The organism is Rugamonas rubra (assembly GCF_900114705.1).
Classification (GTDB): Bacteria; Pseudomonadota; Gammaproteobacteria; order Burkholderiales; family Burkholderiaceae_D; genus Rugamonas; species Rugamonas rubra.
This window is the reverse complement of record NZ_FOTW01000007.1, coordinates 1-56,668: the sequence shown is the minus strand read 5'-3', so window position 1 is coordinate 56,668 and position 56,668 is coordinate 1. Positions and strand designations below refer to the sequence as shown.

50 protein-coding genes, 3 tRNA genes and 1 riboswitch (1 of these 54 cut by a window edge) are annotated in these 56,668 nt (G+C 69.2%); of the genes, 30 read left to right on the top strand and 23 right to left on the bottom strand.

Going from position 1 to position 56,668, the window contains the following annotated elements:
• From hslU to BM252_RS06535, 9 genes are all read right to left on the bottom strand, one after another.
• Positions 1–9, bottom strand: partial view of an ATP-dependent protease ATPase subunit HslU gene (gene hslU, locus BM252_RS06575; protein ID WP_174900440.1) — the 5' portion only. Its footprint begins 1,332 nt before the window's first position; only the first 9 of its 1,341 coding nucleotides appear in the window; its start codon is at positions 7–9; its stop codon lies beyond the left edge, outside the window.
• Positions 10–44: 35 nt separating this feature from the next.
• Positions 45–581, bottom strand: coding sequence for an ATP-dependent protease subunit HslV (hslV, locus tag BM252_RS06570; RefSeq protein WP_093385315.1), 537 nt, complete (start codon positions 579–581; stop codon positions 45–47).
• Between the two features lie 111 nt (positions 582–692).
• Complete coding sequence (locus BM252_RS06565; protein ID WP_245774129.1) at positions 693–2,030, bottom strand: STAS domain-containing protein; 1,338 nt, start codon at positions 2,028–2,030, stop codon at positions 693–695.
• Between the two features lie 136 nt (positions 2,031–2,166).
• Positions 2,167–2,613 carry an RNA polymerase-binding protein DksA gene (dksA, locus tag BM252_RS06560; protein WP_093385310.1) on the bottom strand — a complete coding sequence of 149 codons (447 nt, stop codon included), beginning with the start codon at positions 2,611–2,613 and terminating at the stop codon, positions 2,167–2,169.
• Positions 2,614–3,050: 437 nt separating this feature from the next.
• On the bottom strand, positions 3,051–4,142 hold the full coding sequence (locus BM252_RS06555; RefSeq protein ID WP_093385308.1) for a CobW family GTP-binding protein: 1,092 nt from the start codon (positions 4,140–4,142) through the stop codon (positions 3,051–3,053).
• A 152-nt stretch (positions 4,143–4,294) separates the two neighbouring features.
• A complete protein-coding gene (locus BM252_RS06550) occupies positions 4,295–5,248 on the bottom strand; it encodes a tyrosine recombinase XerC (RefSeq protein ID WP_093385305.1) in 954 nt (317 codons plus the stop codon).
• Between the two features lie 25 nt (positions 5,249–5,273).
• A complete protein-coding gene (locus tag BM252_RS06545) occupies positions 5,274–5,945 on the bottom strand; it encodes a DUF484 family protein (protein ID WP_093385302.1) in 672 nt (223 codons plus the stop codon).
• A 166-nt stretch (positions 5,946–6,111) separates the two neighbouring features.
• On the bottom strand, positions 6,112–7,407 hold the full coding sequence (locus BM252_RS06540; protein WP_093385300.1) for a porin: 1,296 nt from the start codon (positions 7,405–7,407) through the stop codon (positions 6,112–6,114).
• A gap of 276 nt (positions 7,408–7,683) precedes the next feature.
• Complete coding sequence (locus tag BM252_RS06535; protein ID WP_093385297.1) at positions 7,684–8,754, bottom strand: porin; 1,071 nt, start codon at positions 8,752–8,754, stop codon at positions 7,684–7,686.
• Between the two features lie 470 nt (positions 8,755–9,224).
• Between BM252_RS06535 and BM252_RS06530 the strand changes: the two genes are divergently transcribed.
• Positions 9,225–10,781: a tetratricopeptide repeat protein gene (locus BM252_RS06530; protein WP_093385295.1), complete on the top strand. Its 1,557-nt coding sequence runs from the start codon at positions 9,225–9,227 to the stop codon at positions 10,779–10,781.
• Between the two features lie 53 nt (positions 10,782–10,834).
• Here the strand turns inward: BM252_RS06530 and dapF are convergent, their stop codons facing one another.
• The 3 genes from dapF to BM252_RS06515 are packed head-to-tail and all read right to left on the bottom strand — an operon-like array spanning position 10,835 to position 13,491.
• Positions 10,835–11,698, bottom strand: coding sequence for a diaminopimelate epimerase (gene dapF / locus BM252_RS06525; protein ID WP_093385292.1), 864 nt, complete (start codon positions 11,696–11,698; stop codon positions 10,835–10,837).
• Between the two features lie 36 nt (positions 11,699–11,734).
• Positions 11,735–12,616: an LpxL/LpxP family acyltransferase gene (locus BM252_RS06520; protein ID WP_093385289.1), complete on the bottom strand. Its 882-nt coding sequence runs from the start codon at positions 12,614–12,616 to the stop codon at positions 11,735–11,737.
• A complete protein-coding gene (locus BM252_RS06515; RefSeq protein ID WP_093385286.1) occupies positions 12,613–13,491 on the bottom strand; it encodes a lysophospholipid acyltransferase family protein in 879 nt (292 codons plus the stop codon). Before BM252_RS06515 ends, BM252_RS06520 begins: the two co-directional genes overlap by 4 nt.
• 199 nt (positions 13,492–13,690) lie before the next feature.
• Between BM252_RS06515 and metK the strand changes: the two genes are divergently transcribed.
• The 6 genes from metK (at position 13,691) to metF (ending at position 18,573) form a co-directional block, all read left to right on the top strand.
• Complete coding sequence (gene metK / locus BM252_RS06510; RefSeq protein WP_093385283.1) at positions 13,691–14,857, top strand: methionine adenosyltransferase; 1,167 nt, start codon at positions 13,691–13,693, stop codon at positions 14,855–14,857.
• 209 nt (positions 14,858–15,066) lie between these two features.
• Positions 15,067–15,276, top strand: coding sequence for a type II toxin-antitoxin system RelE/ParE family toxin (locus BM252_RS32100; RefSeq protein ID WP_342742464.1), 210 nt, complete (start codon positions 15,067–15,069; stop codon positions 15,274–15,276).
• Between the two features lie 115 nt (positions 15,277–15,391).
• Positions 15,392–15,715 (top strand): helix-turn-helix domain-containing transcriptional regulator, encoded by a 324-nt coding sequence (locus tag BM252_RS06500; RefSeq protein WP_093385279.1) that lies wholly within the window; start codon positions 15,392–15,394, stop codon positions 15,713–15,715.
• 76 nt (positions 15,716–15,791) lie between these two features.
• Positions 15,792–15,862, top strand: a riboswitch (S-adenosyl-L-homocysteine riboswitch).
• 26 nt (positions 15,863–15,888) lie between these two features.
• Complete coding sequence (gene ahcY / locus BM252_RS06495) at positions 15,889–17,316, top strand: adenosylhomocysteinase (RefSeq protein ID WP_093385276.1); 1,428 nt, start codon at positions 15,889–15,891, stop codon at positions 17,314–17,316.
• A gap of 86 nt (positions 17,317–17,402) precedes the next feature.
• On the top strand, positions 17,403–17,759 hold the full coding sequence (locus tag BM252_RS06490; protein WP_093385273.1) for a phage holin family protein: 357 nt from the start codon (positions 17,403–17,405) through the stop codon (positions 17,757–17,759).
• Entirely contained in the window at positions 17,746–18,573 is an 828-nt protein-coding gene (gene metF / locus BM252_RS06485) for a methylenetetrahydrofolate reductase [NAD(P)H] (RefSeq protein WP_093385270.1), read from the top strand. The genes BM252_RS06490 and metF overlap by 14 nt, the downstream gene beginning before the upstream one ends.
• A gap of 77 nt (positions 18,574–18,650) precedes the next feature.
• Here metF and BM252_RS06480 read toward each other — a convergent pair whose 3' ends face one another.
• A complete protein-coding gene (locus BM252_RS06480; protein ID WP_245774128.1) occupies positions 18,651–19,196 on the bottom strand; it encodes a 5-formyltetrahydrofolate cyclo-ligase in 546 nt (181 codons plus the stop codon).
• Positions 19,197–19,302: 106 nt separating this feature from the next.
• Between BM252_RS06480 and BM252_RS06475 the strand changes: the two genes are divergently transcribed.
• From BM252_RS06475 to BM252_RS06455, 5 genes are all read left to right on the top strand, one after another.
• Complete coding sequence (locus tag BM252_RS06475; protein WP_093385264.1) at positions 19,303–21,282, top strand: lytic transglycosylase domain-containing protein; 1,980 nt, start codon at positions 19,303–19,305, stop codon at positions 21,280–21,282.
• 37 nt (positions 21,283–21,319) lie between these two features.
• Positions 21,320–22,285 (top strand): complex I NDUFA9 subunit family protein, encoded by a 966-nt coding sequence (locus tag BM252_RS06470; protein WP_093385262.1) that lies wholly within the window; start codon positions 21,320–21,322, stop codon positions 22,283–22,285.
• Positions 22,286–22,388: 103 nt separating this feature from the next.
• Complete coding sequence (locus tag BM252_RS06465) at positions 22,389–23,105, top strand: glutathione S-transferase family protein (protein ID WP_093385259.1); 717 nt, start codon at positions 22,389–22,391, stop codon at positions 23,103–23,105.
• 8 nt (positions 23,106–23,113) lie between these two features.
• Positions 23,114–24,388, top strand: a complete 1,275-nt coding sequence (locus tag BM252_RS06460; RefSeq protein WP_093385907.1) for a multifunctional CCA addition/repair protein — start codon at positions 23,114–23,116, stop codon at positions 24,386–24,388.
• Between the two features lie 114 nt (positions 24,389–24,502).
• Complete coding sequence (locus BM252_RS06455) at positions 24,503–25,177, top strand: GNAT family N-acetyltransferase (protein ID WP_093385257.1); 675 nt, start codon at positions 24,503–24,505, stop codon at positions 25,175–25,177.
• Positions 25,178–25,279: 102 nt separating this feature from the next.
• Here the strand turns inward: BM252_RS06455 and BM252_RS06450 are convergent, their stop codons facing one another.
• Positions 25,280–25,801 (bottom strand): Lrp/AsnC family transcriptional regulator, encoded by a 522-nt coding sequence (locus BM252_RS06450; protein WP_093385904.1) that lies wholly within the window; start codon positions 25,799–25,801, stop codon positions 25,280–25,282.
• Positions 25,802–25,939: 138 nt separating this feature from the next.
• Between BM252_RS06450 and hppD the strand changes: the two genes are divergently transcribed.
• Both hppD and BM252_RS06440 read left to right on the top strand, forming a co-directional pair.
• Complete coding sequence (gene hppD / locus BM252_RS06445; RefSeq protein WP_093385254.1) at positions 25,940–27,073, top strand: 4-hydroxyphenylpyruvate dioxygenase; 1,134 nt, start codon at positions 25,940–25,942, stop codon at positions 27,071–27,073.
• A 242-nt stretch (positions 27,074–27,315) separates the two neighbouring features.
• Positions 27,316–30,888, top strand: a complete 3,573-nt coding sequence (locus BM252_RS06440; protein ID WP_093385252.1) for an indolepyruvate ferredoxin oxidoreductase family protein — start codon at positions 27,316–27,318, stop codon at positions 30,886–30,888.
• A 45-nt stretch (positions 30,889–30,933) separates the two neighbouring features.
• Here the strand turns inward: BM252_RS06440 and BM252_RS06435 are convergent, their stop codons facing one another.
• A complete protein-coding gene (locus BM252_RS06435; RefSeq protein ID WP_093385249.1) occupies positions 30,934–31,203 on the bottom strand; it encodes a hypothetical protein in 270 nt (89 codons plus the stop codon).
• Positions 31,204–31,295: 92 nt separating this feature from the next.
• Between BM252_RS06435 and BM252_RS06430 the strand changes: the two genes are divergently transcribed.
• The 8 genes from BM252_RS06430 to BM252_RS06395 all read left to right on the top strand — a co-directional run bounded on the left by BM252_RS06430 (position 31,296) and on the right by BM252_RS06395 (position 40,795).
• Positions 31,296–32,165 (top strand): AraC family transcriptional regulator, encoded by an 870-nt coding sequence (locus BM252_RS06430; RefSeq protein ID WP_245774126.1) that lies wholly within the window; start codon positions 31,296–31,298, stop codon positions 32,163–32,165.
• Positions 32,166–32,385: 220 nt separating this feature from the next.
• Positions 32,386–32,991 (top strand): hypothetical protein, encoded by a 606-nt coding sequence (locus tag BM252_RS06425; RefSeq protein WP_093385243.1) that lies wholly within the window; start codon positions 32,386–32,388, stop codon positions 32,989–32,991.
• 137 nt (positions 32,992–33,128) lie between these two features.
• Entirely contained in the window at positions 33,129–35,831 is a 2,703-nt protein-coding gene (locus BM252_RS06420) for a TonB-dependent receptor plug domain-containing protein (RefSeq protein WP_245774125.1), read from the top strand.
• Between the two features lie 140 nt (positions 35,832–35,971).
• Positions 35,972–37,732: a M14 family metallopeptidase gene (locus BM252_RS06415; protein ID WP_093385238.1), complete on the top strand. Its 1,761-nt coding sequence runs from the start codon at positions 35,972–35,974 to the stop codon at positions 37,730–37,732.
• A 111-nt stretch (positions 37,733–37,843) separates the two neighbouring features.
• Complete coding sequence (locus BM252_RS06410) at positions 37,844–39,058, top strand: MGDG synthase family glycosyltransferase (protein WP_174900439.1); 1,215 nt, start codon at positions 37,844–37,846, stop codon at positions 39,056–39,058.
• A complete protein-coding gene (locus BM252_RS06405) occupies positions 39,058–39,537 on the top strand; it encodes a hypothetical protein (protein ID WP_093385236.1) in 480 nt (159 codons plus the stop codon). Before BM252_RS06410 ends, BM252_RS06405 begins: the two co-directional genes overlap by 1 nt.
• The gene (locus tag BM252_RS06400; protein ID WP_093385233.1) at positions 39,534–40,172 is read left to right on the top strand and encodes a tyrosine-protein phosphatase; all 639 of its coding nucleotides are present in this window, start codon (positions 39,534–39,536) and stop codon (positions 40,170–40,172) included. Before BM252_RS06405 ends, BM252_RS06400 begins: the two co-directional genes overlap by 4 nt.
• 11 nt (positions 40,173–40,183) lie before the next feature.
• A complete protein-coding gene (locus BM252_RS06395) occupies positions 40,184–40,795 on the top strand; it encodes an SRPBCC family protein (protein WP_245774124.1) in 612 nt (203 codons plus the stop codon).
• Between the two features lie 194 nt (positions 40,796–40,989).
• Here the strand turns inward: BM252_RS06395 and BM252_RS06390 are convergent, their stop codons facing one another.
• The 5 genes from BM252_RS06390 to BM252_RS06370 form a co-directional block, all read right to left on the bottom strand.
• Positions 40,990–41,235 carry a type II toxin-antitoxin system RelE/ParE family toxin gene (locus BM252_RS06390; protein ID WP_093385231.1) on the bottom strand — a complete coding sequence of 82 codons (246 nt, stop codon included), beginning with the start codon at positions 41,233–41,235 and terminating at the stop codon, positions 40,990–40,992.
• Positions 41,236–41,263: 28 nt separating this feature from the next.
• Complete coding sequence (locus BM252_RS06385; RefSeq protein WP_093385228.1) at positions 41,264–41,512, bottom strand: CopG family ribbon-helix-helix protein; 249 nt, start codon at positions 41,510–41,512, stop codon at positions 41,264–41,266.
• Between the two features lie 99 nt (positions 41,513–41,611).
• Positions 41,612–42,559, bottom strand: a complete 948-nt coding sequence (ttcA, locus tag BM252_RS06380; RefSeq protein ID WP_093385226.1) for a tRNA 2-thiocytidine(32) synthetase TtcA — start codon at positions 42,557–42,559, stop codon at positions 41,612–41,614.
• On the bottom strand, positions 42,556–42,954 hold the full coding sequence (locus BM252_RS06375) for a dihydroneopterin aldolase (protein ID WP_093385223.1): 399 nt from the start codon (positions 42,952–42,954) through the stop codon (positions 42,556–42,558). Before BM252_RS06375 ends, ttcA begins: the two co-directional genes overlap by 4 nt.
• A 62-nt stretch (positions 42,955–43,016) precedes the next feature.
• The gene (locus BM252_RS06370; RefSeq protein ID WP_093385221.1) at positions 43,017–43,862 is read right to left on the bottom strand and encodes an SDR family oxidoreductase; all 846 of its coding nucleotides are present in this window, start codon (positions 43,860–43,862) and stop codon (positions 43,017–43,019) included.
• A gap of 72 nt (positions 43,863–43,934) precedes the next feature.
• On the opposite strand from BM252_RS06370, the gene BM252_RS06365 reads away from it, so the two are divergent.
• Both BM252_RS06365 and BM252_RS06355 read left to right on the top strand, forming a co-directional pair.
• Positions 43,935–45,086 (top strand): class I SAM-dependent methyltransferase, encoded by a 1,152-nt coding sequence (locus tag BM252_RS06365; protein WP_093385218.1) that lies wholly within the window; start codon positions 43,935–43,937, stop codon positions 45,084–45,086.
• A gap of 117 nt (positions 45,087–45,203) precedes the next feature.
• Positions 45,204–46,211, top strand: a complete 1,008-nt coding sequence (locus BM252_RS06355) for a J domain-containing protein (RefSeq protein WP_174900438.1) — start codon at positions 45,204–45,206, stop codon at positions 46,209–46,211.
• 145 nt (positions 46,212–46,356) lie between these two features.
• On the opposite strand, the gene BM252_RS06350 is transcribed toward BM252_RS06355, so the two are convergent.
• A complete protein-coding gene (locus BM252_RS06350) occupies positions 46,357–48,090 on the bottom strand; it encodes a methyl-accepting chemotaxis protein (RefSeq protein ID WP_093385213.1) in 1,734 nt (577 codons plus the stop codon).
• A gap of 37 nt (positions 48,091–48,127) precedes the next feature.
• Positions 48,128–48,637: a chemotaxis protein CheW gene (locus BM252_RS06345; RefSeq protein ID WP_093385211.1), complete on the bottom strand. Its 510-nt coding sequence runs from the start codon at positions 48,635–48,637 to the stop codon at positions 48,128–48,130.
• Positions 48,638–48,949: 312 nt separating this feature from the next.
• Between BM252_RS06345 and BM252_RS06340 the strand changes: the two genes are divergently transcribed.
• Together BM252_RS06340 and BM252_RS06335 are read left to right on the top strand one after the other, a co-directional pair.
• Complete coding sequence (locus BM252_RS06340; RefSeq protein ID WP_093385208.1) at positions 48,950–50,530, top strand: DUF3369 domain-containing protein; 1,581 nt, start codon at positions 48,950–48,952, stop codon at positions 50,528–50,530.
• Between the two features lie 195 nt (positions 50,531–50,725).
• The gene (locus tag BM252_RS06335) at positions 50,726–52,312 is read left to right on the top strand and encodes an HDOD domain-containing protein (protein WP_093385205.1); all 1,587 of its coding nucleotides are present in this window, start codon (positions 50,726–50,728) and stop codon (positions 52,310–52,312) included.
• Between the two features lie 31 nt (positions 52,313–52,343).
• Here BM252_RS06335 and BM252_RS06330 read toward each other — a convergent pair whose 3' ends face one another.
• On the bottom strand, positions 52,344–55,601 hold the full coding sequence (locus tag BM252_RS06330; protein WP_093385203.1) for an EAL domain-containing protein: 3,258 nt from the start codon (positions 55,599–55,601) through the stop codon (positions 52,344–52,346).
• A 192-nt stretch (positions 55,602–55,793) separates the two neighbouring features.
• On the opposite strand from BM252_RS06330, the gene BM252_RS06325 reads away from it, so the two are divergent.
• The 4 genes from BM252_RS06325 to BM252_RS06310 all read left to right on the top strand — a co-directional run.
• Positions 55,794–55,877 (top strand) — tRNA-Tyr (locus BM252_RS06325).
• Between the two features lie 50 nt (positions 55,878–55,927).
• Positions 55,928–56,001: transfer RNA gene (locus tag BM252_RS06320), tRNA-Gly, on the top strand.
• A gap of 39 nt (positions 56,002–56,040) precedes the next feature.
• Positions 56,041–56,115 (top strand) — tRNA-Thr (locus BM252_RS06315).
• A gap of 89 nt (positions 56,116–56,204) precedes the next feature.
• On the top strand, positions 56,205–56,668 hold a 464-nt coding region (locus BM252_RS06310; protein ID WP_139236320.1), incomplete at its 3' end, for a GTP-binding protein.

The following is a 56,668-nucleotide window of genomic DNA, read 5'->3' as shown; positions in this document are numbered from 1 at the left end:
CATGTTCATGGGGCTGCCTGCAAAATGGGTTGTGGTCGGGGCGCTCAGTCCAGCGTTTCGATGATGTGCGACATATTGGTGTAGATGCACAGCTGGCCGGCGATGGTCAACGATTTTTTGACGATGTCGGCCGGCGCCAGTTCCGTGTTCTGCGCCAGCGCGATGGCGGCCGACTGGGCGTAGCTGCCGCCCGAGCCGATGGCGCCGACGCCGTCCTCCGGCTCGAGCACGTCGCCGTTGCCGGTGATCACCAGGGTCGACTCGCTGTCGGCCACCAGCAACATCGCCTCGAGGCGGCGCAACACGCGGTCGGTGCGCCAGTCCTTGGCCAGCTCGACCGAGGCGCGCAGCAGGTTGCCCTGGTGCTTCTCCAGCTTGCCCTCGAAGCGGTCGAGCAGGGTGAAGGCGTCGGCCGTGCCGCCGGCGAAGCCGACCAGCACCTTGCCCTGGTACAGCTTGCGCACCTTGCGCGCCGTGCCCTTCATGACGATGTTGCCCAGCGTCACCTGGCCGTCGCCGCCCAGCGCCACTTGCTTGCCGCGCCGCACGCAGAGGATGGTGGTGCCGTGAAATTGTTCCATAGTTGCCTCTCAGAGAAAACGGATTGCTGCCGATCAGACCGATTTGGGGTTGCCGGCGGCGATTGCAAGGCGTGCGCCGCCGTCGTGTCGAAAAACCAACAAGCCGATGGCTCAATAGCGGTGCGGGTAGATCTTGGCGATGTCGGCGCAGCCGAGCAGGCGCAGCAGCGCCGCCACCGGGTGGTTCAGATCGCGCAGCTCGAGCTTCTTGCCGGCCGCCGCCAGCGCCTGCAGCGCCGCCACCAACTGGTGGGCGGCGCCGAACTCGATGCGCGCCAGGCGCGAACAGTCGAACACCAGGCCGCCACGGCCCTCGGCGTAGCCGCGCACGGCCGCCAGCAGGGCGGCGGCATCGGCGCCGCCGACCAGGGCCGGCAGCACGAAGCGCTCGGCGGCGGCGGCGCTGGGTTGGGGCGCGGCGGTGGCCACCTTGGGCGCCGCCGCGTAGGACGGCGGCGACACCTCGAAGGTGACGCAGTAGTCCATGGCGCACTCCTCGAAGTCCTTTTCGCGGCCCAGCAGCTGCAGCAGTTCGAGCAGCAGCAACCAGGGCGCGGCGCCGTCGTCGCGCTGGCCGACCCGCAGCGGGGCGCGCAGCCGGCCGGCCAGCTCGGCGGCGCCGGTGACCACCAGCTCGCGCCCGCCCGCCTGCAGCGCGCGCAGGGCCGGCAGCAGCAGGGCGCAGCCGGCCGCCGTGGCCGCCTCCAGCCCGCCCAGCTCGAGGCGCAGCGGGCCGCCGCCCTTGGCCAGCGCGGCCAGCCGCTCCAGTTGCGGCGCGAGGCGCTGGTCGAGCGGGCCGGCCAGCACCGCGCCCGGCGCCACGCCGGCCCAGGCGGCGGCCGGCGCCGCCGCGCGCCAGGCCGGCGGCGAGGTCTCGAACACGCTGGCGTAGTCGATCGACAGGTCGTCGAAGCGCTCCTGGCGGCCGCCCAGCTGGTACAGGTCGAACAGCAGCCACCAGACGGTGCGGTCGCGCTGGCCCGGCTCGGCGCCGGCCTGCGCCGCCAGGCTGGCCTGCAGCATCTGCTCGGCCAGCTCGGCCTGGCCGTTGGCGTACAGGATGGCGCTCTCCTCGACCACCGGCGCGCTGTGCGGCGGCGCGGCCGGCAGCTCGGCGCCGCCCAGCAGCGCGGTGCTGTGCTGCTCGAGCAGGGGCAGGGTGGCGCCGTCGCCGGCCCCGGCGCAGCCGTTGGCGGCGCCGGCGGCCGGCCGCGGCCGGCCGCGCCAGGCCGGCTCGGCGTCGGCCTCGGCGAAGATGTCGAGCTCCATGGCCGACTCGATGGCGTCGATCTTCATCGCCGTGGCGCGGGCGATGTCGCGCTGCAGCGCCTGGCTGTTGTGCCGCAGCGCCTCGCTGTCGGCGGCCAGGCGGGCGTCGGGCTCGGCCTCGGCCTCGGCCTTGGCGGCGCCGGCCGCCGGCCTGGCGTTTTTCTTGAAGAGCGAGAACAAGCCCAAGTCTTTCCCCGTCGTTGCGCGGGCGGGAGCGCCGCGCTTCCAGTGTAGCCCAAGGGCGCTTTCTCCCGCACGAAAAAAAAGCACGCCGACCGGGGTCGCGTGCTTTTCTTGTGTGGCCGGGGCGGGCTGCTTAGTCGCCGTACAGCTTTTGCTTCAGTTCGCGGCGCTGCTGCGCCTCCAGCGACAGCGTCGCGGTCGGACGGGCGATCAGGCGCGGGATGCCGATCGGCTCGCCGGTCTCTTCGCACCAGCCGTAGTCGTTGGCGTCGATGGCGGCGATCGATTGCTGCACTTTTTTCAACAGTTTGCGTTCACGGTCGCGGGTGCGCAGTTCCAGTGCGTGCTCTTCCTCGATCGTGGCGCGGTCGGCCGGGTCCGGCACCAGCACGGTTTCGCGCAGATGCTCGGTGGTCTCGCCGGCGTTCTTCAACAATTCTTTTTCAAGGGTTTGCAGCTTCGCCTTGAAGAAAGCCATTTGCGCCGGGTTCATGTAGTCCTTCTCGTCCATCTTGAGAATTTCTTCTTCGGTCAGGACGTGGTCGGTGCCGGCGGGGGTCGATTTATTAGTTTTAGTCATCACTTCGCTTACCTTCGATACGACAGAGTTTTCAAATTGATCAGCGGCGCGGCGCTGTGCCGTCCACTGTACCGGTATCCGCTTTGGCACTGCCGAGCTTGCCGGATGTTCCTCCACTTACTTCTTTGGCAACTTTTTTCGTTTCGTCCTGGTGGGCGCCACTGGCGCCCGCCCGTGCTGGCTGACATGGGGGACCGGCCGCTGCCGGCCTCGGTTGGCGCTTGCGCGCGTCGCGGTCCGCGTCGCCGTCGTTGCCGCCGTGCGGCCGGATCAGGCAGGGCGTCGGCCGCCGATGGGCGCGCCGTTAGCCTGGCTGATTTTGGCACGCTTTGCCGCATATTGCCATCTCGATTTGTTGTCGCGCCGGAAATATGCGGCGGCGGGCAAAGCGATCCTGCCGGTGCGAATGGGGCGGGGCCCCGCAAAACCCGGATAGTTTATACCAAACACTGTTCCAAACCGCGAATAAAGATGTCTTTCGGTAGATTTTTACCAATAAACACCATTTTGCTGCCACGCTCCTCGCTTTCGCCCCATTTGGCGCCCAGGTCGCTGCCCATCAGCTGGTGCACGCCCTGGAACACCACCTTGCGCTCGGCGCCTTGCATCAGCAGCACGCCCTTGTAGCGCAGCATGCGCGGACCGTAGACCTGCACCAGGCCGCCGAGGAACTCGTCGAGGCGGGCGCTGTCGAACGGCCGGCTGCTCTTGAAGACGAAGGCGGCGATCTCGTCGCTGTGGCCGGCGTGGTGGTGGTTGTGGGCGGGGTGGTCGCAAGGCTCGCCGGGGGCGTGGTCGTGGCCCTCGTGGCCGTGTTCGTGCGCATGTTCGTGCGCGTGCGGGTGCTCGTGGTCGTGCACCTGGGCGGCCTCGGTGGCGAGGAAGTCCGGGTCCAGCTCCAGCTTCTCGTTCAGGTTGAAGCCGCGCAGGTCGAGCACCTCGTTCAGCGGCGTGCGGCCGAAGTCGGCCCGGCCGATCGGCGCGCGCGGGTTGATGCGTTTCAGGCGGCGGGTCAGCGCGGCCAGCGTGTCGGCGTCGACCAGGTCGGTCTTCGACAGCAGCAGGCGGTCGGCGAAACCGACCTGGCGCTGGGCCTCCTCGTGCTCGTCGAGCTGGGCCATGGCGTGGCGCGCGTCGACCACGGTGAGCACGGCGTCGAGCATATAGTAGCTGCCCACCTCCTCGTCGACGAAGAAGGTCTGCGCCACCGGGCCGGGGTTGGCCAGGCCGGTGGTCTCGATGACGACGCGGTCGAACTGCAGCTCGCCGGCGGCGCGGCGGCGCGCCAGCCCGGTCAGCGCGACGATCAAGTCGCCGCGCACGGTGCAGCAGATGCAGCCGTTGTTCATCTCGACGATCTGCTCGTTGCTGTCCTTGAGCAGGATCTCGTTGTCGATGTTTTCCTGGCCGAACTCGTTCTCGATGACGGCGATGCGCATGCCATGCGGCTCTTGCAGGATGCGGTTGAGCAGGGTGGTCTTGCCGGCGCCGAGGAAGCCGGTCAGGATGGTGGTTGGAATCAATGCCATGTGCTTGCCGATACAGGTGAGAGGGCGGCGGCGGCCGCTGGCGCGCGCCGAGGCCGAATCCGGTCGATTATGCCGGAATTTCACAAACGGTTGCAAATCGCCCGTTTGAGCGGGGTCAAGCGGCGCCGCCGCGGCCCGCCCTTGTTTGCCGCCTATTTGATCTTGGCGCGCGGATGGGCCTGGTCGTAGACCTGGGCCAGGTGCTGGAAGTCGAGCGCCGTGTAGACCTGGGTCGAGCTGATGCTGGCGTGGCCCAGCATGTCCTGCACGGCGCGCAGGTCGCCCGACGATTGCAGCAGGTGCGAGGCGAAGGAGTGGCGCAGCATGTGCGGGTGGACGTGCACCGGCGCGCCGCTGGCCACGGCGTGGGCCTGCAGGCGCAGCTGCACCACGCGCGGCGAGACGCGCAAGCCGCGCTGGTTGAGGAACAGCGCCGCCGAGCCGTCGGCCGGCGCCGGCCGCACGGCGATCCAGGCGGCCAGCGCGGCCAGCGCGGCGGCGCCGACCGGCACGCGGCGCATCTTGTCGCCCTTGCCGGTGACCACCACCTCGGCGCCGTCGCGGTCCAGCCAGCCCAACGAGGCCGGGCCGGCGGCGTCGGCCTTGCGGTGCTGCAGGTCCAGGCCGCACAGCTCGGCGACCCGCAGGCCGCTCGAATACAACAGCTCGAACATGGCCTGGTCGCACAGCGCGGCCGGCTCGGCGGCGGCGCCGGCGCGCGGCCGGGCCGGCGCCGCCACCAGGTGCACGGCGTCGTCGACCGACAGCGCGCGCGGCAGCGTTTTGGCGCGCTTGGGCGCGCGCACGCCGTCGACCGGATTGGCGGCCAGCGCGCCGTGGCGCCCCAGCCAGTCGAAGAAGCCGCGCCAGCTCGACAGCTTGCGGGCGATCGAGCGCGGCTCCAGTTCGCGCCCGTGCAGTTTGGCGGCCAGCCGGCGGATCTCGGCCTGGCCCAGCGCGGCCCAGGCGGTGTCGCCGCTCAGGGCGGCCAGCTCGCGCAGGTCGCGGCCGTAGGCGGCCAGGGTGTGCCTGGACAGCTTGCGCTGGGTCGCCAGCTGCAGCAGGTAGGCGGCGATCGGTTCCTGCTTGCCGGGCGCGGCGTCCATGGCGGCGGTGTGCGGGGAGGGTGGACTAGGCCAGCAGCGGCGCCAGCGCGGTGCTGCTGGTCTGGCCGATGTGGACCAGGAAGTCGGTGGCCATCAGCGCGGTGAAGCGGGCCGGGTCGGCCGAGCCGAGCACCAGCAGGCCGAAGGCGGCGCCCTTGCTGCCCGGCTTGCGCAGCGGGATCATCACGGTCGAGCTGACGGCGCCCGGCTCGGCCAGCCAGCGCACCGCCTCGAAGTCGTTGTTGTTGCCGCAGTAGGGCGCCTGCAGGCCGCTGGCGAACAGGCGGGCGTCGTCGGAGACGCCGGCGACGAACCACTCGCCGGCGTACAGCGGGTCGGTGTTCCAGATGCGCAGGGTGACCTGGGGCACGTCGAAGCTGTTCTTCAGGCCGTCGACGACGGCGTGCGGCAGCGAGCCGACGTCCTCGGCCTCGAGCAGGACCCGGGTCCACAGGTGGAACTTGTTGGCGATCGCCTCGTTCTCGCTGGCCAGGCGGCGCAGGTCGGCCATGCGCAGCTCGAGCGCCCGGTACTTCTCGCGCATCACTTCCATCTGCCGCTCCTGCAGCGACAGGGTGCGCCCGGTCACCGGGCTGGACAGCTTGATGTCGCCCAGCAGGCCGGCGTGCTCCTCGAAAAATTGCGGATGTTCGGTCAGGTATTGGGCGACGATGTGGGAGTCCAGTGGAGCGGTCATTGAGCGTGTCGTGTGAAAAAATACAAAAGGGGAGGGCCGGCAACAGGCATTTTACCTGAGCGCGGCCGAACTGCTAACCGCGCGCGCCCCGCCGCGGAAATAAAAACGACGCCCGCGGGCGTCGAATGGGCGGCCGGCGCGGCTGCGCCGGCCGGTTTGCCGCCGTCTAGAAGCGGTGGCGCATGCCGATCTGCACGCCCTTGCTCGCCATGCCCGGGCGGGCGGTGAAGCCGCCCGAGGCGCTGGCCGCGCCGATGGCGTACTGGCCGTCGTTCTGGTTCTTGATGTAGGCGACGATCGAGTAGATGTCGGTGCGCTTCGACAGGTTGTAGTCGTAGCCCAGGCCGAACTGGGTGGCGTCGCTGTTGGACGGTCCCTTGTCGTTCTGCCGCACCACCGAGGCCATCACGCGGCCGGCGCCGACGCGGTAGTGGAAGCCCAGCTGGTAGCTGGCCGCGTCGAGGTAGAAGGTGCGCCGCAGCGCGGTGTTGAGCTGGCCGGCCAGCACCGGGCCGAGCGCCGGGCCGAAGTTGGCGAAGGTCGGCGCCAGCGTGTCGGCGGCGAAGCGGATGATCACCGAGTTCTCGTTCTTCTGCTGGTGGTAGCCGGCGAACAGCTTCCAGTTGTCGACCGCGTAGGAGCCGCCGACGGTGGTGGTCACCAGGCCGCGCGCGCCGACCTGGTCGGTGCCGTAGTTGTGCGCCGCGCCCAGGTCCCAGCCGTTGCCGCGGTAGCGCAGGTTGGCGCCCCAGGAGCGCTTGTCCATGCCGACGTAGCCGGACTTCTCGGTGCCGTACAACAGCGACACGCCGATGCCGTTGGGCAGTTCGGCGCGGTACTGCAGCGCCTTGTCGGAGCGGATCGCGATGCCGGCCGTGAGCAGGCCGCCGGTGCCGCCGACGATGCCGCCCCAGCCGGCCGCCGTGCCCGACTCGAACACGTCGGCGTTGTTGAACACCTCGTAGCCCGGCGTGTACATGCGGCCCAGCAGCACGGCGCCGACCGGGGTGACCAGGCCGACCATCGAGGTGCGGTCGAACAGCGCGCCGTTGATGTTGACGTTGGGATTCGGTTGCAGCGCGCCCTGCACGCCGGCCAGCAGCTTGGCCGCCATGGCCGGTCCGCCGGCGGCGGCCGGCACGGTGAAGGCCAGGCCCTTGGTCAGCGCGAAGCCCTGGTTGGTCGACAGGTTGCCGGCCTGTTGCTTGCCGTTGTCGAGCTCGACCCGCGCCTCGAGGTTGAAGATGGCCTTGTAGCCGCCGCCGATATCCTCGGTGCCCTTGAAGCCCAGGCGGGAGCCGTCGGCGATGCCGCTGACCAGCTTGGTACGGGCGTCGTTGCCGCCGTTGTTGACGTACATCAGGCCGGCGTCGGCGATGCCGTAGATCACCACGCTCGATTGCGCGAAGGCCGGGGCGGCGAAACACGCCGCGATGACACCTGCGAGGATTTTTGTATTCATGCTGTCTCCAGTTTTATCTGTTTTCTTTAAAAGCGAACGTCCGTACTAATTCGGCGCATATCGAATATGACATCCTTCCCCCGGCTTGTACAGAACGCCAAACAGCCGGCGGCGCCAAGGTTGCGAAAAAAACACAATTCCATCGGATTCAAACAAAGTGCGTCCTATCCGACCACGCCGGCGCGCGGTGGCGGCGGCGCGACCAAACGCGCAAAAAAAAGCGGACATGGTCGCCCATGTCCGCTTGTCCTCATGCCATCGCGTGGCCGCTGTGGCTTAGAAGTTGTGGTGGATGCCGAGACCGTAGAAGTTGACCGAGGTGTCGACCGTGGTCGAGCCGGCGGCCGGCTGCTTGCGGTTCGACGCTTCGATGTAGACGTAGCTGCGGGCCGACAGGTTGTACTCGTAGCCGAGCGAGATTTCCTTGGTCTTGATCACGCCGTCCGGGGTCTTCTGGCCATAACCGGCGAGGATCTTGCCCGGGCCGGTGGTGTAGTTGGCGCCGATCACCCAGGACTTGGTCTCGCCGTTGACCGGCTTGGTGTGTTCCTGGTCCTGCTTCTGGTAGGAGGCCATCAGTTTCAGGCCGGTCACCGGCACCACCGAGGCGGCCACCGACCAGACCTTGGTCTCGACCGCGTTGCGCTCGTAGGCGGCCATGGCGGCGAACGGACCGTTGTTGTAGGTGCCCGACAGCGAGTACGGGTTGGCGCTGGCGTCGGAACCGACCAGGTACTGGGCCGGGGTGCCGACCGGGTTGCGGCCCTGGATGGCGCTGGCGCTGCCGCCGTTTTCCTTGGTGCCGAGGGTGGCGTTCAGCTGGAAGCCGCTGAAGACAGGGGTGTTGTAGAACAGGGCGTTCGACATGCGGTTGCCCGAGTTGCCGGCAGGGCCGAGCGGGTCGGAACCGGAGCCGAAGGCGGTGGCGTAGCCGGCCACTTGCAGGTCGGTCTGGAAGCCGGCCACGCTAGGCAGGCCGTTCCATGGTTCGAAGGCGGTGATCGACTCTTGGAAGGCGGTCAGGCCGCGGCCCAGGCGCACGGTACCGAAGCCGCCCTGCAGGCCGACCCGGCTCTGGCCCTGGAACAGCGGACGGGTGCCGCTTTCCAGCGTGCCGGTGTCCGGCTCGTAGCGGATTTCCAGTTGGAACAGGGCCTTCAGGCCGTTGCCCAGGTCCTCGACGCCCTTGAAGCCGAGCTTGTTGTTGTCGCGCTTGCCGATGGCGGCGGTGGTGCCGGTCTTCTTGCTCACACCCGCGTCGAGGGTGCCGTAGATCGTCACGGACGATTGTGCCTGCGCACCGGCGAATGCGCCGAGGAGTGCCAGAGCCACTAAAGATTTTTTCATTTGTTATTCCTTTAAAAGTGAATCGTATGAACATCCCAACTAGCCTTCGAGTGCGCAAGCTGCGCCACTCGGATGAGCTGAACCTTAATGTCTGGCCGCCGCAATCACGCTGGATTGGTCGATTACGGGTACTTGTCTTGGTCGAAAGCGGGGCAAAACGGACTTCCTGTTGTATTTTCGAAACGCTTAACAGGCTGTCCAAGCGGGTGTTTTTGGCATTGTTGCCAACACACATGGTGGTCAAAACGCCACGATGGGGCGGCCGCCGCCCGGGGGAATAGTTTGTGTAAGATCAAACACTTAGCGCTTTGTCAGCTTGGCGGAAGCTTGGCCCCCTACACTGGACTGTGAGTTTATCTGGCAGCCTCATCTTGTTTCGTGGCAAGATAAATAAGCACATCGGCCGTCCCAGCCTGCGCAGACAGCGCGGACGCACCGCCCGCTTCATGAATCGGATTCATAGTGAGACGATGGCAAATCGAGAAGAGTTAGGGATCATCCGTGGTGCCCGCGCCGGAGACGCGGGCAGCCAACTGGCGCTGGGCAAGCTGTACCTGTTCGGCGGCGCCAGCCTGCCGCGCAGCATGCCGACGGCCATGCATTGGCTCAACCGCGCCGCCCTGCAGCAGCAGGACGAGGCCTGGCGCCTGATCGGCCACCATATTCCGTTCGAACACGCGCAGCACTGCCTGCCCGCCGCGCTGGGCTGGTACGACCGCGCCTACCAGGAGGGCATCGCGCCGGCCGGGCTGGTGCTGGCCCAGTTGGTGCTCAGCCAGGGCGCCGGGCAGTCCGACGCGCCGCTGCGCGAGCGCGCCCAGCGGGCGCTGGAGGCGGCCGCCCAGTCCGGCTCGGCCGAGGCGCAGTGGTTGCTGGCCAGCCAGCCCAGCCCGCGCGCCAGCCCGGTCGCCGCCGCCATGCCGGCGCCGGCCGATGTTGGCGGCCAGCAATGGCTGACCCGCGCCGCCGACAACGGCGTGCCGGCGGCGCAGTACGCCGTGCTCGAGCAGGCCTGGGAGGAGGAGGACCGCTGCGCCTTCCTGCAGCGCGCCCTGCCGCTGGCGCGCGGGCTGCTGGAGCAGGCCCCGGCCGACGCCGAGGCGGCCCGCGCCGCCGGCTGGCAGCTCGAGGCGCAGCAGGTGGCGCTGCTGGCGCGCTGCGCCCGCGCCCTCGACGACGTCGCCGCCCACGACCCGTTCAGCCAGGGCGAGCTGCACCGCTGCCGCGAGCTGGCCGCCCACGGCGGCGACCGCCGCTCCCAGCTCGAGCTGGGCCTGTGGTTCGCCCGCATGCGCTGCGACGGCGCCCGCCTCAGCTCGGGCATCGCCGCCGTCAACTTCAAGCGCGCCATCCGCTGGCTGACCCAGGCCGGCGAGCAGGGCCTGGCCGAGGCCTGGTTCGCCCTGTCGCGCATCTATATCAAGCCGGAGTTTTCCCAGCGCAGCGTGGTCGAGGCGCAGACCTACCTGGAGCGCGCCGCCGACATGGGCCACAGCGCGGCCCAGCTCGAATGCGGCATCCACGCCTGGCGCACCCGCCGTGGCGACGAGAACAGCGACGTGCGCGCCGCCTACTGGTTGCAGAAGGCCGCCGCCCAGGGCTGCGACGAGGCCGAGGCGGCGCTGGCGCGCATCGCCGCGCCGCAGCAGGGCCCGGGCTGGGCCGCCGAGGTGGTGCCGCTGCTGACGCGCGAGCTGGTCGACTGCCAGCCGCTGCTGGCCGCCCGCATCGAGCTGGCCGCCCTGTTCGGCCTGACCCGCGCCGAGGCCTTGTTGTTGGAAATCAAATCGGCCGACCAGGGCCACTGCCTGGTGGTCGACATCCGCGCCGCCTACGGCCGCAGCAAGCGCCGCCTGATCCTGCTGCGCACCGTGCAGCAGCGGCAGATGCTCGACCGCGTGGTGCGCCTGTTCGAGCGCGTCGACTGCGGCCCGACCGGGCCGGAGGGCAACTACCGGCAGCGCCTGTACCGCCTCAAGACCTGGCTGCCCGAGGCGCCGTCGGACGGCGGCCTGCAGCCGGCCTGAGCCGCGCAGCGGCGGCCGCCGCCGCGCGTTCCTTGGCCCCTGGCCCCTGGCCGCTACAGCGTGATCTCGCCCTCGAACACCGTCACCGCCGGACCGGTCAGCAGCACCGGCTGGCCCGCGCCGGCCCAGGCCACGCTGAGCTGGCCGCCACGGGCGTCGACCCGCACCGGCGAGTCGAGCAGGCCGCGGCGGATGCCGGCCACCACGGCGGCGCAGGCGCCGGTGCCGCAGGCCAGCGTCTCGCCGGCGCCGCGCTCGTAGACGCGCAGCCTGACGTGGCGGCGCCCGAGCACCTGCATGAAGCCGGCGTTGACGCGGCGCGGGAAGCGCGGGTGGTGCTCGATCAGCGGGCCGCTCAGGTCGACCGGCGCCGTCTCGACGTCGTCGACCACCTGCACGGCGTGCGGGTTGCCCATCGACACCACCGACACCAGCACCGTCTCGCGCGCGCCGCCCAGCTCGAGCTCGAGCGGCCACAGCGTGTCGACGCCCTGGGCCGTTCCGGCCAGGCCGTCGGCGTCGAACGGCACCTCGGCCGGCGCCAGCACCGGCGCGCCCATGTCGACGGTGATGCCGCCGTCGGCCTCCAGGCGCGGCGCGATGACGCCGGACTTGGTCTCGACGCGGATGCTGCTCAACTTGGTCAGGCCCTTCTCGGCGACGAACTTGACGAAGGCGCGCGCGCCGTTGCCGCACTGCTCGACCTCGCCGCCGTCGTTGTTGAAGATGCGGTAGCGGAAGTCGCAGCCGGGCAGGGTGGGCTTCTCGACCACCAGGATCTGGTCGGCGCCGATGCCGAAGCGGCGGTCGGCCAGGCGCTGCCATTGCGCCGCGCTCAGCTCGACCTGCTGGTTGATCGCGTCGACGACGATGAAGTCGTTGCCGGCGCCGTGCATCTTGGTGAATTTGAGTTTCATCTAATTGATATGGGCTGGAAAGGGTGGGCGGGGCGCTCAGGGCGCCGGCTTGGCGTACAGCGAGCTCTGGCCGGCCGGCCGCGTCTTGAAGCGCTTGTGGGTCCAGAAATACTCGGCCGGCGCCTCGCGCACGCGCTCCTCGATGAACTCGTTCATGCGGCGGGTGGCGGCGACCATGTCCTCGCCCGGGTAATTGTCCCACACCGGGTAGAACTTGACACGCCAGCCGCGGTAGTTCGGCAGGAAGGTGGCGATCACCGGCATCACCTGGGCGCCGGTGCTGGCGGCGATGCGCGCGGTGGCCGTCAGGGTGGCCGCCTCGACGCCGAAGAAGGGCACGAAGGCGGCGTCCTTCTCGCCGAAGTCCATGTCCGGCAGCATGAAGTAGGGCAGCTTGTCGCGCAGCGCGCGCAGGATCGGCTTGATGCCGTCCTGGCGGGTGAACAGGCGCACCGGCTTGAAGCGCGAGCGGCCCCGGCGCAGCACCTTGTCGAAGGCGGCGTTCTTCTGCTGCACGTACATCGACGAGGCGCTGGCCTGCATGGCGATGGCGACGCCGGCCACGTCGAGGCAGACGAAGTGCGGGCACAGCAGGATGGTCGGCTTTTCCGTCATCGCCGCCACCGGCACTTCGCCGGGCTCGACGGTGATGAGGCGGCGCAGGCGCGCCTCCGAGGCCCACCACAGCACGCCGCGCTCCCACACGCTGCGCGAGTAGGCCTGGAAGTGCTGGCGCGCCAGGCGCACCCGCGCCGCCTCGTCCAGCTCCGGCAGGCACAGGCGCAGGTTGGTCAGCGCGATGTGGCGGCGCGCGCGCAACAGGGCGAACAGGATGGCGCCGACCAGGTCGCCGAAGCGGCCCAGCAGCGGCAGCGGCAGCCAGTGCAGCAGCCACATCAGTCCAAGCATCAGCTTCATGCCGCCCCCCCGTCGTCGTTGCCGGCGGCCGGGGCCGTGGCGGCGGGCGCGCTGGCGCCGGCCGGCACCTTGTAGCGGTTGTAGCTCCAGTAATACTGCCCCGGGCTGCGGGCGATCAGCCGCTCCATCGCCGCGTTGATGGCGCGCGCCTGCTCGGCCGCCGTGCCGTCCAGGCTGGCCTCGAGCGGGACGAAGCGGATCAGGTAGCCGCGGCCGCGCGCCAGCCGCTCGGCGTAGGTGACGATGACGACGGCGTCGCCCATCTGCGCCAGCTTGGCCGGCAGCGTCATGGTGTAGGCGGGGCGGCCGAAGAAGTCGGCCCAGACGCCCTCGCCCTCCTGCGGCACTTGGTCGGGCAGCAGGCCGATCGGCCGGCCCTTCTTCAGCGTCTTGGCCAGGATGCGCACGCCGGACATGTTGGCCGGCGCCAGCAGCAGGTTGTGGCGCGCCCGGGCGCCCTCGATCAGCGGCTTGAGCGCCGCCTTCTTCGGCGGCCGGTACATCACGGTCAGCTCGGTGCGCAGGGCGATCTCCTGCGCGACGATCTCGAAGCAGCCCAGGTGTGGCGTCAAAAAGACGATGCCGCGGCCGGCGTCGAGCGCCTGCTGGACCACGCCCCAGTTCTCGTCGCTGGCGTGGCGCGACACGCGCTCGGGCGCGGCGCACCAGATGAAGGGCAGTTCGACGATGCTTTTACCGGCCTCGGCGATGGCGGCCGGCAGGTAGTCGGCGTAGCCGGCCTGGCGCATGTTGTCGCGCATGCGCCGGCGGTAGGAGGGCGAACCCAGGTAGACCAGCCAGCCCAGCGCGGCGCCCAGCGCGTGCAGGAAAGGCAGGGGGAAGATGGAGAAAAAACGGAAGAGGGATACCAGCATGGGCTTGATTCGTGTAAAGAAGAGGGCGTTCGGCGGTCATTGCCTAGCCAAAATTTTTTTAAGAAGCGTAAAATACCACGTATGCAGTATCCGCTGAGTTAACAGACAACTTGCGAAGCGGAATATAAATATCGCTAAAGCGTCGCAAGCCGTATTGGTTGGCGACAAAACATCTTCACACCAATATAAGGAGCTTGCGATGTCAAACGATTATCTCTTCACCTCAGAATCCGTTTCCGAAGGCCATCCGGACAAGGTCGCCGACCAAATCTCCGACGCCATCCTCGACGCCATCCTGGCGCAGGACCCGAAGGCCCGCGTCGCCGCCGAAACGCTGTGCAACACCGGTCTGGTGGTGCTGGCCGGCGAGATCACCACCTTCGCCAACGTTGATTATATTCAAGTCGCGCGCGAGACCATCAAACGCATCGGCTACGACAACACCGACTACGGCATCGACTACCGCGGTTGCGCCGTGTTGGTCGGCTACGACAAGCAGTCGCCCGACATCGCCCAGGGCGTCGACGAGGGCGCCGGCATCGACCTCGACCAGGGCGCCGGCGACCAGGGCCTGATGTTCGGCTACGCCTGCGACGAGACGGCCGAGCTGATGCCGGCCGCCATCCACTACGCCCACCGCCTGGTCGAGCGCCAGTCGCAGCTGCGCAAGGACGGCCGCCTGCCGTGGCTGCGCCCGGACGCCAAGTCGCAGGTCACGTTGCGCTACGTCAACGGCCGCCCGGTCGCCGTCGACACCGTGGTGCTGTCGACCCAGCACTCGCCGGACATCTCGCACAAGCACATCGAAGAGGCGGTGATCGAGGACATCATCAAACAGGTCATGCCGCGCGAATGGCTGGTCGGCACCCGCTACCTGGTCAACCCGACCGGCCGTTTCGTCATCGGCGGCCCGCAGGGCGACTGCGGCCTGACCGGCCGCAAGATCATCGTCGACACCTACGGCGGCGCCAGCCCGCACGGCGGCGGCGCCTTCTCCGGCAAGGACCCCACCAAGGTCGACCGCTCGGCCGCCTACGCCGCCCGCTACGTCGCCAAGAACGTGGTGGCCGCCGGCCTGGCGCGGCAGTGCCAGGTGCAGGTCAGCTACGCCATCGGCGTGGCCAAGCCGATCAACATCACGGTCTACACCGAGGGCACCGGCGTGATTCCGGACGACAAGATCGCCGCCCTGGTGATGGCGCACTTCGATCTGCGCCCGAAGGGCATCGTGCAGATGCTCGACCTGCTGCGCCCGATCTACCAGAAGACCGCCGCCTACGGCCACTTCGGCCGCGAGGAGCCGGAGTTCACCTGGGAGCGCACCGACAAGGCCGCCATCCTGCGCGACGCCGCCGGCCTCAAGTAATCCAGCCCGCCGTCCGCCGCCGCCGGCCCCCGCCGGCGGCGGCGCCAAGGCAAAGCCGCCCAGCCCAGCGCTGCGCGGCTTTTTTTTCGCCGTGCGCGGGTGGCGCCGTGTCTTTGGCTTGAGCTGAATTGGTTTTGGGCGGGAGCTGCCTATACTGTACTCCACCACCACAACGGATCGGCTTGACCTTGATTCGTATATATACGAAAATGAACTACGCTATCCAGTATTACCTGACCTCGGACCAGGTCAATGTCGCCGGGAAGTGGCTGCGCTCGCTGCGCGACCAGATTGCCAAGGCCAAGATCGCCAAGCGGATTTCTCGTTTTGAGAATGGCAACTTCGGCGACCACAAGCCTTGCCGAGACGGCGTATGGGAGATGCGCGTTGACGAGGGACCTGGCTACCGCGTCTATTAGGCGATCGCCGACAAGCAGGTGGTTCTGCTCCTGTGCGGCGGCGACAAGACAACCCAGGACGCGGACATCGAAGCCGCGATCGAATACTGGAAAGACTGGAAGGAGAGGCAAGAAAATGACGGTGAAGACACAAACTAGCCAGCCGCACGATGAGGTTGTCGCCGACATGCTCCGCTCCGACCCGGAATTTCGAGCCGCGATGATCAACGAGGTGATGCTCGACGGCGACCACGCCGACATGCTGATTCTGCTACGCCAGCTCACCCTCGCGGAGGGCGGTATGAAAGTCATCGCGGAGCGAACCGGCTTGAACGAGACCGCCCTCTATCGTTTGATGTCGGCAAAGGGCAACCCAAGCCTGAAAAATTTCTCCAAGCTGCTAGATTCCCTGAACTTGCAGCTTGCGGTCGTGGCGAAGCGCGAGACTGTCGCCGCCTAGCCCGCCTAGCCCGCCTAGCCCGCCCAGCGCGGCGGCATTTTCTTGCATGCGGCGGCGGCAACGGTGGTAAAATCCTTGCTCCGAGGAGCGTTGCGACGAAATTCCCCATTTCGCCAGGCTCGGAATCTGCAACCGCGCTCACGTTACTTTTTTCTAACTGAAAGGAGGGCGTGATGAACGCCGTACTCAAATCCGCACAAGACTATCTGGTCGCCGACATCTCCCTGGCCCCTTGGGGTGACAAGGAAATCAAGATCGCCGAAACCGAAATGCCCGGCCTGATGGCGATCCGCGAGGAATTCGCCGCCAGCCAGCCGCTCAAGGGCGCGCGCATCACCGGTTCGCTGCACATGACCATCCAGACCGCCGTGTTGATCCAGACCCTGGAAGCGCTCGGCGCCAAGGTGCGCTGGGCCTCGTGCAACATCTACTCGACCCAGGACCACGCCGCCGCCGCCATCGCCGCCGGCGGCACGCCGGTGTTCGCCATCAAGGGCGAGACGCTCGACGAGTACTGGGACTACACCCACCGCATCTTCGACTGGCCGGCCGACGCCGCCGGCAACGCCGTCTACTCGAACATGATCCTCGACGACGGCGGCGACGCCACCCTGCTGCTGCACCTGGGCGCCCGCGCCGAGCAGGACATCGGCGTGCTGGCCAGCCCCGGCTCGGAAGAGGAGATCTGCCTGTTCAACGCCATCAAGCAGCACCTGGCGATCGACCCGGCCTGGTACTCCAAGCGTCTGCCGCAGATCATGGGCGTGACCGAGGAAACCACCACCGGCGTGCACCGCCTGTACCAGATGCATAAAGAAGGCAAGCTGGCCTTCCCGGCCATCAACGTCAACGACTCGGTCACCAAGTCGAAGTTCGACAACCTGTACGGCTGCCGCGAGTCGCTGGTCGACGGCATCAAGCGCGCCACCGACGTGATGATCGCCGGCAAGGTCGCCGTCATCGCCGGCTACGGCGACGTCGGCAAGGGCTCGGCCCAGGCCATGCGCGCCCTGTCGGCCCAGGTCTGGGTCACCGAAATCGACCCGATCTGCGCGCTGCAGGCGGCGATGGAGGGCTACCGCGTGGTCACGATGGAATACGCCGCCGAACACGGCGACATCTTCGTCACCTGCACCGGCAACTACCACATCCTCACCGAGCAGCACATGCTGGCGATGAAGGACCAGGCGATCGTCTGCAACATCGGCCACTTCGACAACGAGATCGACGTCGCCGCGCTGAAGAAGTACACCTGGGAAAACATCAAGCCGCAGGTCGACCATGTGATCTTCCCGTCGGGCAAGCGCATCATCCTGCTGGCCGAGGGCCGCCTGGTCAACCTCGGCTGCGGCACCGGCCACCCGTCCTACGTGATGAGCTCCTCGTTCGCCAACCAGACCATCGCCCAGATCGAGCTGTTCGCCAACACCGCCAACTACCCGGTCGGCGTCTACGTGCTGCCGAAACACCTCGACGAGAAGGTCGCCCGCCTGCAGTTGAAGAAGCTCAACGCCCAGCTGTCGGTGCTGACCGACGAGCAGGCCGCCTACATCGGCGTCAAGCAGGAAGGCCCGTACAAGCCTGAGCACTACCGTTATTAATCTGCGTTAAGCAGCGGGGCCGGCCTTTTCGCGATCGCCGGCCCCAGTTGTATCCGTCACTCCCCATTTTGCAGCGAGTCCCACCCATGCGTTTGGTCCTTACCTGGTTAATCAACGCGGCAGCCCTGCTGGCCGTTCCCTACCTGATGCATTCCGTCGATGTCACGAGCATCGGCGCGGCCCTCGTCGCGGCCCTTTTGCTGGGCCTGGTCAACACCCTGATCCGCCCCGTGCTGCTGCTGCTGACCCTGCCGGTGACGGTGGTCTCGCTCGGCCTGTTCATCTTCGTCATCAACGGCCTGATGTTCTGGCTGGTGGCCCAGCTGGTCAACGGTTTCCATGTCGACAGCTTCTGGTCGGCCATCGGCGGCGCCCTGCTGTACAGCGTGATTTCCTGGTCCCTGTCCACCCTACTTCTGAAGAACGCAGATGGAAACCCCTAATTTCAGTATCGAATTCTTTCCGCCCAAGACGGCGGAGGGCGCCGAGAAGCTGCGCGCCACGCGCGCCCAGCTCTCGCTGCTGCACCCCAAATATTTCTCGGTGACCTTCGGCGCCGGCGGCAGCACCCAGCGCGGCACGCTCGACACGGTGGTGGAAATCCTCGCCGCCGGCGAGCAGGCGGCGCCGCACCTGTCCTGCGTCGGCGGCACGCGCGAGTCGATCCGCGCCATCCTGGCCGAGTTCAAGTCGCACAACATCCGCCGCATCGTCGCCCTGCGCGGCGATTTGCCGAGCGGCTACGGCGCGGCCGGCGAGTTCCGCTACGCCAACGAGCTCGTCGAGTTCATCCGCGCCGAGACGGGCGACTGGTTCCACATCGAGGTGGCCGCCTATCCCGAGGTGCACCCGCAGGCCCGTTCGCCGCAGGACGACCTGCTGGCCTTCGAGCGCAAGGTCAAGGCCGGCGCCGACGCCGCCATCACCCAGTACTTCTACAACGCCGACGCCTACTTCCAGTACGTCGAGCAGGCCCGCAAGCTGGGCATAGCGGTGCCCATCGTGGCCGGCATCATGCCGATCACCAACTACACCCAGCTGATGCGCTTCTCCGACATGTGCGGCGCCGAGATCCCGCGCTGGGTGCGCCTCAAGCTGGCCAGCTTCGGCGACGACAGCGCCTCGATCAAGGCCTTCGGCCTGGACGTGGTGACGGCGCTGTGCCAGCGCCTGCTGGCCGGCGGCGCGCCCGGCCTGCACTTCTACAGCATGAACCAGGCGGCCGCCACCACGGCGCTGTGGCAGCGCCTGGTCTGAGCGCCGGCGCCGCGTGCGCAGGGGCAGACTCCCCGCCTTGGCGTCAGGGTCTGAACGCAGGCGCCGCGTGCGCAGGGTCAGACCCTAGGGTCTGACCCTATTGATCCGCGCTCGGTGACGATGCCGTCGAGCGCGACGTCGTGGCCGTCGCTGGCGAACTCGGCCGCCAGGCAGGCGTAGGCCACGCCCAGCGTGCGCGGGCGCGGCTGGCGCGCCAAGGTGCGGTCGTAGAAGCCGCCGCCGTAGCCGAGCCGGTAGCGGCCGGCGTTGAAGCCCAGGCAGGGCACCAGCAGCGCCGGCGGATAGGGCGCCAGGCGCAGCTCGGCCGGCACCGCCACCCCCATCTTGTCCTTCACCATCGCCTCGCCGATGTCCCACTCGGCGAACTCCAGCGCCGCGTCCCTTCGCAGCACCACCGGCAGCAGCAGGCGCGCGCCCAGCCGCGCCAGCTCGGCGTAGGCGGCCGCCAGGTCCGGCTCGTCGCGCAGCGGCCAGTAGACGCCCAGCGCGCCCGCGCCGCTGCCGCGCCACCAGTCGACCACGTGGGCGCCGATGGCGCCGTCCCAGCGCGCCCGGGTGGCGCCGTCCAGGCCGCGCCGCGCCGCCAGCAGGCGCCGGCGCAAATCGGCCTTTTCATTGAGCGGCGGGGCTGGTGGTGGCTCTGCGGCGCGTGGTATTCTAGGGTCGCTGTTCATGTCCATTGAATTAAGATTTTGTGAGAGTCGCACATTGATGTCCGCTTCGAAATGGTTTGCCGGCGCCGCCATCCTGGCCGCGTGCGCCGTAACATCGCCGGCCCGCGCCGACGACAGTGGAAGCGATAGCCGCAAAGAGGACGACGCCTTCCTGCTGCTGCGCGACGCGGTGCGCCAGGACGACGCCGCCAAGGCCGAGTTCTACGCCGCCCGCCTGGCCAACTACTCGATTCCTTCCTACGTCGACTATTATCGACTCAAATCGCATTTCCGTAGCGCCTCGAGCGAGGAGATCCGCGATTATCTGCGCCGCTACGAGGGCAGCGCCATCGCCGACCGCCTGCGCAACGACTGGCTGCTCGAGCTGGGCCGCAAGCGCGACTGGGCCAACTTCGACGAGCAGCTGCCGCTCTACGTCATCAACGACGACACCCAGGTCAAGTGCTACGCGCTGCAGTCGCGCGCGCTCAAGGGCCAGCGCGTGGCCGGCGAGGCGCGCGCCCTGCTGGTCGCCCCCAACGTCTACGGCGAGGCCTGCGGCGGCCTGATCGCCACCCTGTTCCAGGGCGGCCAGTTCGACCGCAACGACGTGCTGGCCCAGCTGCGCCTGGCCGGCGAGTTCAACGCCACCGGCCAGGGCCGCCGCGCCGCCGTGCTGCTCGACGGCTCCGACAAGAAGATCGCCCAGGCCATCGACCTGCCGGCCATCGCCCTGGCCAAGGGGCCGGGCGCCGGCCACCTCGAGCACGAGATCTACCTGGTGGCCGTCGGCCGCATGGCGCGCACCAGCGTCAAGCTGGCCGTGCTGGCGCTCAACAAGGCGGCGCCCCACCTGACGGCGCAGGAGCAGGCGGTCGGCTGGGGCAACATCGCGCTGTGGTCGTCCTACACCCTGGCCGCCGAGACGGGCGAGTACTGGCGCCGCGCCAACGGCGCGCCGCTGTCGCAGGACGCGCAGCAGTGGAAGACCCGCATCGCCCTGCGCGACGGCGACTGGAAGCTGGTCAAGAGCTGCATCCAGGCGATGCCGGCCGGCCTGCGCGCCGAGCCGGCCTGGGTCTACTGGATGGGCCGCGCCCTGATGGCCGAGGCCGGCAGCACGGCGCCGACGGCCGAGGCGGCCCAGCTGTTCCGCGGCATCGCCGAGCAGTCCAACTTCTACGGCCAGCTGGCCGCCGAGGAGCTGGGCCGGCTCAGCACCATTCCGCTGCCGGGCGCGCCGATCGGCCCGGCCGAGATCGCGCCGATCGCCGCCGACCCCGGCTTCCAACGGGCCCTGAAGTTCTTCGCCATGCGCCTGCGCTTCGAGGGCACGCGCGAGTGGAACTGGGCGCTGCGCAAGTTGAACGAGCGCGAGCACCTGGCCGCCGCCGAGTTCGCCCGCCAGCACAACATCCTCGACCGCATGGTCAACACCTCGGAGCGCACCCGCATCCAGGTCGACTACAGCCAGCGCTTCCCCTCGCCGCACCTCGACATCATGCACCCGACCACCCAGACGCTGGGCCTGGACAAGGCCTGGGTGTACGGCCTGATCCGCCAGGAATCGCGCTTCATCATGGACGCCCAGTCCTCGGTGGGCGCCTCCGGCCTGATGCAGGTGATGCCCTCGACCGGCCGCTGGGTGGCCAAGAAGATCGGCCTGACCGACTTCGTGCAGGAGATGCTGAGCGACGCGCGCACCAACATCCTGCTCGGCGCCAACTACATGAACATGGTGCTGGGCAACATGGACGGCTCGCAGACGCTGGCCACGGCCGCCTACAACGCCGGCCCCGGCCGGCTGCGCTCGTGGCGCGCCACCCTGACCAAGCCGATGGAGGGCGCCGTCTTCGTCGAGGCCATCCCCTATCTGGAGACGCGCACCTACGTGAAGAACGTGATGTCGAACGCGACCTACTACGCCGCCCTGTTCGAGGGCCGGCCGCAGTCGCTCAAGGCGCGCCTGGGCACGGTGGCGCCGAAGGGCTACAGCGAGCAGGAGCAACAGGAGAGCAGTTTCGGCACCCGCTGACGGCGGCGCCCCGGGTTTCGGCGCACAGGAGGACGGCATGGACGATTTGAACGTGGTGGTGATCGGCGGCTCCGGCTTCATCGGCAGCCACCTGGTGGCGCAGCTGGCCGGGGCCGGCGCGCGCGTGTTGGTGCCGAGCCGGCGCTACGAGGATGCCAAGCATCTGATCTTCCTGCCGCGCGTCGAGGTGCGCCAGGCCGACGTGCACGACGACGCCGTGCTGGCCGGGCTGCTGCGCGGCGCCGACGCCGTCGTCAACCTGGTCGGCCTGCTGCACTCGCGCCCCGGCACGCCCTACGGCCCGGACTTCGCCCGCGCCCACGTCGAGCTGCCGCGGCGGATCGCCGCCGCCGCCGTGGCGGCCGGCGTGCCGCGCTACCTGCACATGAGCGCGCTGGGCGCCGGCGCCGACGGGCCGTCGATGTACGCCCGCTCGAAGTGGGACGGCGAGCTGGCGGCGCAGGCGCGGCCGCCGCTGGCGGCCACCATCTTCCGCCCCTCGGTGGTGTTCGGCCCGGGCGACAATTTCTTGAACCTGTTCGCCAAGATGCAGCGCCTGCTGCCCGTGGTGCCGCTGGCCGGCGCCGACGTGCGCTTCGAGCCGGTCTACGTGGGCGACGTGGCGCGCGCCTTCGTCGCCGCGCTGCGCCAGCCGCGCAGCCGTGGCCGGATCTACGAGCTGGGCGGGCCGCAGGTCTACACCCTGGCCCAGCTGGTGCGCCTGGCCGGCCGCTACGGCGGCCACCCGCGCCCCGTCGTCAAGCTGCCCGACGGCCTGGCGCGCTTGCAGGCGCGCTTGTTCGAATGCCTGCCCGGCACGCCGCTGATGAGCCGCGACAACCTCGACTCGATGAAGGTCGACAACGTGGTTGCGCCGGCCACCAGCGCGCTGACCCTGGCCGACCTGGGCATCGGCCCGACCGCGCTGGAGGTGGCGGCGCCGCACTACCTGGGCGCCGTGGCCGACCCGCTCGACGGCTACCGCCGCCGCGCCGGCCGCTAGCCGGCCCGGCCCCCGACCCGGCCCACGGCACCGCCCCAGCGGACCAACGCAGACCAAGCAGACCAACGCAGACCCCAGCACGCTCACCCTCCACGGACGACATATGCAGACCACCCAGCTCGACCCCTCCCTGACCAACGCCCTGGCCGCCGCCCGCCAGCCCGGCCTGACCCTGGTCATCGGCAACAAGAACTACTCGTCCTGGTCGATGCGGCCGTGGGTGGCGATGACCGCCTTCGGCATCCCCTTCCAGGAGGTGCGCGTGCTGCTCGACCAGCCCGACACCGCCAACCTGATCGCCAACTACTCGGCCTGCGGCCGCGTGCCGGTGCTGCTGGCCGGCGAGATGACCATCTGGGACAGCCTGGCGATCTGCGAATACCTGGCCGAGCAGTTCCAGGAGCTGCACCTGTGGCCGCAGGACGTGGCGGCGCGCGCCATGGCGCGCTCCATCTGCGCCGAGATGCACGCCGGCTTCGCCGACCTGCGCGGCGCGATGTCGATGAACATCCGCGCCAGCCACCCCGGCAAGGGCCGCAGCCACGGCGCCCAGGCCGACATCGGCCGCATCAGCGAGATCTGGGAGGAGTGCCTGTCGCGCTTCGGCCACCACCAGTTCCTGTTCGGCGAGTTCTCCATCGCCGACGCCTACTTCGCCCCGGTGGTGCTGCGCTTCCGCACCTACGGCGTGTCGCTGGCGCCGGCGCTGAACGCCTACTGCGAACGGGTGCTGGCCCATCCGGCGGTGGCGCGCTGGGTCGACGAGGCGATGGCCGAGACCGAGACGGCGCCCAAGCACGACGCCGAGATGCCGGAGTAGGCGTGGCGATGCGGATTTATGTGGTGGGCGGCGCGGTGCGCGACGCCCTGCTCGGCGTGCCCTTCCAGGACCACGACTACGTGGTGGTCGGCGCCACCCCGGAGGACATGCTGCGGCTGGGCTACCGCCCGGTCGGCAAGGACTTCCCCGTCTTCCTGCACCCCAGGACGCAGGAGGAGTACGCGCTGGCGCGCACCGAGCGCAAGACCGCGCCCGGCTACCGCGGCTTCGTCTTCCACACCTCGCCCGAGGTGACGCTGGAAGAGGACCTGGTGCGGCGCGACCTGACCATCAACGCCATCGCCCGCGCCGACGACGGCACGCTCTGCGACCCCTTCGGCGGCCAACGCGACATCGAGCAACGGGTGTTCCGCCATGTCTCGGCCGCCTTCGCCGAGGACCCGGTGCGCATCCTGCGCGTGGCCCGCTTCGCCGCCCGCTACCCCGACTTCACGGTGGCGCCGGAGACCAACGCGCTGATGCGCCAGATGGTCGAGCAGGGCGAGGTCGACGCCCTGGTGCCCGAGCGGGTCTGGCAGGAGCTGTCGCGCGGCCTGATGGAGCGGCGCCCCTCGCGCATGCTCGAGGTGCTGCGCGACTGCGGCGCGCTGGCGCGCATCCTGCCGGAACTCGATACACTATGGGGCGTGCCGCAGCCGGAGCTGTATCATCCCGAGATCGACACCGGCGCCCACGTGTTGCAGGTGGTCGACTGCGCCGCCGCCGCCGGCCTGGCGCTGCCGGCCCGCTTCGCCTGTCTGACGCACGACCTGGGCAAGGGCGCCACGCCGGCCGACCAGTGGCCGGCCCACCACGGCCACGAGGGCCTCGGCGTGCCGCTGGTCGAGCGGGTCTGCAAGCGGCTGAAGGTGCCGGGCGAGTGCCGCGACCTGGCGCTGATGACGGCGCGCGAGCACGGCAACGTCGGCCGCGCGCTGGTGTTGCGTCCGGCCACCATGGTCAGCCTGATGGAGCGCTGCGACGCCTTCCGCAAGCCGGCCCGCTTCCGCGAGATGCTGCTGGCCACCGAGTGCGACTCGCGCGGCCGCGCCGGCGCCACCCGCAGCCTGCGCGAGCAGCCCTTTCCGCAACTGGCCCATTTGGAGGCGGCCTTGGCGGCGGCGCGCGGCGTCGACGCCGGCGCCGTCGCCCAGCGCTGCCTGGAGCAGCCGCAGCGCATCCCCGAGCAGGTGCGCCGCGCCCGCGTGGCGGCGGTGCGCCAGGCGCTGGGCGGCGCCGCCGACGACAGCGACGATGGCGCCGACGGCGCCCCGACTAAGTAGAACTACCGTACGAAACGGCGCGCCGCTTGGGATACAATAGGCCGATGTTGCGCCGCACCATCGGCGGCCCGGCCGGCCGCGCGGCGCCGGCGTGCCGCGTCCAGGAGTAGCCAAGTGAACTCGATCGACCTATTTCAAAACCCCTTGCCGCGCTGGTTCAAGCGCAACCCGCGTCCCACCGTGCTGATCAAGGAGCTGCAGGAGCGCGACCGCCGCCGCATGCTCAAGCACTTCCTCGGCCTCGAGCGGGCCGACCGCCTGTTGCGCTTCGGCTCGATGCTGCCCGACGAGCTGGTGAGCGACTACGTCAACCGCATCGACCTCAAGCGCGACATGGTGTTCGGCGTCTACAACCGGGTGTTCCAGCTGGTCGCCGTCGGCCACCTGGCGTTCGCCAAGACCGACCCCGACAAGAGCGCCGTGACCGACAAGGAAAACGTGGCCGAGTTCGGCGTCTCGGTCAGCCGCTCGGTGCGCGGCATGGGCGTGGGCAGCAAGCTGTTCGAGCGCGCCGCCATCCACTGCCGCAACAACGACGTCGACACCCTATACATGCACTGCCTGTCGTCGAACCAGACGATGATGCACATCGCCCGCAAGGCCGGCATGGCGATCCAGCGCGACTACGGCGAGGCCGACGCCTACCTCAAGCTGTCGCCGCCCAATCCGGGCAGCATGTTGCAGGAGGCCGTCGAGGAGCAGTTCGCCACCATCGACTACACGCTCAAGGCCAACACCCGCGCCGCCGTCAAGTGGCTCGACCGGCTGCCCGGCCGCAAGCCCCGCTGAGCAAGCGCACAACCGGGGTCAGTGCCGACATTCGGACAAATTGCTTGTCGGACCGGCGTTAATGCTGAGCTCGTGTCCGAATGTCGGCACTGACCCCGGCGGCTACACCAGCGGCAGCGCCGTGGTGTCCTTGATGCGCTGCAGGGCGAAGCTCGATTTGACATCCAGCACGGCCGGGTGGCGCAGCAGCGTCGCCATCATGAAGCGCGAGAAGTGGTCCATGTCCTCGACGTGCACGCGCAGCAGGTAGTCCATCTCCCCCGTCATGGCGTAGCAGGCCACCACCTCGGGCCACTGTTCGACCGAGACGGCGAAGTCGGCCCGCGGCGAGGCCACCGCCGGCGCCGCGCCGAGCGCGCGGGCGTTGCTGTGCGCCGCCGCCTCGCTGTGCTTCTCCAGCCGCACGTTGACGTAGGCCAGCAGGCCCAGGCCGATCTTGTCCGGGTCGAGCAGGGCGACGTACTGGCGGATCACGCCGGCCTCCTCGAGCCGCTTGATGCGGCGCAGGCAGGGCGAGGGCGACAGGCTGACCAGCTCGGCCACGTCCTGGTTGGACAGGCGGCCGTCGGCCTGCAGGATGGCGAGAATCTTGCGGTCCGTTTTATCCAGCGCGATCTTGGTCATGAACACCTCAGAAATTCGAAATCAGGGCAATATTATTGCGCAAAACGGGGTGCGGCGGGAATTGTTTGCAATTTTCTGCCGGCGCGCCGGGTCTATACTGTGCGCATAATAAAACCTGGTACAGCCAAGGAGACAGCCATGCAATTCCAGCCATGGGACAACCCGATGGGCACCGACGGCTTCGAGTTCGTCGAATACGCCGCGCCCGATCCGAAGGCGCTCGGCGCGCTGTTCGAACGCATGGGCTTCACCGCCATCGCGCGCCACCGCCACAAGGACGTCACCCTGTACCGCCAGGGCGAGATCAACTTCATCATCAACGCCGAGCAGGACTCCTTCGCCCAGCGCTTCGCCCGCCAGCACGGCCCGTCGGTGTGCGCCATCGCCATCCGCGTCGCCGACGCCGCCCACACGTATAAACGCGCGCTCGAGCTGGGCGCCTGGGGCTTCGACAACCACACCGGGCCGATGGAGCTCAACATTCCGGCCATCAAGGGCGTCGGCGACTCGCTGCTGTACTTCGTCGACCGCTGGCGCGGCAAGGGCGCCGCCGCCGGCGCCGCCCCGGCGCCGGGCGCGATCGGCGACATCAGCATCTACGACGTCGACTTCGTCGCCATCCCCGGCGCCGTCGCCAAGCCGGCCGGCAAGGGCCTGACCTATATCGACCACCTGACCCACAACGTCCACCGTGGCCGCATGAAGGAGTGGGCCGGCTTCTACGAGAGCCTGTTCAACTTCCGCGAGGTGCGCTACTTCGACATCGAGGGCAAGCTGACGGGACTGAAGTCGAAGGCGATGACCTCGCCCTGCGGCAAGATCCGCATCCCCATCAACGAGTCCTCCGACGACAAGTCGCAGATCGCCGAATACCTCGACCAGTACCACGGCGAGGGCATCCAGCACATCGCCCTGGGCAGCGACGACATCTACGCCTCGGTGCAGCAGTTGCGCGACGGCGGCGTCGCCTTCCAGGACACCGTCGAGACCTACTACGAGCTGGTCGAGCGGCGCCTGCCGCACCACGGCGAGAACCTGGCCGAGCTGCGCCGCCTGCGCATCCTGCTCGACGGCCACAGCGCCGAGCACGAGCGCGAGCTGCTGTTGCAGATCTTCACGCAGAACGTGATCGGCCCGATCTTCTTCGAGATCATCCAGCGCAAGGGCGACCAGGGCTTCGGCGAGGGCAATTTCCGCGCCCTGTTCGAGTCCATCGAGCTCGACCAGATCAAGCGCGGCGTGCTGCGGGACCCGGCCACGACGCCGGCCTGAGCGCGCCGGGGGGAGCCGGGCTCGCAAACCAGGGTCAGACCCTAGGGTCTGACCCTTGGTTGGAGTCCTCGGCCCCGAGGTTTGAAGCCGCCAGCAGCGCGCAGAACGCCGCGGCGGCCTTGTGATACCCTGTAAAAAAACACATTTTCCGCTCCGGCGCGCCCACAAGGCGTGTCGGATCGCGCGGTGGGACCGACCCGGCCCGGCCGCGTACCGCAATGAGAATAATGGAGACAACAGCAATGAACGCACCAATCAAGGGCTCGCACCTGGAGCCGGGTCCGCACGCGGACGGCATTTCCCTCGACGACAAGTGGACGCTGCAGCGCGGCCGCGCCTTCATCACCGGCACCCAGGCCCTGATCCGCCTGCCGATGATGCAGCGCGAGCGCGACCTGAAGGCCGGCCTGAACACGGCCGGCTACATCACCGGCTACCGCGGCTCGCCCGTCACCAGCGTCGACATGACGGCGGTGAAGGCGAAGAAACACCTCGACGCCCACCACGTCAAGTTCCACCCCGGCATGAACGAGGACCTCGCCGCCACCGCCGTCTGGGGCACCCAGCAAACCAACCTGTTCAAGGACGCCAAGTACGACGGCGTCTTCTCCATGTGGTACGGCAAGGGCCCCGGCGTCGACCGCTGCGGCGACGTCTTCAAGCACGCCAACAACGCCGGTTCCGCCAAGCACGGCGGCGTGCTGGTGCTGGCCGGCGACGACCACGCCGCCAAGTCCTCGTCGACCGCCCACCAGTCCGACCATATCCTGAACGCCTGCGGCATCCCGGTGCTCTACCCGGCCTCGGTGCAGGAGTACATCGACTACGGCCTGCACGCCTGGGCGATGAGCCGCTACACCGGCCTGTGGGTGTCGATGAAGTGCGTCACCGACATCATCGAGTCCGGCGCCGTGGTCGACTTCGACCCCGACCGCGTGCAGATCGTCATGCCGGACGACTTCGAGCTGCCCGAGGGCGGCCTGAACATCCGCTGGCCCGACACCGTGCTCGACATGGAAGTGCGGATGAACAGCCACAAGTGGTACGCCGCGCTGGCCTACGCCCGCGCCAACAAGCTCAACAAAATCATCTGGGACAGCCCGAAGGCCAAGATCGGCATCATCACCGCCGGCAAGTCGTATTTGGACACGCGGCAGGCGCTGGCCGACCTGGGCATCGACGAGCAGGCCGCCGCCGACATCGGCATCCGCCTCTACAAGATCGGCATGACCTGGCCGCTCGAGGCCGACGGCGTGCACGCCTTCGCCAAGGGCCTCGACGAGATCCTGGTGGTGGAGGAGAAGCGCCAGATCCTCGAGTACGCGCTCAAGGAGGAGCTGTACAACCTGAAGGACGGCGAACGGCCCCGCGTGGTCGGCAAATTCGACGACACCGGCGAGTGGAGCAACAAGCACCGCAGCGGCCACGGCGACTGGCTGCTGCCGGCCACCTACGAGCTGAACCCGGCGCAGATCGCCCGCGCCATCGCCAGCCGCATCTCGCACTACTGCGCCGGCCACCCGGTGGCCCAGCGCGTGCAGGAGCGCATCGCCTTCCTCGAGGCCAAGGAGCTGGTGCTCACCTCGGTGCCGGCCAAGCCGAACCCGCAGACCGACCGCACGCCCTATTTCTGCTCGGGCTGCCCGCACAACAGCTCGACCAAGGTGCCCGAGGGCTCGCGCGCGCTGGCCGGCATCGGCTGCCACTACATGGTGCTGTGGATGGACCGTGAAACCTCGACCTTCACCCACATGGGCGCCGAGGGCGTCACCTGGGTCGGCCAGGCGCCGTTCACCAACGAGAAGCACGTCTTCACCAACCTGGGCGACGGCACCTACTTCCACTCCGGCATCCTGGCGATCCGCGCGGCGGTGGCGGCCAAGGTCAACATCACCTACAAGATCCTGTTCAACGACGCCGTCGCCATGACCGGCGGCCAGGAGTTCGACGGCCCGCTCGACCCCGGCATGATCTCGCGCCAGATCGCCGCCGAGGGCGTCGGCCCGATCATCGTCGTCACCGACGAGCCGGACAAGTACCCGTCCGACTACAAGTGGGCCGAGGGCGTCACCGTGCGCCACCGCAGCGAACTGATGGACGTGCAGCGCGAGCTGCGCGACCAGCCCGGCGTGTCGGCCATGATCTACGACCAGACCTGCGCCTCCGAGAAGCGGCGTCGCCGGAAACGCAACGAATACCCGGACCCGGCCAAGCGCGCCGTCATCAACGAGGCCGTCTGCGAAGGCTGCGGCGACTGCTCGGTGCAGTCGAACTGCCTGTCGGTCGAACCGTTGGAGACGGAACTGGGGCGCAAGCGCCAGATCAACCAGTCGTCCTGCAACAAGGACTTCTCCTGCACCACCGGCTTCTGTCCGAGTTTCGTGACGGTCGAGGGCGGTGCCTTGAAGAAGCCGAAGAAGGCCGCCGCCGGCGACGCCGCCATGCCGGTGCTGCCGATGCCGGCCATTCCGCTGACCACGACGCCGTTCGGCATCCTCATCACCGGCATCGGCGGCACCGGCGTGGTCACCGTCGGCCAAATCCTGGCCATGGCCGCCCACGTCGAGGGCAAGGGCGCGGTGGTGCTGGACATGAGCGGGCTGGCGCAAAAGGGCGGCCCGGTGATGTCGCACGTGCGCCTGGCCGACCGGCAGGCCGATTTGCACTCGACCCGCGTCGGCACCGGCAGCGCCGACCTGGTGATCGGCTGCGACCTGATCGTCACGGCCAGCCGCGACGCCCTGTCGCGCATGGGCGAGGGGCGCACCTTCGCCGCCATCAACTCGACCGGCTCGTCGACCGCCGCCTTCGTCAAGAACCCCGACTGGCAGTTCCCCGACGCCTCCTCGCGCGGCGAGATCATCAAGGCCTGCGGCGACAAGCAGGTCGATTTCGTCGACGCCGGCCAGATCGCCACCGCGCTGATGGGCGACTCCATCGCCACCAATATGTTCATGCTCGGCTACGCCTTCCAGCGCGGCCACGTGCCGCTCAGCGAGGCCTCGATCATCAAGGCGATCGAGTTGAACAACGTCTCGGTCGGCTTCAACAAATCGGCCTTCGCCTGGGGCCGCACGGCGGCGCACGACCTGGCCGCGGTGGTCAAGCTGACCACGCCGGCCAAGGTGATCGAGTTCAAGCGCATCCAGACGCTCGACGACGTCGTCGCCCGCCGCGTCGAACTGCTCACCGCCTACCAGGACGCCGCCTACGCCGGCCAGTACAAGGCCTTGGTCGACCAGGTGCGCGCCGAGGAGGCCAAGCTGGGCAAGGGCAGCCGCCTGGCCGAGGCGGTGGCGCGCTACTTCTACAAGCTGATGGCCTACAAGGACGAGTACGAGGTGGCCCGCTTGTACACCGACGGCGCCTTCCAGCAGAAGATCGCCGGCATGTTCGAGGGCGACATCAAGCTCAAGTTCCACCTGGCGCCGCCGCTGTTTGCCAAGCACGACTCCAACGGCCAGCTGGTCAAGCAGGAGTTCGGCCCGTGGATGATGAAGGCCTTCGGTGTACTGGCCAAGTTCAAGGGCCTGCGCGGCAGCGCCCTCGACGTGTTCGGCTACACCGCCGAGCGCAAGATGGAGCGCGCGCTGATCGTCGAGTACCGCCAGACGGTGGCGGCCCTGCTGCCCAAGCTGACGGCGGACAAGCTGACGCAGGCGGTGGCCATCGCCAGCATTCCCGAGGACATCCGGGGTTATGGCCACGTCAAGGAACGCCACCTGAAGGCCGCCAAGCAGAAGGAGGCGACGCTGATCGCCGCCTTCAACGCGCCGGCGCCGGCGTCGGCGGGTAGCCGCAGCAACGTCGCCTAAGACGCTTGCCGTGAAAGGGGAGGGCGGCCGTTGGCCGCCCTTTTTTCATTCTGCCGCCGCCGCGCCGTGTTGTTCGACGAAGGCGCGCAGGCGCGGGTCGGCGATATGCAGGATCTCGAACAGGCCGAGCGCGCCCAGCGCCGGCAGGGCCTCGACGATGCGTGCGCCGGCCGTCGCCGTGGCGTCCGGCGCCGCGTTGGCGTCCAGCCAGGTGCGGGCGTTGGCGAGGAAGGCGGCGACCGTGCCTTTCCTGATCGTCATGCCCTTGAACTCGCCGCTGTTGATGTCGTCCGGAAGTACGTCTTCTGCCCGCATGGTCCGCATGGTGTTACTCCTTCGCTGTTGAAAACGTCATCATGCGCGCGCCGCGCTGGCCTGGCTTGCGCAAAAATGCCAGAATGTGTCGCATGCAAGCCAAAACCGTCTCCGCCGCCGTTCCCATCCTCGATCCCGCGTTGGCCGACCTTGCCGACGGCCCGGCCGTCATCGCCGTTGTTGCGGCCGCCGCGCCGCGCACCACGCCGACGCACGCCCACGCGCGCGGCCAATTGCTCGGCGCCATCGCCGGACTGCTCAGCATCGACACCGAACAAGAGCGCCTGATCGTGCCCCCCGGCCACGCCATCTGGCTGCCGCCCGGCCACCGCCACAGCCTGCGCGCCCACGGCCCTTGCCAAGCATGGAGCGTGTACGTGGCGCCGCCTGCCTGCGCCGACCTGCCGTCGCTGCCGCAGGTGGTGGCCGTGTCCGGCCTGTTGCGCGAGGCGGTGCTGCGCGCCGCCAGCTGGCGCGCCGCCGATGCCGAAGCCGTCATAGGTGCCCTGGTCGGCTCCGCCGTTCGTTCCGCGTCGTCGCATTCGGCGGCACGCGCGCGCATCGCCGCCGTCATTCTCGACGAAATCGCCAGCCTGCCGCGCCAGCGCCTGACCTTGCCGCTGCCGTCCGAGCGCCGCCTGCTGAAAATCGCCCAGCAACTGGCGGCCGACCCGGCCGATCCGCGCAGCCTGCCGGAATGGGCCGCCTGGGTCGGCATCGCGCCGCGCACGCTGACCCGCCGCTTCGCCCTGGAAACGGGCCTGGCCTTCTCCACCTGGCGCACGCGCGCCCGCCTGATGCGCGCGATCGAACTGCTCGCCGCCGGCGGCGCCGTCACCAGCGTGGCGCTGGAGCTGGGCTACGACAGCCTGAGCGCCTTCATCTCGATGTTCCGCCGCTCGCTGGGCGTGTCGCCCGGAAAATTCAACGCCGCAGCCGAGCCGGCGCCGAGCTGGCCTTGAACTTGCTGGTTTCAATCTCGTGCGAAAGCGCCAGCTTGCGCACTCAGTCATGCCGCGCCGGAGTATAGGTAGGGGGCGCGCGGTTCCAAACCCCTCTGGTAAACCTTCTGCTTTTCCTTCTTTTTTCTTCTCTTTTCCTCTGCTTTGAACTCTTTTTCGTTATGCGGGTCAAAAGAGAAGGAAAGAGAAAAAAGCAGGGCAAAGCAGAGGAGAAAAGAGAATGTTTACCACAGTGTCCGTGCAGCTTCCCCACCCCGTCCTGCTCCAGCTGATTGCGCATCTGGAAAAGCATGGCGGCCCGCAGGATTTATCCGCCGTGATGCTGGCGGCGGTCGAACTGTGGTTGTGTGAGCAGCAGTCTCCGCGCCCGGGCCGGCGGTCGCTCCATGGCTACCAATGGAAATCGCTGTTTCTGCCGGAGGGCACCCGGCTGCGCTCTTGGAGCTATGGCGAACACAATTATGCGGAGGTGGTGGGCGACCAGATCATCCACAACGGGCGCGCCGTCTCGCCCAACCAGTTCGCCCGCTCCTTCGCCCGCAGCAACCGCAATGCCTGGTCCGACCTGTCCGTGCGCCGGCCCGCCGACAAAAAATGGACCGTCGCCAGCCGCTTGCGCCGGGAGCTCGCCTCGGAACAGAGGAGGGCGGAGTTGGCCGCCGCCCCGCTCGCTGTCGCCGTTGTCGCGCCCGCCGCCATCCCGCCGCCAGCGTCCGCCAGCGTGCCGTCCGAGCCGCCCAAGCCCAGGCAAGTGGAGGCCGGGCCGGAATGGAGTCTGCCGGAGCGGCGCAAGTATCGTTTCCGCATGGAAGATATCGCCTACTAGCCGAATGCTAGTGTTGCATTTCATGACAAGTCGATTATTCGCATAAGAAAACATGGAGATATTCGTTCTCCATCTATATAGTTTTTGCTACTGTTGAGTTTTTTGACATGGCGAAGAACCCGATGAAGACGACACACTTGAGATTGAAACCGCTGGCGGCCGGCGTGATCGCGCTGTTGTGCGGCCAGGCGGCCCAGGCGCAGGCGCCAGCGGCCGCCGCCGCCGCTCCCGGCCAGGGCGCCGCCGCCGCGCCGACCGCCGTGGTGGTGACCGGCTCGCGCATCCCCCGCGCCACGCTGGAGGGGCCGTCGGCCGTCACCGTCATCACCGGCGACGAGATCACCAAGCAGGGCTACAAGAACGTCTTCGACGCGCTCAGCAACCAGTCGCAGAACAGCGGCTTCGTCCAGGGCGCCGACTTCGGCAACACCCACACGCCGTCGGCCAACGCCATCAGTCTGCGCGGCCTCGGCCCCAACCACACGCTGATCCTGCTCAACGGCCACCGCATCGCCGATTTCCCCATCGCCTACGAGGGCACGGTCAACTTCACCAACCTGGCCAACATCCCGTCGAGCGTGGTCGAGCGCATCGAGATCCTCAGCGGCGGCGCCTCGGCCATCTACGGCTCGGACGCCATCGCCGGCGTGGTCAACGTGATCCTCAAGAAGCAGGCCGAGGGCATCGACGTCAACCTCAAGGCCGGCTCCACCACCCGTGGCGGCGGCGCCGAGCAGCGCCTGCAGATCACCGGCGGCGGCAGCGTCGACCGGCTCAACGGCCTGTTCAGCCTGGAACTGAGCGAGCGCGAGCCGCTGTGGAGCATGGACCGCGACTTCATGTCGGCCAAGGACGGCCTGCCGACCATCGTGTTGTCGCGCAAGAGCCTGAAGACCGGCAACTACTACGACCTCGGCGACAGCTGCGACGTGCTGGGCGACCTGTACCAGCACAGCACCGTCAAGTACGCCACCAAGAAGGGCAGCTACTGCGCCAGCGCCAAGACGCGGCCGACCTACTGGACCACCCAGACCAAGAACAGCAGCCAGAACTTCTTCGGCAGCCTGAACTACGAGCTGCCCGGCGGCACCGTCCTGTTCGGCGACCTTCTGCTGGCGAGCAACAAGAGCGAGAACAACACGCGCGGCCCGGCGTGGACCTCGGCCTCGACCGCCGGCAACTACTTCCTCAACAAGAACACCGGCGTCTACGAGACCTGGACCAAGTACATCGCGCCGGAGGAGATCGGCGGCGTCGAGCGCTACAACCGCCAATGGCAGGACGTCGCCAGCGCCGTCTCCTTCGGCGCGCGCGGCAAGCTGCCCGGCAGCAGCTGGGCCTACGAGGCCGGCTACAACGCATCGGCCTACCAGAGCAAGAACCACTCGCCGCGCGCGCTGGCCAACATCGACGCCTTCTTCCTCGGCCCCAAGCTGGGCCTCGACGCCAGCGGCGTCAACATCTACGCGCCCGATCCGGCGCGCCTGAGCCGCCGCCTCACGCCGGCCGAGTTCGACAGCATCACCGCCAACTCGGACAGTCGGGACCGCTCCTGGGTCAACAACGTCAGCCTCAACGCCAACGGCGAGCTGTTCCAGCTGCCGGCCGGCGCCGTCAAGCTGGCCGTGCTGGCCGAGGCCGGCCGCCAGGGCTTCCGCCAGACGCCCGACGCGCGCATCAACCAGGGCGTCTTCAACACCGTCGTGCAGTCCGACGAGGTGGCCGGCACGCGCGGCCGCCACGCCGTCGGCGCCGAGGCCAGCGTGCCCCTGCTCGAGCAGCTCAACGCCAACCTGGCCGGCCGCTACGACCGCTACAAGTTCGCCGACCGCAGCGAGGGCAAGCTGGCCTACAACGGCGGCCTCGAATGGCGCCCGGCCAAGTCGCTGCTGGTGCGCGGCAACTACGCCACCAGCTTCCGCGCGCCCGACATGAACTACATCTTCCAGGCGCGCGGCAACGGCTACTACGCCTCGAGCACCGACTACCTGCGCTGCGCCAAGGCCGGCCAGAGCATCGACAACTGCGACTACGCCAACGTCTCGCCCGGCTTCGACTACGTCCAGTACGGCAGCAAGGAGCTCAAGTCGGAGAAGGGCAAGTCCTTCGGCGCCGGCCTGGTCTGGTCGCCCAGCGCCGACTTCGACGTCTCGCTCGACTACTGGAACATCAAGATCGACGACCTGGTCACCAACCTGAGCGCCGACCGCCTGCTGCGCGACGAGGCCGACTGCTACAGCGGCGCCAACGCCAAGGGCTCGCCGACCTGCGTCGACGTCGCCAACCGGGTGATCCGCTACGCCGCCGACGCGCCCTACAAGCCGGGCGAGGTCAAACAGGTGCTGGTCAACCCGATCAACGCCGCCTACCAGGCCGTCAGCGGCATCGACATCGCCTTCAAGTACGCGCTGCGCACCGCCGGCTACGGCCGCTTCGTCTGGTCGGGCAACTTCTCCAAGTCGTTCAGCAAGAAGTCGCGCCAGTTCCCCGGCGACCCGATCAACGACGACCTGGCCGACCTGACCAACAGCGACTGGCCGAACAAGCTCAACACCAGCCTGAACTGGAACATCGGCGACTGGTCGAGTACCCTGTTCCTCAGCCGCTACGGCCGGGTGCCGAACGCGGCCCAGACGGCGCTGCTCAACACCACCACCCGGGTCAACGCCAGCACCGTCTACCGAATCACCCCGCGCACCAGCCTGTCGCTGATCGTCAACAACGTCTTCGACAAGATCAAGACCGACACCAGCGGCGGCTGGCCGAACTACCCGGTGGGTAGCTTCAGCCCGGCCGGACGCCAGGTCTGGCTCGAGTTGAACCACCACTTCGGCTCCTGAGCGTGGTCGCGGCGGCGCCCGCCGGCGGCGCCGCCGCGACTGTATGCGGCGGCCGAATAGGCCCTATAATCTCCGGCGCGCCCGCCCCGTCCCCGCCGCCGGGGCGGCGCTTCTTCCCCCACCCCGCCGGAGCCTTGCCGATGATTCGTTCTGCCCTGCTGTTCGCCCTTGCCGCCGCCGTCGCGCCGGCCCATGCCGCACCCGACCTGAGCACCGCCGCCGAACGCTCCGGCTTCCAGCACACCGGCCGCTACGCCGAGGTGCAGCAACTGTGCGCGCGCTTCCAGCGGGCCTACCCCAAGGCGGTGCGCTGCTTCGAGTTCGGCCGCACGCCGGAGGGCCGCCCGATGCTGGCGCTGGCCGTCTCGCGCACTGGCGCGCTGACGCCGGCCCAGGCCAAGGCGCGCGGCCTGCCGGTGCTGCTGGTGCAGGGCGGCATCCACGCCGGCGAGATCGACGGCAAGGACGCCGGCTTCCTGGCGTTGCGCCAGGCGCTGGACGGCCAGGCCGCGCCCGGCGCCCTGGACAAGCAGGTGCTGCTGTTCGTCCCCGTCTTCAATGTCGACGGCCACGAGCGCTTCGGCCGGTGGAACCGGCCCAACCAGCGCGGCCCGGTCGCCATGGGCTGGCGCACCACGGCGCAGAACTACAACCTGAACCGCGACTATGTGAAGGCCGACGCGCCCGAGATGCGCGCCATGCTGGCCCTGGTCAACGCCTGGGACCCGCTGGCCTACATCGACCTGCACGTCACCGACGGCGCCAAGTTCCAGCCCGACGTGTCGATCCAGGTCGAGCCGGTGCACGGCGGCGACGCCGAGTTGATGCGCTCCGGCGCCGCCCTGCGCGACGCCGTCATGGCCGACCTGAAGCGCGCCGGCTCCGACCCGAAACCGTTCTACATCTCCTTCGCCGTCAACGACGACCCGCAGTCCGGCTTCGAGGACGGCATGGCCGCGCCGCGCTTCTCGACCGGCTACTTCCCGTTGCGCAACCGCTTCGCCATGCTGGTCGAGACCCACTCGTGGAAGGACTACCCGACCCGCGTCGGCATCACCCGCAACACCATCGTCTCGCTGCTGTCGCAGGTGGCCCTGCACGGCCGCGAGTGGCAGGCGCAGACCCGCGCCGCCGACCTGCGCGCCGCCGCCCTGGCCGGCACGGCCGTGCCGCTCAGCTACCAGGCCACCGCCCGCACGACGATGATCGACTTCCCCGGCTACGCCTACACGCGCACCCCGTCCGAGGTGTCCGGCGGCCTGATGACCCACTACGACGAGAGCACGCCGCAGACCTGGCGCGTGCCGCTGCGCGACGAGGTGGTGCCCAAGCTGCTGGCGACGGCGCCGCAAGGCGGCTACCTGGTGCCGGCCGCGCTGGCCGAGCGCGTCGCCGCCCGCCTGCGCCTGCACGGCGTCGAGTTCAAGCTGCTGGCGCGGGCGCCCGGCCCAATCGAGGTGGAGACCTTCCGCGCCGAGCAGGCCAAGTTCGGCGCGCAGTCCTTCGAGGGCCGCCAGGCGCTGGCGCTGCAGGGCGAGTGGAAGAGCGAGCGGCGCGAGGTCGGCGCCGGCGCCTTGTTCGTGCCCATCGCCCAGGCCAAGGCGCGCCTGGTGGTGACCCTGTTCGAGCCGAGCGGCGCCGACTCGCTGCTGGCCTGGGGCGAATTCAACACCGCCTTCGAGCGCAAGGAGTACATGGAGGAGTACGTCGCCGAGGACGTCGCCCGCGAACAGCTGGCGGCCGACCCGGCGCTGGCCGCCGCCTTCCAGAGCAAGCTGGCCGGCGAGCCGGCCTTCGCCGCCAGCCCGGAGGCCCGGCTGGAGTTCTTCGCCCGCCGCCACAGCTCGTGGGACGAGCGCTTCAACCTGTATCCGGTGCTGCGCAGCGCCAAGGCCTGGTAGGCCGGCGGGACGGCGGGGGCGGGCGGCGCGCCAGCCGCCGCGCCCGCCCGGCGCAATCAATGTTATTCTTTGCGCCATGTTTCACCACCGGGACCCCGTTCCCCGCCCGCCATGATCCAGAAAAAAATCCTGCTGCTCAGCGTCTCCGCCGGCGCCGGCCACATGCGCGCGGCCCAGGCCATCGAGGCGCACGCCAACCTGGCCGGCGGCACCGCCGTCGCCACCCACCTCGACGTGATGAACTATGTCAGCGCCGGCTTCCGCAAGCTCTACACCGACTTCTACATCAAGCTGGTCAACAAGGCGCCGGCGCTGTGGGGCTACCTCTACCACGTCACCAACGAGGCCCAGGCCGACAGCTCGATGCAGCGGCTGCGCCGTGGCGTCGAGCGCCTCAACACCCGCGCCCTGCTGCGCGAGGTCGAGGCCTTCCAGCCCGACGCCATCATCTGCACCCACTTCCTGCCGGCCGAGATCCTCTCGCGCGCGCTGCGCCAGGGCCAGCTGACCTGCCCGGTGTGGGTGCAGGTCACCGACTTCGACTTGCACCGCATGTGGGTGCACGAGCACATGAGCGGCTACTTCGCCGCCAACGACGAGGTGGCCTTCCGCATGCGCGACCAGGGCATCGCCGACGCCCGCATCCACGTCACCGGCATCCCCATCATGCCGGCCTTCGCCCAAGCGCCGCCGCGCGCGCAGGCCGCCGCCGCCCTCGGCCTCGACCCGAGCCGCACCACCATCCTGCTGATGGGCGGCGGCGCCGGCTTGGGCAGCCTGGACACCGTCGCCGCGCGCCTGCTGGCGCTGGACGGCGACTTCCAGCTGATCGTCCTGGCCGGCAACAACGCCGCCGCCCTGGCCGCCCTGCGGCAGCTCGCCGCGCGCCACCCCGGCCGCCTGCTGGCACAGGGCTTCACCGACCAGGTCGAGCGGCTGATGGCCTGCGCCGACCTGGTCATCACCAAGCCGGGCGGCCTGACCACCTCCGAATGCCTGGCCATGGGGCTGCCGATGATCGTCAACTCGCCCATCCCCGGCCAGGAGGAGCGCAACGCCGACTTCCTGCTCGAGCAGGGCGTCGCGCTGAAGGCCTTCGACGGCGTCACGCTGGAATACCGCGTGCGCCACCTGCTGGCCAACCCCGCCAAGCTGGCCGAGATGCGCGCCAAGGCCGTCGCCTTGGGCCGCGCCGGCGCCGCCGACGCCGTGCTGGCGCGCGTGCTGGCCGGCGCCGCAGGCGCTGCCACCACCGGGGCCGCCACCACCACCGGGGCCGCCACTGACACCGGGGCCGCCGCAACGGACGCGGGAGTCGCCGCCTGATGGCGGGCGCCAACAAGCCCTGGCAGATCGCCCTGACCGTCGCCTGGGTCGCGCTGCTCGGCCTGTTCTTCGCCCAGGTCGAGATCCAGATCGAGGGCGCCGCCGGCTGGGCCGCCAACCTGCCGACCTGGCGCGTCGAGCACCACTGGCTGCTCGATATCTTCTGGGGCGGCCGGCCGATGACCGGCTATCATGCCTGGGTGTTCCCCTTCGTCGCGCTGTTCTTCCACTTCCCGCTGCTGTTCATGCAGCAGTGGTCGGCGCGGCTGGAGGCGCGCGCGCTGGGCAGTATCATGCTGTTCTGGATCATCGAGGACTACCTGTGGTTCGTCCTCAACCCGGCCTACGGCGTGGCCCGCTTCAACCCCGCGTCCATCGCCTGGCACAAGCACTGGCTGTGGTGCGCGCCGACCGACTACTGGGTCTCGCTGTGCCTTGGCGGCCTGCTGTTGTGGTTCTCTTACAGGAAAAAAATATGAAACGATTGATCCCGCCGCTGCTGCTCGCGCTGGCGACCCTGCTGGCGCCGCGCGCCGCGCTGGCGGCCGCCGCCGCGCCGCCGACCGAACCGGGGGCCGCCGCGCGCGCCGCCTCGGCGTCGGGCGCCGAACTGGCCCCGGCCGCCCGGCCGGCCGACTGGGCCGAGCCGGTCGACCGCGCCGCCAACCTGTACCGCGTCACGCCCGGCCTGTTCCGCAGCGCCGCGCTCGACAGCAAGGACCTGGCGCAGATCCGCGCGCTCGGCGTGCGCACCGTGGTCAGCCTGCGCTCCTTCCACGCCGACACGGCGCTGCTCGAGCACAGCGGCATCCGCGCCGTGCGCGTGCCCATCAACACCTGGGAGGTCGGCGACCGCCACGTCGTCGCCGCGCTGCGCGCCATCCGCGCCGCCGAGCGCGACGGCCCGGTGCTGCTGCACTGCCAGCACGGCGCCGACCGCACCGGCATGATGGTGGCGATGTACCGCATGCTGTACCAGGACTGGAGCCGGGCGCGCGCCGTGGCCGAATTGAAGCAGGGCGGCTACGGCTACCATCCGATGTGGAAGAACATCGAACGCTATCTGGCGCGCGTCGACGTCGACGAGATCCGCCGCCGCGTCGAGGCGCCATGAGAAAGGCAAGCATGACAAGCATAACGAACATGATGAAAACGGCCGCCGCGCTGCTGCTGCCGGCCGCGCTGGCGCAGGCCGCGCCGCCGGATTTGGGGCCGCTGGCCGCCAACAAGGTGGCGCTGCAGGACGTCAGCCAGAGCGGCGTGGCGGGCAAGACCTTCGCCGCCGGCACCGTCATCGCCGCGCCGCTGGCCACGCTGTGCGCGGCGATCCAGGACTACGCCGACTACCCCAGCTTCATGCCCAACGTCGACAAGGTCAAGGTCAGCGCCGGCGCCGGCGGCAGCGCGCTGCTCGACCTGACGCTCAAGCTGCCGATGGGCAAGGTCAAAAAATATCGTCTGCGGATGGAGCCGAAGGCCGGTGCGCAAAGCTGCCGGCTGGCCTGGAAGCTGGTGCCCAGCGAGGGCCTGAAGCCCGACGAGACCATCGCCGACACCAGCGGCCACTGGCAGCTGGCGCCGTTGGCCGCCGACCGCGGCAAGACCGAGGTGCGCTACCTGGTCTACACCGACCCCGGCCCGGTGCCGATCGGCTTCGGCTGGATCGTCGACAGCATGAGCAAGGACAGCATCCCCAAGATGCTCGAAGCGCTGCGCGCCCGCGTCGCGTCGCGTTAGTCGATAGTCACACGGCGGGGTCAGTGCCGACATTTGGACACGAACTCGGCAGTAAGCTGGCGATTCCGCTCGGAGAATTCTTTGATTTCCGACTGGAGCGCGACGGCTTGTGGTTGAGGCCGTGTCCGAATGTCGGCACTGACCCTAATGACTCCCAATGACTAATGACTCTAGCGACTGATGCAAGTCCGCAATCAAACTGGGCGTTTTCTCGCGGTGTGCCAAACCTGAAGGACCTCTACCCGGTCCGAGCTGACGCGGTAGGTCAGCAAGTAATGATGATGGACGATCAGTTCCCTGACGCCGGGCCTGACCTCGCGGCCTATGCCGGGCATCGTCGTCAGCGCTGTTGCCCTGTTGAGGATGCTGGCGGCGAATCGCGCCGCCGCGTCTGGCTTGTCGTTGGAAATGTAGTTGATGATGCGCTCAAGGTCAGCCAAGGCATGCCGACTTCAAGCCAGTTTGAGCTTATGCGCCATGACGGGCGAAGAATGCCTTCACCTCGTCGTCCGATGCGAACTCGCCCCGGTCGGCGGCGAGGATCGCGGCATCCAGGTCGAGTTGTTGTTCGTGGCGCCAATCCAGCCAATCCACATAATGCCGCAGGGCTTCTTCGGCGATCAGCTCGGCCGTTTTCCCCGACGCGGCCGATAATTCGTCGACGGCGTCCCTGAGTTCCTGCGAAATTTTCAGCTCGATTGAAAGCGCTTTGCTCATGGTGTCTCTCCGGCCGGGTATCGAGAAAATTATACGCCCCGGGCGGCGCGCCGGTTTGCGGGCCGGCAGGGCGCCGGCCCGTTGTTGCCGCCGCCGGCCTTACTGCGGCTGCAGCGGGATGGTGCCGAACGCCGCGGTCGGCGTCGCGCACGGCTCCTCGTCGAAGGCGATGTCGCCCAGCGGGTTGGCGACGCCGTCGGCCTTGATGTCGGCAAAGCCGAACAGCTCGCGGTCCATCAGGTGGCTCGGCACCACCGTCGACAGCGCCGAGAAGATGCTCTCGACGCGGCCGGGGAACTTCTTCTCCCAGTCGCGCATCAGGGCCTTGATGTGCTTGCGCTGCAGGTTCTCCTGCGAACCGCACAGGTTGCACGGGATGATGGGGAAGCCCTTGACGGCGGCGTAGCGCTCGCTGTCCTCCTCCTTCACATAGGCCATCGGCCGGATCACCACGTGCTTGCCGTCGTCCGACACCAGCTTGGCCGGCATGCCCTTGAGCTTGCCGCCGAAGAACATGTTGAGGAAGAAGGTCTCGAGGATGTCGTCGCGGTGGTGGCCCAGCGCGATCTTGGTCGCGCCCAGCTCGTCGGCGACGCGGTACAAAATGCCACGGCGCAGGCGCGAGCACAGCGAGCAGGTGGTCTTGCCCTCGGGGATCAGGCGCTTGACGATGCTGTAGGTGTCCTGGTTCTCGATGTGGAAGGCGACGCCCAGCTCGGTCAGGTAGCTTGGCAGGATGTGCTCGGGGAAGCCCGGCTGCTTCTGGTCCAGGTTGACGGCGACGATCTCGAAGTTGATCGGCGCGCGCTCGCGCAGCGTCATCAGAATGTCGAGCAGGGCGTAGCTGTCCTTGCCGCCGGACAGGCAGACCATCACCTTGTCGCCGTCCTCGATCATGTTGAAGTCGCCGATCGCCTGGCCGACCAGGCGGCACAGCCGCTTGTGCAGCTTGTTGTTCTCCAGCGCCGTCTTCTCCATCGACTTGACGCTGGCGGCCGGCGCGGCCGGCACGGCGGCGCCGTTCAGGTTCTCGATGACGGCGTTCATACGCTGTCCTTGATCTGGAACACCTCGACGCCGACGCCTTCGCAGTCGGGGTAGACGTCCGGCTTCATGGTCGAGACGCGGGCGGCGCGCACGCGCGGATGGGCCAGCATGGCGCGCACCACGTCGTCGCACAGGCTTTCCTGCAGCTGCACGTGGCCCTGGGCCATGCGCTTGGCGATGGTCTCGCGCATGAAGTCGTAGTCGACCACCTCGTCGAGCTGGTCGTCCTTCGGCGTCGACACGGCCAGCGGGATGTACAGGTCGACGTTGATCAGGACGCGCTGCTCGCCCTTCTTCTCGAAGTCGTGTACGCCGATGTTGATCAGCACTTCGTAGTTGCGCAGGAACAGGCGGCGGCAGTCGGACAGGCGGGGGTGGTACAGGGCGGACAACATGGTTTTACCTTCTTTCGGGGGTGCGGATACGGTTGGATTCGGTGACAACGTTGTGGCGCGGCTCAGGTCAGAAACATCACGTCGCGCGCCAGCGGCGTCAGGTGCTGGCCGCCGTCGACCAGCAGCGTGGTGCCGGTCAGCGCGCCCGCGCCGGCCACGTAGAGCACGGCGGCGGCGATGTCCTGCGGCGTGCTGGAGCGGCCCAGCGGGGTGCGCCGGTGCGCCGCCGCGAACTGCTCCTCGGTCTGCTCGCCGGAGACCAGGCTGATGCCCGGCGCGATGCCGACCACCCGCACGGTCGGCGCCAGCGCCTGGGCCAGCAGGGTGGTGGCGGTGTGCAGCGCCGCCTTGGACAGCGTGTACGACAAAAAATCAGGATTGAGATTGTACAGTTTTTGGTCGAGCAGGTTGATGACCACGGCCTGCCGGCCGGCCGGCGTGGCCGCGTGCAGGGCCTGCGCCAGCAGGATGGGCGCGCTCAGGTTGGCGCGCATGTGCTGGTCCAGCCGCGCCGGGGTGAAGTCGGCCGCGCTGTCGTAGTCGAACAGCGAGGCGTTGTTGACCACGCAGGAGACGGGGCCCAGCGCGGCGGCGGCGCGCGGCAGCAGTTGGCGCACGGCGTCCTCGTCGGCCAGCTCGCACTGCAGGGCGACGCCGCGCCGGCCCAGCGCGGCGATGGCGGCCACCACCTCGGCCGCCTCGGCCCCGGCGTGGCGGTAGTGCACCGCCACGTCCCAGCCGGCGCCCGCCAGGGCCAGCGCGATGGCGCGGCCGATGCGCCGTCCGGCGCCGGTCACCAGTGCCACTGGCACCGGTGACCCCAGTGCCACTGGCACCGGTGACCCCAGTGCCACCGGCGCGCCGTCCGGCGCCGCGCCGGGGGTGGATTGTTCTGTTGCTGTCGTCATGTATCTGGTCTTTTCCTGGTTGGCGGGCGGCGCCGCTGGCGGTCGGGCGCGCCGATTGGCTACAATGCCGGTATGTCCCTACCCGCACCCACCCCCGACGCGCTGGCCGCGTCCCACGCCCTGCAGCACCTGATCGCCGCCGAGATCGAGCGGCACGCAGGCGCCATTTCCTTCGCCCGCTTCATGGAGCTGGCCCTGTACGCGCCCGATCTGGGCTACTACAGCGGCGGCGCCGCGAAACTGGGCAAAGATGGCGATTTTACAACCGCGCCCGAGATGAGCACCCTGTTCGGGGCCACGCTGGCGCATGTCGCAGCCGCTATTATGGCGCAAAGCGCGCCACGGATTCTCGAATTCGGCGCCGGCACCGGCAAGCTGGCGCACGACATCCTGACGGAACTGGCCGCCGCCGGCGTCGCCGTCGAGCAGTACGCCATCGTCGAGCTGTCCGGCGAGCTGCGCGCCCGCCAGCAGCTGGCGTTGGCCGCCTTCCCGCAGGTGCTCTGGCTGGACGACTTCCCGCCGGCCTTCTCCGGCGTGGTGCTGGGCAACGAGGTGCTCGACGCCATGCCGGTGCAGCTGGTCAGCAAGCACCCGGACGGCTGGCGCGAGCTGCAGGTGACGGTGCGCGAGGGCGCCTTCGGCTGGCTCGAGGTGGCCGCCGACGCCGCCCTGGCGGCGCAGGTCGCGCGGCAGATCCCGGCGCACGAGGAGCTGCCGGTCGGCTACGTCACTGAGGTGCACGGCCTGGCCTGCGGCTTCATGGCCTCGCTGGCGCGCATGCTGCTGGCCGGCGACGGCGGCGCGGCGCTGCTGTTCGACTACGGCTTCCCGGCGCACGAGTACTACCTGGGCCAGCGCGCCGCCGGCACGCTGATGTGCCACTACCGCCACCACGCCCACGCCGACCCCTTCTACCTGCCCGGCCTGCAGGACATCACCGCCCACGTCGACTTCACGGCGATGGCGCTGGCGGCGCAGGACGCCGGCCTGGACGTGCTGGCCTATATGAACCAGGCCGGCTTCCTGGTCGGCGCCGGCATCGGCGAGCTGCTGCTGCGCACCGACCCGGCCGACGCGCGCCGCTACCTGCCGCAGGCCAACGCGCTGCACAAGCTGGTCTCGCCGGCCGAGATGGGCGAGCTGTTCAAGGTGCTGGCGGTGGGGCGGGGCGTCGAACTGCCGGCCGCGCTGCTGGCGGCCGACCGCAGCCATCGTTTGTGAAAGAAAAGCATCATTGTCAGAATGGCCATGACATGGCGCAGTTCGACTTTGCGTTTTGCCGGCCGGGATCGGCTATGATGGTCGGATCGCGGCGCGCTCGTTAAACTAAATGGACCGATGGGAAAGATACACACTCACTATGACAACCTGAAGGTGTCGCGCATGGCGCCGCAGGAAGTCATACGTGCCGCCTACAAGGCGCTCAGCCAAAAATACCATCCGGACAAGAATCCGGGGGATGAGAAGGCTGCGCGCATCATGGCCATCCTCAACAGCGCCTACGGCACCCTGTCCGACCAGCAGCGCCGCAAGGAGCACGACGAGTGGATCGCCGCCGAGGAGTGGGAGATCGAGTGGCTCGAGAGCACCCGCCAGGAGGAGGGCCGCCATCGCGGCGGCGGCGGCGGCGACGGCCCGGCGCAGGCCTGGGCCGACGACGACGAGGCGCGCATGCCGCGGCCGCGGCGGCGCAACTGGCCGTGGTGGCTCGGCCTGGCCGTCTGCCTGGGCCTGGGCTGGACCGGCGGCGCGCTGATGGTGGCCGAGCCGCGCCAGGTGGCCACCTTGCTGGCCTCGGCCTGGGACGGCAAGGCCGAGCCGGCCGGCGGCGCCCGCGCCGAGGGCCGCGCCGAGCCGTCCGCGCGGCCCGAGCCGCGCCTCGAGCCGAAGGCCGAGGCGCCGCCCGACGGCTGGGCCGTGGCCAAACCCTATTCGGCCGAGGCCAGCACGACCAAGATGGCGCCGATCAAGGTGGTGGCGCTGTCGCAGATCGTGCTGCCGGGCGCGGCGGCCGACTGCGAGGCGCCCAGCCAAACGCTGATGTCGCCCAACGGCGAACCCTGGCCGACCCGCTCCGGCTACATCGATGGATTTCCTGTTGGTAACAAGGGCGAGGACATGCAGCTGACCCTGGACAACGCCGGCAACGCCTCGGCCGTCTTCATCAAGGTCTACGACATGGAGCGCCACTCGAACGTGCGCTACGCCTTCGTGCAGGCGCACGACAAGCTGGTGGTCGACCAGCTCGCCAGCGGCAAGTACGAGATCCGCTACCAGAACCTCGACGTCGGCGCCGAGCAGGCCGGCTGCGAGGGCCAGCGCAAGACCGCCACCGCCAGCAACTGAGGCGCCCCGCCTTGGCGCGTGCCTTGGCCCGAATTGCACGCAGCACCCCGCAAGCCGATCCGCCACGGCCGGGGTCTGACCCCGTACGGGGTCAGACCCCTTGCTTGCGGGGCGGCTTTGCCGTCGCCGGCGCCGCCCGGGCGCGCTAGAACTCCTCCCACTCCGACTCGGCGCTGGCCTTCGGCTTGAGCTTGGGCTTGGCCGCCGCGGCGGGCGGCGCCGCCGGCCTGGCCGTGGCCTTGGCCGGCAGCGGCCGGGCCGCCGCCGCCACGCTCAGCGGCACCTGCGCCGGCGCGGCGCGGGGCGCCAGTTGCGGCGCCGCGTCGCCCTGGCCGTCGGCCAGCTTGAAGATGCTGACCGAGCGCGACAGCGTGCCGGCCTCGTCGAGCATGCTCTGCGCGGCGGCGGCGGCCTGCTCGACCAGCGCCGCGTTCTGCTGGGTCATCTCGTCCATCTGCGCGATGGCCTGGTTGACCTGTTCGATGCCCAGGCTCTGCTCCTGGCTGGCCGAGGTGATCTCGGCCATGATGTCGGCCACCTGCTTGACCGAGGTGACGATCAGGTCCATGGTCTGGCCGGCCTCGTCGACCAGCGCGCCGCCGCCGTCGACCTTGGCCACCGAGTCGTCGATCAGGCCCTTGATCTCCTTGGCCGCCGTGGCCGAGCGCTGCGCCAGGCCGCGCACCTCGGCGGCCACCACGGCGAAGCCGCGGCCCTGCTCGCCGGCGCGGGCCGCCTCGACGGCGGCGTTCAGCGCCAGGATGTTGGTCTGGAAGGCGATGCCGTCGATGACGCCGATGATGTCGGCGATCTTGCGCGAGCTGTCCTTGATCGAGCCCATGGTCTGCACCACCTGGGCCACCACCGCGCCGCCGCGCAGCGCCACCGAGGAGGCCGAAATCACCAGCTGGTTGGCCTGGCGCGCGTTGTCGGCGTTCTGCTTGACGGTGCCGGTCAGCTGCTCCATCGAGCTGGCGGTCTGCTCCAGCGAGCTGGCCTGCGACTCGGTGCGGCCCGACAGGTCCAGGTTGCCCGAGGCGATCTGGCCGGAGGCGGTGGCGATCGTCGCCGTGCTCTGGCGCACCTCGCCGACGGTGCGCGCCAGGCTGGCGTTCATCTCGCGCAGCGCGCCCAGCAGCAGGCCGGTCTCGTCGTTCGAGCGCACCTCGATGCGGGTGGTCAGGTCGCCGGCGGCGACCGACTGGGCGATCGCCACCGCCTCGTTGAGCGGGCCGGTGATCGAGGCGGTGATCCAGTAGGCCAGCGCGGCCGACACCAGCAGCGCCGCCACCCCCATGGCGATCATCATGCGGCGCGAGAAGTCGATGTCGCCGGTGGCCTGGCGGCCGCCGCCCTCGATGTCGGCCTTCTGCTGCGCCACCATCGCCTGGGTCAGCTCGAGCAGGGCGTCGAGCGCCGGGAAGGTCTCGCTGTTCATCAGCGCGGCGGCCTTCTCCTTGTCGTCGGCCTCGACCAGGTCGGCCACCTTCAGGAAGGAGCTGGTGTAGGCGGCGCGCGCGGCGGCGATTCTGGCCAGCAGCGCCCGCTCGCCCGGCGAGTCGGTCAGCTTGTCGAGCGTGGCCAGGGCGGCGTCGATGGCCTTCTTGTCCTGGTCGATCCGTTCGTAGCTCTTGGCGCGCAGGCCCTTGTCGTCGACGATGAACAGGGCCAGCGTGCGGCGCGCGTCCTCGCGCGCGGCCGAGTCGATGGTCTCGGCGGCCGAGGCGCTGGGCCAGTCGCGCTCGACGATGGCCTTGGTGCTGCCGCCGATCGAGCCGAAGCGGCCGATGCTGGTGGCGTTGGTGGCCAACATCATCAGCACCAGCAGGCCGAAGCCGGCGGCCAGCCGGGTCTTGATCTTCCATTGGGCGAGGTTCATGGCGGCTCCCTGGGGCGTGGCGGCGGGCGGCGCGGCGCTAGGCGGCCTGGACGTCGATCAGGCCCATCTCGGCGCTCGACATCAGGCGGTCGATGTCGACCAGGATCAGCATGCGCTCGTCGATGGTGCCCAGGCCGATCAGGTAGTCGGTGCTGAAGGCGCTGCCCATCTCCGGCGCCGGCTTGACCTGCTCGGGCGTCAGGGTGGTCACGTCGGACACCGAGTCGACCACCATGCCGACGATGCGCCCGCCGATGTTGAGGATGATGACCACGGTGAACTGGTCGTACACCGGCTCGCCCAGGTTGAACTTGATGCGCATGTCGACCACCGGGATGATGATGCCGCGCAGGTTGATGACGCCCTTGATGAAGGCCGGCGCGTTGGCGATGCGGGTGACCGCCTCGTAGCCGCGGATCTCCTGCACCTTGAGGATGTCGATGCCGTACTCCTCCGAGCCGAGCGTGAAGGCGAGGTACTCGTGGCCGGCGATCTCCTTGCCGGAGGCGTGTGTGCTGCTGCTGGCGTTGCTGGTGGATTCTTGCATGGTATGGTCCTTGTAGAGAAGACACCGCCGGGCGGCTGCCCCGGCGCGCGGCCCGGGCGGGCGGCGGTGGTAGTTCGGTGAGTCGGGTGGCGACCCGCAACCATGGCACTATGCTCAAAGAGTAGCAGAGTCGGCGCCCGCTGACGAGCGCGGCCGTACGGCTTTTTGCATTTTGTCGGGGGCGGCGCCGGCGCCGCCCGGCGCGCCGCCGCGATGGGGGTTGTCACGCTGGGCGAATCTGATTATGCTAGGCTCGGGACGGTCGCCGGCCGCCGCCGGGCGAGCGCCGCGTTCGCACCTCCAGGAGACCGTATGACCGATTCCACCGCAGACGACAACTGGCTGATCGACGAGGACGAGGAGGTGGCCAAGCCGGCCGGCCTGGCGCCGCCCGACCAGCGGTTGTGGCGCGTGCTGATCGTCGACGACGACGTCGACGTCCACGCCGTCACCCGGCTGGCGCTGCGCAACGTCAGCTTCAAGGGGCGCGAGCTGGAGTTGTTCTCGGCCCACAGCGGGCGCGAGGCCTTCGAGATCCTGCGCGACACGCCCGACATCGCCCTGGTGCTGCTCGACGTGGTGATGGAGACCGACGACGCCGGCCTGATCCTGGCGCGGCGCATCCGCGAGGAGCTGCACAACGCCATCGTCCGCGTCGTGCTGCGCACCGGCCAGCCGGGCCAGGCGCCGGAGCAGCGCGTCATCATCGAATACGACATCAACGACTACAAGGCCAAGACCGAGCTGACCACGCAGAAGCTGTTTACCACGGTGATCTCGGCGCTGCGCGCCTACGAGAGCCTGAACATGCTCGAGCGCAGCCGCATCGGCCTGGGTAAGATCCTGGCCGGCGCCACCAACCTGTACCAGATCCATTCGCTGCGCGAGTTCGCCTCCGGCGTGCTGAACCAGGTGTCGGCGATCCTCGACGTCGGCGCCGACGGCGTGCTCTGCCTGATGCAGGGCGACACCGGCGTGACCACCGTGGTGGCCGCCACCGGCGGCTACGCGGGCCTCAACGAGGTCGAGCTGATGCCGCCCGGGCATCCGCTGTGGCCGACCATCGCCAAGGCCTTCGCCGAGAAGAAGAGCCAGTTCGAGCACCCGGCCAACGTGCTGTTCATCCACACCCAGGAGAACCGCGAGGTGGCCATCTCGGTCACCCCGCCGTGGCCGCTGGCGCAGATCCAGCGCGACCTGCTCGAGGTGTTCAGCCAGCGCATCGCCGCCGCCTTCGACAACCTGTACATGTTCGGCCAGCTGCGCAAGGCGCAGGAGGCCACCGTGGTGGCGCTGGCCGACCTGGCCGAGTTCCGCGACAGCGGCACCGGCGGCCACGTGCGCCGCGTCCAGCAGCTGTCGGCCGCGCTGGCCCAGCGCATGAAGGCGCGCGGCGTCTACGACGCGCAGCTCACCGCGCAGCTGCTCGACATGATCGGCCTGGCGTCCATCCTGCACGACGTCGGCAAGGTCGCCACGCCGGACCACATCCTGCTCAAGCCGGGCATCCACACGGCCGACGAGCGCACGCAGATGCAGACCCACGCGGCGGTCGGCCGCTCGATCCTCGAACGGGCCGCCAACATGGTCGACGGCGTCAGCTACCTGACCTACGGCGCCGAGATCGCCGGCGGCCACCACGAGCACTTCGACGGCGCCGGCTACCCGAACGGCCTGGCCGGCCAGGACATCCCGGTCTCGGCCCGCATCGTCGCCGTGGTCGACGTGTTCGACTCGCTGCTGCACAAGCGCCCCTACAAGGAGCCGTGGCCGCACACCGAGGTGATGAGCTACATCACCGAGCGCGCCGGCAAGCAGTTCGACCCCGAGGTGGTGGCGGCCCTGCTCGACCTGATCGAGCGCGACCCGGGCATCGGCCACACGCCCGACTAGGCGGCCGGCCGGCGCCGGACCCGGCGCGCCGGTTGTGCATTCCGGCGGCGAAAACTCACCAAATCCCACCGCCGGGCGCGCCGCCGCCGCGCCGCCGTACTATACTTTGTGGAAGCCGGCACCGCGCCGGCGCGGCGCGCGGCGCGCGCTGGCCCCCCGCCACCGCCGCGCCGCCGCCACACACACGGGAACGCCATGACACTGGCCTCGAACACGCCGCCGCAAGAGGCGCCGCGCGCCGCGCGCGGCCAGCTGCTCAAGCAGTTGTGCAGCGACGAGGGCCTGTTCGCGCTGGGCGCGGCGGTGGCCCGCGTGGTCCAGCTGGCCGACGCCGACGACCAGGGCGCGCAGAACCTGGCCTACTTCGTGCTGGCCGATGTCGCGCTGACCCAGAAGATCCTGCGCCAGGCCAACACGCCGCTGTTCCGCAGCGCCGCCGGCGGCACCGTCACCACCGTCTCGCGCGCCATCTCGCTGCTCGGCTTCGACCACGTCAAGGCCAGCGCGCTGGCCATGCTGCTGGTCGACACGCTGGCCAACAGCCGCCACGCCCACAGCGTGCGCCACGAGCTGGAGGCGGCGCTGTGCGCCAGCCTGTTCGGCCGCGAGCTGGCGCGCAGCGGCGCCTGGCAGGGCGCCGAGGAGGCCGCCATCGGCGCGCTGTTCAAGAACATCGGCGCGCTGCTGATCGCCTCGCGCGAGCACGAACTGTTCGGCCAGATCGCCGCGCTGGCCGGGCAGGGCGCGCTGAGCCTGGGCCAGGCCTCGCAGCAGGTGCTGGGCAGCAGTTACGACGCGCTGTCGGCCGCCATCCTGCACGAGTGGAAGATCCCCGAGCTGATCATCCACAGCCTGAGCGCGCCGCCGCCCGGCGTGCTGCGCCCGGCCGCCAACCGCCACGAGTGGATGCGCCAGGTGGTCGCCTTCAGCGCCGAGGCGGCGCGCCTGCTGGTGCGCCGCGTCGAGCCGGCCGGCGCCGAGGGGGCCGCGCTGGCGCTGCGCTACGGCGCCGCGCTGAACCTCGACGCCGGCCGCGTCGCCGCCCTGTTCGGCGCCGTCGGCCGCGAGATGGACAGCCTGCTCGACAGCATGCAGATGGCCCCGGCCTTGGCCACGGCCTTGGCCCCGGCCTTGGCCACGGCCTTGGCCCCGGCGCCGACCGGCGCGGCCGACAGCCTGCCGGCCGCGCTGCGCCAGGCCACGCTGGCGCTCGACGCCGGCGGCGCCGGCCTGCACCCCAGCGGCAAGCCGCTGCAGGCGCGCGAGCTGTTGCTGGCCGGCGTGCAGGACGTCAGCCAGATGCGCGCGCAGATGCGCGCCGCCGGCGCCGTGCGCGCCAACCAGCTGATCCAGGCGGTGCTCGAGACGCTGTACCGCAGCATGGGCTTCCGCTTCGCCACCGTCTGCCTGAAGGACGTGCGCGCCGGCCAGTACCGCGCCCGCATCGCCTTCGGCGAGCAGAACGCCGCCCGCCTGGCCGGCTTCGCCTTCTCGCTGCGCGGCGGCGACCTGTTCCACCTGGCGCTCGACAACGACGCCGACCTGATGATCGCCGACGCCTTCGCCCCCAACATCGCCGAGCTGCTGCCGCCCTGGCACCGCGCCCTGCTGCCGGACGCGCGCAGCTTCATCGTGCTGCCGCTGGTGCTGGCCGGCGCCCCGCTCGGCCTGTTCTACGCCGACCGCGTGCACGCCGCGCCGGAGGGCGTGCCGGCCGACGAGGCCTCGCTGATCCGCGCCCTCAAGGCGCAGGTGCTGGCGGCGCTGGCGCCGCCGCCGTGAACCGACCGCGCCGGCGCCGCCGCCCCGAGGCTCAGGCGCGCTTGGCCAGCGGCTGCAGCAGCGCCTCGAAGGCCAGCGCCGGCATCGGCCGGGCGAACAGGTAGCCCTGGGCCTCCTCGCAGCCCTTGGCGCGCAGGAAGTCGCGCTGCGCCGCCGTCTCGACCCCCTCGGCGACCACCGCCAGCCCCAGCGAGTGGGCCAGCGCGATGGTGGCCTCGACGATGACGGCGTCGTTCGGGTCGCTCTCGATGTCCTTGACGAAGCTGCGGTCGATCTTGATGCGGTCGAGCTCGAACAGCTTGAGGTAGCTCAGCGAGGAGTAGCCGGTGCCGAAGTCGTCGATCGCCACCTTGATGCCGCGCGCGCGCAGCTCGCGCAGCAGCAGGCGGCTGCGCTCCGGGTCCTGCATCGCCGCCGACTCGGTGATCTCCAGTTCGAGCAGGGCCGGGTCGATGCCCGCGCCGGCCAGCAGGCGGTCCAGCTGCGCCAGCGGGCCTGCGCCGTGGCACTGGCGCGCCGACAGGTTGACCGCCAGGCGCAGCCGGCCCAGGCCGCGCGCGCGCCAGCCGGCCAGCAGCTCGACGGCCTGCTGCAGCACCCAGTCGCCCAGCGGCAGGATCAGGCCGGACTCCTCGGCGATCGGGATGAAGCGGTCCGGCCCGACCAGGCCGAGCTCCGGATGGTGCCAGCGCAGCAGCGCCTCGGCGCCGATGATGCGCAGGTCGTCGAGCGCCACCTGGGGCTGCAGGTACAGCTCGAACTCGCCCTGCTCGAGCGCCAGCCAGAGGCGGTTTTCCAGCAGCAGGCGCTCGTGGGTGGCGGCGTTCATGCTGGCCGAGAAGAACTGGAAGTTGCCCCGGCCCTGGCTCTTGGCGGCGTACATCGCCGTGTCGGCGTGGCGCAGCAGGGTGTCGGCGTCGTCGCCGTCGGCCGGGAACATCGCCACGCCGACGCTGGCGCCGCTGTGCACGGTCTTGCCGTCCAGGTGGTAGGGCGCGGCCAGCGCGGCGACGATGCGCACGGCGATGTTGCTGGCGGCGTCGGGCGTGGTGCCGCCCGAGGTGACCACGATGAACTCGTCGCCGCCCAGCCGGGCGATGGTGTCGACCTCGCGCAGCAGCTCCTGCAGGCGCTGCGCCACCGCCACCAGCAGCAGGTCGCCGGTCTGGTGGCCGTGCGAGTCGTTGATCTTCTTGAAGTGGTCGAGGTCGATGAACAGCAGCGCCGCCGCCGTGCCGTTGCGCCGCGTCTGCGCCAGCAGCAGCTCGAGGCGCAGGTGCAGCGAAAGCCGGTTGTCGAGCCCGGTCAGCGGGTCGTGGTGGGCCAGCCGGTGGATGCGCTCCTGGGCGCGGTGCTGCTCGGTCAGGTCGTGCAGGATGGCGACGAACAGGTGGCCGTCGGCCAGCTCGACCTCGCTCACCGAGATCGCCAGCGGGAAGGTGCTGGCGTCGCTGCGCCAGCCCTGCGCCTCGTGCTCGTGGCTGGCGCCCTCGGCGATGGCGCGCAGCAGCGCCGCCGGGCCGGCCGCGCCGACCGGCAGCAGGCGCGCCAGCGGCATGCCGGCCAGCCGCTCCGGCGGGTAGCCGAACAGGCGCCCGGCGGCGCCGTTGGCCGACTCGAGCAAGCCGTCGGTGTCGATGGTCAGGATGGCGTCGGCCGCCTTGTCGAGGATCGCCTGCAGGCGCGCCTCGCGCTCGCGCAGGCGCGCCGTGCCGTCCTTGACCTGGGCCTGGATGCGCGCCCGCTCGCCGCTGATCAGCAGCAGCAGGGCGCCCAGCAGGGCCGTCAGCAGCAGGCCGCAGCTGAGCACCGTCCAGCTCTGCCAGCCGCGCTGCTGGCGCAGGTAGGCCGGCGTCGGCGCCAGCGTCAGCTGGTAGATGCGGCCGCCGAAGTGCAGCTGGCGCTGGTAGTCGCCGGCCTGCGCCGGCCGGCCCAGCTGGTCGCGCACCAGCGCCAGCGCGCCGTCCTCGTCGCTGTCCTCGAAGCGCATCAGGAAGTGCGGGAACTCGCTCTGCTTGACCGCCTGGTCGAGGTAGCCGTCCATCTGCAGGCCGATCAGCAGCACGCCCATGCCTTGGCCGCGCTGCGCCGCCGCGGTGGTGGTCTGCAGCAGCAGCATGCCGCGCAGCTTGCCCTCGCGCCGCTGCAGCACCATCGGCGCGCTGGCGGTCGGCTGGCCGGACTGGCGCGCCCGCGCCACGGCGCCGGCGCGCACCGGCTCGGCGAGGAAGTCGAGGCCCTGGAACATGCGGTTGCTGGCAGGCTCGATGAAGGTGGCCGCCAGGTAGCGCGGCCTGGGCGGCGAGGGCGCCAGCCGGCCGCTGGCCGGATCGGGCGCGCGGATCGTGAAGCCGGGCGCGATGGCCTCGCCGCCCCAGCGCTCGAAGGCGGCCCGCTCGGCGTCCTCGACCGGCACCAGCCAGGCCAGCGACAGCAGCTCGGGGCGCTGGTCCAGGTAGCCGTGCGCCAGGTTGCCGAAGTCCTCGGCCGTCAGGCGCCGCTGCCGCTCGCCGTTGAGCGCCTTGGCCATGGCGTAGATGAAGCGCTCGTGCTCGCTGAACTGGGCCTGCAGCAGGTCGCCGGTCTGTTGCGCCTTGAGGCGGAAGGTTTGCAGCTGCTGGGTCGATTCCCAGCGGTCGGCTTGCAGGTAGATGGCGACGCAGGCCGCGCTGGCCAGCAACAATGGCAGACCGACCAAGTAGCGCCGGCGCCACCACAGCGCGCGCGGCCGGCCGATGGCGATCCAGCTCAGCGGCGCGCCGAGCAGGATGCCGATGCTGTCGCCGATCCACCAGGCCATCCAGTCCGGCCCCAGCGCCTCGGGCCGCAGCACGCCGCCGAGGACCATGCCGGCCATCGCCACGCTGCTGCAGATCAGCGCCACCAGCGGCGCCAGCAGCAGGAAGCGGCCGATGTCGCGGCCGGCGGCCAGGCCCGGTTCGACGTGGCGCCGCAGCAGGCGGGCGCCGGCCCAGGCCTGCAGCGTGGCGCCCAGCGCGGCGAAGGCGGCGGCCAGCACGGCGCCGCCGCTGACGCCCTGCGCGCTGAGCGCCGGATACACCAGGTTGATCGCCAGCGCGCCCAGCGCGACGGCCGGCAGCAGGCGGGCGCCGCCAACGGCGACGGCGGCCAGCGCGATGCCGGCCGGCAGGAACAAGGGCGAGGCGTAGCCGGGCGGCAGGGCCAGCAGCAGGCCGGCGCGGCCGCTGAGGTAGTACAGGGCGCACAGCCCGAGGTTGGCCAGCAGCAGGCCGCGCCAGTTGGCCCAGCGTCCCGATCGATTCTTCAAATCCCGGCTCCCGTGCGTTTGGATGTTGTCGATTGTATAGGAAAAAAACTTTCGAAAAACAACACTTGCACTTTTGCAGGAGGTACGGCTACAATCTCGCCCCGAAGCAGACGGTTCTTCACCACTGAAAGAAATACTTCAGGCCGGTGTTGACAAGTCAAAGAAGTTGCTTCATACTCTGCGGTTCCTCGCGGAGGGGTGGCCGAGTGGTTAAAGGCGACAGACTGTAAATCTGTTCTTTCGAGTACGCTGGTTCGAATCCAGCCCCCTCCACCAAGTTGTTTGCAGGAATGCTGAGTGGTAAAGAAGTGAATGAACGAAACCTCGCGGGTGTAGCTCAATGGTAGAGCAGAAGCCTTCCAAGCTTACGACGAGGGTTCGATTCCCTTCACCCGCTCCAGTGTCCTGCACTGCATTAGGTGTGCATCGCAACAAATTAGCCCTTTTAGCTCAGTGGTAGAGCACTCCCTTGGTAAGGGAGAGGCCACGTGTTCAATCCACGTAAAGGGCACCAGAATTCGTAGTACGCAGGAGCGTCACGCTCGGCATCAAGACAGTCGGGCGCGAGCCCTGGCAATCTCATCAAATCGTTAGGAGTCTAAAATGGCAAAAGAGAAATTCGAGCGGACCAAGCCGCACGTCAACGTCGGCACCATTGGTCACGTTGACCACGGCAAGACCACCCTGACCGCTGCGATCGCAACCGTACTGTCGAAAAAATTCGGCGGCGAAGCTAAGGCATACGACCAGATCGATGCAGCTCCGGAAGAAAAAGCACGCGGCATCACCATCAACACCGCCCACGTCGAGTACGAAACCGCAGCGCGCCACTACGCTCACGTTGACTGCCCAGGCCACGCCGATTACATCAAAAACATGATCACCGGCGCAGCGCAGATGGACGGCGCGATCCTGGTGTGCTCCGCAGCTGACGGCCCAATGCCACAGACCCGCGAACACATCCTGCTGGCCCGCCAAGTTGGCGTTCCATACATCATCGTGTTCCTGAACAAGTGCGACCTGGTCGACGACGCGGAACTGCTGGAACTGGTCGAAATGGAAGTGCG

What these genes read in the sequence shown, in the direction of transcription:
- hslV (WP_093385315.1), bottom strand. Translation starts at nt 581, where the DNA reads ATGGAACAATTTCACGGCACCACCATCCTCTGCGTGCGGCGCGGCAAG.
- dksA (WP_093385310.1), bottom strand. Translation starts at nt 2,613, where the DNA reads ATGACTAAAACTAATAAATCGACCCCCGCCGGCACCGACCACGTCCTG.
- BM252_RS06555 (WP_093385308.1), bottom strand. Translation starts at nt 4,142, where the DNA reads ATGGCATTGATTCCAACCACCATCCTGACCGGCTTCCTCGGCGCCGGC.
- BM252_RS06550 (WP_093385305.1), bottom strand. Translation starts at nt 5,248, where the DNA reads ATGGACGCCGCGCCCGGCAAGCAGGAACCGATCGCCGCCTACCTGCTG.
- BM252_RS06545 (WP_093385302.1), bottom strand. Translation starts at nt 5,945, where the DNA reads ATGACCGCTCCACTGGACTCCCACATCGTCGCCCAATACCTGACCGAA.
- BM252_RS06540 (WP_093385300.1), bottom strand. Translation starts at nt 7,407, where the DNA reads ATGAATACAAAAATCCTCGCAGGTGTCATCGCGGCGTGTTTCGCCGCC.
- BM252_RS06535 (WP_093385297.1), bottom strand. Translation starts at nt 8,754, where the DNA reads ATGAAAAAATCTTTAGTGGCTCTGGCACTCCTCGGCGCATTCGCCGGT.
- BM252_RS06530 (WP_093385295.1), top strand. Translation starts at nt 9,225, where the DNA reads ATGGCAAATCGAGAAGAGTTAGGGATCATCCGTGGTGCCCGCGCCGGA.
- dapF (WP_093385292.1), bottom strand. Translation starts at nt 11,698, where the DNA reads ATGAAACTCAAATTCACCAAGATGCACGGCGCCGGCAACGACTTCATC.
- BM252_RS06520 (WP_093385289.1), bottom strand. Translation starts at nt 12,616, where the DNA reads ATGAAGCTGATGCTTGGACTGATGTGGCTGCTGCACTGGCTGCCGCTG.
- BM252_RS06515 (WP_093385286.1), bottom strand. Translation starts at nt 13,491, where the DNA reads ATGCTGGTATCCCTCTTCCGTTTTTTCTCCATCTTCCCCCTGCCTTTC.
- metK (WP_093385283.1), top strand. Translation starts at nt 13,691, where the DNA reads ATGTCAAACGATTATCTCTTCACCTCAGAATCCGTTTCCGAAGGCCAT.
- BM252_RS32100 (WP_342742464.1), top strand. Translation starts at nt 15,067, where the DNA reads ATGAACTACGCTATCCAGTATTACCTGACCTCGGACCAGGTCAATGTC.
- BM252_RS06500 (WP_093385279.1), top strand. Translation starts at nt 15,392, where the DNA reads ATGACGGTGAAGACACAAACTAGCCAGCCGCACGATGAGGTTGTCGCC.
- ahcY (WP_093385276.1), top strand. Translation starts at nt 15,889, where the DNA reads ATGAACGCCGTACTCAAATCCGCACAAGACTATCTGGTCGCCGACATC.
- BM252_RS06490 (WP_093385273.1), top strand. Translation starts at nt 17,403, where the DNA reads ATGCGTTTGGTCCTTACCTGGTTAATCAACGCGGCAGCCCTGCTGGCC.
- metF (WP_093385270.1), top strand. Translation starts at nt 17,746, where the DNA reads ATGGAAACCCCTAATTTCAGTATCGAATTCTTTCCGCCCAAGACGGCG.
- BM252_RS06470 (WP_093385262.1), top strand. Translation starts at nt 21,320, where the DNA reads ATGGACGATTTGAACGTGGTGGTGATCGGCGGCTCCGGCTTCATCGGC.
- BM252_RS06465 (WP_093385259.1), top strand. Translation starts at nt 22,389, where the DNA reads ATGCAGACCACCCAGCTCGACCCCTCCCTGACCAACGCCCTGGCCGCC.
- BM252_RS06460 (WP_093385907.1), top strand. Translation starts at nt 23,114, where the DNA reads ATGCGGATTTATGTGGTGGGCGGCGCGGTGCGCGACGCCCTGCTCGGC.
- BM252_RS06450 (WP_093385904.1), bottom strand. Translation starts at nt 25,801, where the DNA reads ATGACCAAGATCGCGCTGGATAAAACGGACCGCAAGATTCTCGCCATC.
- hppD (WP_093385254.1), top strand. Translation starts at nt 25,940, where the DNA reads ATGCAATTCCAGCCATGGGACAACCCGATGGGCACCGACGGCTTCGAG.
- BM252_RS06440 (WP_093385252.1), top strand. Translation starts at nt 27,316, where the DNA reads ATGAACGCACCAATCAAGGGCTCGCACCTGGAGCCGGGTCCGCACGCG.
- BM252_RS06435 (WP_093385249.1), bottom strand. Translation starts at nt 31,203, where the DNA reads ATGCGGGCAGAAGACGTACTTCCGGACGACATCAACAGCGGCGAGTTC.
- BM252_RS06430 (WP_245774126.1), top strand. Translation starts at nt 31,296, where the DNA reads ATGCAAGCCAAAACCGTCTCCGCCGCCGTTCCCATCCTCGATCCCGCG.
- BM252_RS06425 (WP_093385243.1), top strand. Translation starts at nt 32,386, where the DNA reads ATGTTTACCACAGTGTCCGTGCAGCTTCCCCACCCCGTCCTGCTCCAG.
- BM252_RS06415 (WP_093385238.1), top strand. Translation starts at nt 35,972, where the DNA reads ATGATTCGTTCTGCCCTGCTGTTCGCCCTTGCCGCCGCCGTCGCGCCG.
- BM252_RS06410 (WP_174900439.1), top strand. Translation starts at nt 37,844, where the DNA reads ATGATCCAGAAAAAAATCCTGCTGCTCAGCGTCTCCGCCGGCGCCGGC.
- BM252_RS06405 (WP_093385236.1), top strand. Translation starts at nt 39,058, where the DNA reads ATGGCGGGCGCCAACAAGCCCTGGCAGATCGCCCTGACCGTCGCCTGG.
- BM252_RS06400 (WP_093385233.1), top strand. Translation starts at nt 39,534, where the DNA reads ATGAAACGATTGATCCCGCCGCTGCTGCTCGCGCTGGCGACCCTGCTG.
- BM252_RS06395 (WP_245774124.1), top strand. Translation starts at nt 40,184, where the DNA reads ATGACAAGCATAACGAACATGATGAAAACGGCCGCCGCGCTGCTGCTG.
- BM252_RS06385 (WP_093385228.1), bottom strand. Translation starts at nt 41,512, where the DNA reads ATGAGCAAAGCGCTTTCAATCGAGCTGAAAATTTCGCAGGAACTCAGG.
- ttcA (WP_093385226.1), bottom strand. Translation starts at nt 42,559, where the DNA reads ATGAACGCCGTCATCGAGAACCTGAACGGCGCCGCCGTGCCGGCCGCG.
- BM252_RS06375 (WP_093385223.1), bottom strand. Translation starts at nt 42,954, where the DNA reads ATGTTGTCCGCCCTGTACCACCCCCGCCTGTCCGACTGCCGCCGCCTG.
- BM252_RS06370 (WP_093385221.1), bottom strand. Translation starts at nt 43,862, where the DNA reads ATGACGACAGCAACAGAACAATCCACCCCCGGCGCGGCGCCGGACGGC.
- BM252_RS06365 (WP_093385218.1), top strand. Translation starts at nt 43,935, where the DNA reads ATGTCCCTACCCGCACCCACCCCCGACGCGCTGGCCGCGTCCCACGCC.
- BM252_RS06355 (WP_174900438.1), top strand. Translation starts at nt 45,204, where the DNA reads ATGGGAAAGATACACACTCACTATGACAACCTGAAGGTGTCGCGCATG.
- BM252_RS06350 (WP_093385213.1), bottom strand. Translation starts at nt 48,090, where the DNA reads ATGAACCTCGCCCAATGGAAGATCAAGACCCGGCTGGCCGCCGGCTTC.
- BM252_RS06345 (WP_093385211.1), bottom strand. Translation starts at nt 48,637, where the DNA reads ATGCAAGAATCCACCAGCAACGCCAGCAGCAGCACACACGCCTCCGGC.
- BM252_RS06340 (WP_093385208.1), top strand. Translation starts at nt 48,950, where the DNA reads ATGACCGATTCCACCGCAGACGACAACTGGCTGATCGACGAGGACGAG.
- BM252_RS06335 (WP_093385205.1), top strand. Translation starts at nt 50,726, where the DNA reads ATGACACTGGCCTCGAACACGCCGCCGCAAGAGGCGCCGCGCGCCGCG.